The sequence below is a fragment of the Phytobacter sp. RSE-02 genome, from assembly GCF_040578655.1.
Classification (GTDB): Bacteria; Pseudomonadota; Gammaproteobacteria; order Enterobacterales; family Enterobacteriaceae; genus Phytobacter; species Phytobacter diazotrophicus.
In genome coordinates this window covers 1-57671 of sequence record NZ_JBEULY010000014.1, presented here as the reverse complement: position 1 = coordinate 57671, position 57671 = coordinate 1, and the positions used below count along the sequence as shown (strand labels likewise).

The 57671-nt window shown below is 54.2% G+C and carries 49 protein-coding genes, 3 tRNA genes and 2 pseudogenes (1 of these 54 running past the window's edge); 34 read left to right on the top strand and 20 right to left on the bottom strand.

Features of this window, described 5'->3' with window-relative positions:
- A protein-coding gene (gene lysA / locus ABU190_RS22390) for a diaminopimelate decarboxylase (RefSeq protein WP_354692438.1) crosses the window boundary here: on the top strand, nucleotides 1-207 show its 3' end. It extends 1056 nt beyond the left edge of the window; only the last 207 of its 1263 coding nucleotides appear in the window; the start codon falls outside the window, past its left edge; it ends in the stop codon at nucleotides 205-207.
- Nucleotides 208-745: 538 nt separating this feature from the next.
- Here the strand turns inward: lysA and ABU190_RS22385 are convergent.
- Nucleotides 746-1798: a LacI family DNA-binding transcriptional regulator gene (locus ABU190_RS22385; protein WP_354692437.1), complete on the bottom strand. Its 1053-nt coding sequence runs from the start codon at nucleotides 1796-1798 to the stop codon at nucleotides 746-748.
- 295 nt (nucleotides 1799-2093) lie between these two features.
- Between ABU190_RS22385 and ABU190_RS22380 the strand changes: the two genes are divergently transcribed.
- The 5 genes from ABU190_RS22380 to ABU190_RS22360 all read left to right on the top strand — a co-directional run bounded on the left by ABU190_RS22380 (nucleotide 2094) and on the right by ABU190_RS22360 (nucleotide 6485).
- Entirely contained in the window at nucleotides 2094-3431 is a 1338-nt protein-coding gene (locus tag ABU190_RS22380) for a PTS transporter subunit EIIC (protein WP_039077121.1), read from the top strand.
- 11 nt (nucleotides 3432-3442) lie between these two features.
- Entirely contained in the window at nucleotides 3443-4870 is a 1428-nt protein-coding gene (locus tag ABU190_RS22375) for a glycoside hydrolase family 1 protein (protein WP_110296291.1), read from the top strand.
- A 9-nt stretch (nucleotides 4871-4879) separates the two neighbouring features.
- Complete coding sequence (locus ABU190_RS22370) at nucleotides 4880-5197, top strand: PTS sugar transporter subunit IIB (protein WP_071193774.1); 318 nt, start codon at nucleotides 4880-4882, stop codon at nucleotides 5195-5197.
- Between the two features lie 68 nt (nucleotides 5198-5265).
- Nucleotides 5266-6039 carry a GntR family transcriptional regulator gene (locus tag ABU190_RS22365; protein WP_039077118.1) on the top strand — a complete coding sequence of 258 codons (774 nt, stop codon included), beginning with the start codon at nucleotides 5266-5268 and terminating at the stop codon, nucleotides 6037-6039.
- The gene (locus ABU190_RS22360) at nucleotides 6036-6485 is read left to right on the top strand and encodes a GNAT family N-acetyltransferase (protein WP_039077117.1); all 450 of its coding nucleotides are present in this window, start codon (nucleotides 6036-6038) and stop codon (nucleotides 6483-6485) included. The genes ABU190_RS22365 and ABU190_RS22360 overlap by 4 nt, the downstream gene beginning before the upstream one ends.
- Here ABU190_RS22360 and galR read toward each other — a convergent pair.
- Nucleotides 6482-7489, bottom strand: coding sequence for an HTH-type transcriptional regulator GalR (gene galR, locus ABU190_RS22355; RefSeq protein WP_354692436.1), 1008 nt, complete (start codon nucleotides 7487-7489; stop codon nucleotides 6482-6484). The two genes, ABU190_RS22360 and galR, sit on opposite strands and share 4 nt — an antisense overlap.
- Before the next feature lie 616 nt (nucleotides 7490-8105).
- On the opposite strand from galR, the gene aas reads away from it, so the two are divergent.
- Complete coding sequence (gene aas, locus ABU190_RS22350; RefSeq protein ID WP_193794296.1) at nucleotides 8106-10265, top strand: bifunctional acyl-ACP--phospholipid O-acyltransferase/long-chain-fatty-acid--ACP ligase; 2160 nt, start codon at nucleotides 8106-8108, stop codon at nucleotides 10263-10265.
- Entirely contained in the window at nucleotides 10258-11451 is a 1194-nt protein-coding gene (lplT, locus tag ABU190_RS22345) for a lysophospholipid transporter LplT (protein WP_354692435.1), read from the top strand. Before aas ends, lplT begins: the two co-directional genes overlap by 8 nt.
- Nucleotides 11452-11483: 32 nt before the next feature.
- Here lplT and ABU190_RS22340 read toward each other — a convergent pair whose 3' ends face one another.
- The 5 genes and pseudogenes from ABU190_RS22340 to ABU190_RS22320 all read right to left on the bottom strand — a co-directional run.
- Nucleotides 11484-12524, bottom strand: a complete 1041-nt coding sequence (locus ABU190_RS22340; RefSeq protein WP_354692434.1) for an NADP(H)-dependent aldo-keto reductase — start codon at nucleotides 12522-12524, stop codon at nucleotides 11484-11486.
- 133 nt (nucleotides 12525-12657) lie between these two features.
- Entirely contained in the window at nucleotides 12658-12876 is a 219-nt protein-coding gene (ygdR, locus tag ABU190_RS22335; protein ID WP_039077112.1) for a lipoprotein YgdR, read from the bottom strand.
- Between the two features lie 142 nt (nucleotides 12877-13018).
- Nucleotides 13019-13732 carry a TerC family protein gene (locus ABU190_RS22330; protein ID WP_354692433.1) on the bottom strand — a complete coding sequence of 238 codons (714 nt, stop codon included), beginning with the start codon at nucleotides 13730-13732 and terminating at the stop codon, nucleotides 13019-13021.
- A 61-nt stretch (nucleotides 13733-13793) separates the two neighbouring features.
- Nucleotides 13794-14489, bottom strand: a complete 696-nt coding sequence (gene mutH, locus ABU190_RS22325) for a DNA mismatch repair endonuclease MutH (RefSeq protein WP_354692432.1) — start codon at nucleotides 14487-14489, stop codon at nucleotides 13794-13796.
- Between the two features lie 151 nt (nucleotides 14490-14640).
- Nucleotides 14641-14715 (bottom strand): annotated as a pseudogene (locus ABU190_RS22320) (hypothetical protein); the annotation flags it as partial.
- A 452-nt stretch (nucleotides 14716-15167) separates the two neighbouring features.
- On the opposite strand from ABU190_RS22320, the gene rppH reads away from it, so the two are divergent.
- The 12 genes from rppH (at nucleotide 15168) to recD (ending at nucleotide 33943) form a co-directional block, all read left to right on the top strand.
- Complete coding sequence (gene rppH, locus ABU190_RS22315) at nucleotides 15168-15698, top strand: RNA pyrophosphohydrolase (RefSeq protein ID WP_039077110.1); 531 nt, start codon at nucleotides 15168-15170, stop codon at nucleotides 15696-15698.
- Nucleotides 15699-15710: 12 nt separating this feature from the next.
- The gene (gene ptsP, locus ABU190_RS22310) at nucleotides 15711-17957 is read left to right on the top strand and encodes a phosphoenolpyruvate--protein phosphotransferase (RefSeq protein WP_039077109.1); all 2247 of its coding nucleotides are present in this window, start codon (nucleotides 15711-15713) and stop codon (nucleotides 17955-17957) included.
- A gap of 597 nt (nucleotides 17958-18554) precedes the next feature.
- The gene (gene lgt / locus ABU190_RS22305) at nucleotides 18555-19430 is read left to right on the top strand and encodes a prolipoprotein diacylglyceryl transferase (protein WP_039077108.1); all 876 of its coding nucleotides are present in this window, start codon (nucleotides 18555-18557) and stop codon (nucleotides 19428-19430) included.
- A 6-nt stretch (nucleotides 19431-19436) separates the two neighbouring features.
- Nucleotides 19437-20231 (top strand): thymidylate synthase, encoded by a 795-nt coding sequence (gene thyA / locus ABU190_RS22300; RefSeq protein WP_354692431.1) that lies wholly within the window; start codon nucleotides 19437-19439, stop codon nucleotides 20229-20231.
- Between the two features lie 184 nt (nucleotides 20232-20415).
- The gene (locus ABU190_RS22295) at nucleotides 20416-20880 is read left to right on the top strand and encodes a prepilin peptidase-dependent protein (RefSeq protein ID WP_354692430.1); all 465 of its coding nucleotides are present in this window, start codon (nucleotides 20416-20418) and stop codon (nucleotides 20878-20880) included.
- Nucleotides 20874-21437: a prepilin peptidase-dependent protein gene (locus ABU190_RS22290; protein ID WP_354692429.1), complete on the top strand. Its 564-nt coding sequence runs from the start codon at nucleotides 20874-20876 to the stop codon at nucleotides 21435-21437. The genes ABU190_RS22295 and ABU190_RS22290 overlap by 7 nt, the downstream gene beginning before the upstream one ends.
- Complete coding sequence (locus ABU190_RS22285; RefSeq protein WP_039077105.1) at nucleotides 21434-21841, top strand: DUF2509 family protein; 408 nt, start codon at nucleotides 21434-21436, stop codon at nucleotides 21839-21841. The genes ABU190_RS22290 and ABU190_RS22285 overlap by 4 nt, the downstream gene beginning before the upstream one ends.
- Nucleotides 21826-22146: a prepilin-type N-terminal cleavage/methylation domain-containing protein gene (locus tag ABU190_RS22280; protein ID WP_354692428.1), complete on the top strand. Its 321-nt coding sequence runs from the start codon at nucleotides 21826-21828 to the stop codon at nucleotides 22144-22146. The genes ABU190_RS22285 and ABU190_RS22280 overlap by 16 nt, the downstream gene beginning before the upstream one ends.
- Before the next feature lie 12 nt (nucleotides 22147-22158).
- The gene (recC, locus tag ABU190_RS22275) at nucleotides 22159-25530 is read left to right on the top strand and encodes an exodeoxyribonuclease V subunit gamma (protein WP_354692427.1); all 3372 of its coding nucleotides are present in this window, start codon (nucleotides 22159-22161) and stop codon (nucleotides 25528-25530) included.
- Between the two features lie 157 nt (nucleotides 25531-25687).
- Nucleotides 25688-28576 carry a pitrilysin gene (ptrA, locus tag ABU190_RS22270; protein ID WP_354692426.1) on the top strand — a complete coding sequence of 963 codons (2889 nt, stop codon included), beginning with the start codon at nucleotides 25688-25690 and terminating at the stop codon, nucleotides 28574-28576.
- A complete protein-coding gene (gene recB / locus ABU190_RS22265; protein WP_354692425.1) occupies nucleotides 28569-32114 on the top strand; it encodes an exodeoxyribonuclease V subunit beta in 3546 nt (1181 codons plus the stop codon). Before ptrA ends, recB begins: the two co-directional genes overlap by 8 nt.
- Entirely contained in the window at nucleotides 32111-33943 is a 1833-nt protein-coding gene (recD, locus tag ABU190_RS22260) for an exodeoxyribonuclease V subunit alpha (protein ID WP_354692424.1), read from the top strand. Before recB ends, recD begins: the two co-directional genes overlap by 4 nt.
- Nucleotides 33944-33981: 38 nt before the next feature.
- Here the strand turns inward: recD and argA are convergent, their stop codons facing one another.
- Nucleotides 33982-35313 (bottom strand): amino-acid N-acetyltransferase, encoded by a 1332-nt coding sequence (argA, locus tag ABU190_RS22255; protein WP_039077099.1) that lies wholly within the window; start codon nucleotides 35311-35313, stop codon nucleotides 33982-33984.
- A gap of 226 nt (nucleotides 35314-35539) precedes the next feature.
- Here argA and amiC point away from each other — a divergent pair, with 226 nt between their 5' ends.
- Nucleotides 35540-36793 (top strand): N-acetylmuramoyl-L-alanine amidase AmiC, encoded by a 1254-nt coding sequence (gene amiC, locus ABU190_RS22250; RefSeq protein WP_072039691.1) that lies wholly within the window; start codon nucleotides 35540-35542, stop codon nucleotides 36791-36793.
- A gap of 415 nt (nucleotides 36794-37208) precedes the next feature.
- Here the strand turns inward: amiC and ABU190_RS22245 are convergent.
- The 3 genes from ABU190_RS22245 to ABU190_RS22235 form a co-directional block, all read right to left on the bottom strand.
- Nucleotides 37209-37285, bottom strand: a tRNA-Met gene (locus ABU190_RS22245).
- A 44-nt stretch (nucleotides 37286-37329) separates the two neighbouring features.
- A tRNA-Met gene (locus ABU190_RS22240) sits at nucleotides 37330-37406 on the bottom strand.
- 45 nt (nucleotides 37407-37451) lie between these two features.
- Nucleotides 37452-37528 (bottom strand) — tRNA-Met (locus tag ABU190_RS22235).
- A gap of 204 nt (nucleotides 37529-37732) precedes the next feature.
- Here ABU190_RS22235 and mltA point away from each other — a divergent pair.
- On the top strand, nucleotides 37733-38830 hold the full coding sequence (mltA, locus tag ABU190_RS22230) for a murein transglycosylase A (RefSeq protein WP_296414707.1): 1098 nt from the start codon (nucleotides 37733-37735) through the stop codon (nucleotides 38828-38830).
- 10 nt (nucleotides 38831-38840) lie between these two features.
- Here mltA and ABU190_RS22225 read toward each other — a convergent pair whose 3' ends face one another.
- A complete protein-coding gene (locus ABU190_RS22225; protein ID WP_354692423.1) occupies nucleotides 38841-38972 on the bottom strand; it encodes a hypothetical protein in 132 nt (43 codons plus the stop codon).
- Between the two features lie 67 nt (nucleotides 38973-39039).
- Here ABU190_RS22225 and tcdA point away from each other — a divergent pair, with 67 nt between their 5' ends.
- The gene (gene tcdA / locus ABU190_RS22220; RefSeq protein WP_071194398.1) at nucleotides 39040-39852 is read left to right on the top strand and encodes a tRNA cyclic N6-threonylcarbamoyladenosine(37) synthase TcdA; all 813 of its coding nucleotides are present in this window, start codon (nucleotides 39040-39042) and stop codon (nucleotides 39850-39852) included.
- Here the strand turns inward: tcdA and csdE are convergent.
- Nucleotides 39837-40286: a cysteine desulfurase sulfur acceptor subunit CsdE gene (gene csdE / locus ABU190_RS22215; RefSeq protein ID WP_354692422.1), complete on the bottom strand. Its 450-nt coding sequence runs from the start codon at nucleotides 40284-40286 to the stop codon at nucleotides 39837-39839. The genes tcdA and csdE overlap by 16 nt on opposite strands.
- Entirely contained in the window at nucleotides 40286-41491 is a 1206-nt protein-coding gene (gene csdA, locus ABU190_RS22210) for a cysteine desulfurase CsdA (protein WP_354692421.1), read from the bottom strand. The genes csdE and csdA overlap by 1 nt, the downstream gene beginning before the upstream one ends.
- Nucleotides 41492-41684: 193 nt before the next feature.
- Here csdA and ABU190_RS22205 point away from each other — a divergent pair, with 193 nt between their 5' ends.
- From ABU190_RS22205 to rlmM, 4 genes are all read left to right on the top strand, one after another.
- On the top strand, nucleotides 41685-41915 hold the full coding sequence (locus tag ABU190_RS22205) for a YgdI/YgdR family lipoprotein (protein ID WP_039077092.1): 231 nt from the start codon (nucleotides 41685-41687) through the stop codon (nucleotides 41913-41915).
- Nucleotides 41916-42265: 350 nt separating this feature from the next.
- Nucleotides 42266-43180, top strand: a complete 915-nt coding sequence (gene gcvA, locus ABU190_RS22200; protein WP_039077091.1) for a glycine cleavage system transcriptional regulator GcvA — start codon at nucleotides 42266-42268, stop codon at nucleotides 43178-43180.
- A 38-nt stretch (nucleotides 43181-43218) separates the two neighbouring features.
- Nucleotides 43219-43614, top strand: coding sequence for a DUF423 domain-containing protein (locus ABU190_RS22195; protein WP_039077090.1), 396 nt, complete (start codon nucleotides 43219-43221; stop codon nucleotides 43612-43614).
- Nucleotides 43607-44707 carry a 23S rRNA (cytidine(2498)-2'-O)-methyltransferase RlmM gene (gene rlmM / locus ABU190_RS22190; protein ID WP_354692420.1) on the top strand — a complete coding sequence of 367 codons (1101 nt, stop codon included), beginning with the start codon at nucleotides 43607-43609 and terminating at the stop codon, nucleotides 44705-44707. Before ABU190_RS22195 ends, rlmM begins: the two co-directional genes overlap by 8 nt.
- Before the next feature lie 76 nt (nucleotides 44708-44783).
- Here the strand turns inward: rlmM and xni are convergent, their stop codons facing one another.
- The 6 genes from xni to queF form a co-directional block, all read right to left on the bottom strand.
- Nucleotides 44784-45539, bottom strand: coding sequence for a flap endonuclease Xni (xni, locus tag ABU190_RS22185; RefSeq protein ID WP_071194394.1), 756 nt, complete (start codon nucleotides 45537-45539; stop codon nucleotides 44784-44786).
- 110 nt (nucleotides 45540-45649) lie between these two features.
- A complete protein-coding gene (locus ABU190_RS22180; protein ID WP_354692419.1) occupies nucleotides 45650-47017 on the bottom strand; it encodes an L-serine ammonia-lyase in 1368 nt (455 codons plus the stop codon).
- A 63-nt stretch (nucleotides 47018-47080) separates the two neighbouring features.
- Nucleotides 47081-48370 (bottom strand): HAAAP family serine/threonine permease, encoded by a 1290-nt coding sequence (locus ABU190_RS22175; protein ID WP_354692418.1) that lies wholly within the window; start codon nucleotides 48368-48370, stop codon nucleotides 47081-47083.
- A gap of 190 nt (nucleotides 48371-48560) precedes the next feature.
- Nucleotides 48561-48800 carry a hypothetical protein gene (locus ABU190_RS22170; RefSeq protein WP_354692417.1) on the bottom strand — a complete coding sequence of 80 codons (240 nt, stop codon included), beginning with the start codon at nucleotides 48798-48800 and terminating at the stop codon, nucleotides 48561-48563.
- Nucleotides 48801-48816: 16 nt separating this feature from the next.
- Nucleotides 48817-50181 carry a nucleotide 5'-monophosphate nucleosidase PpnN gene (gene ppnN / locus ABU190_RS22165; RefSeq protein ID WP_039077085.1) on the bottom strand — a complete coding sequence of 455 codons (1365 nt, stop codon included), beginning with the start codon at nucleotides 50179-50181 and terminating at the stop codon, nucleotides 48817-48819.
- A gap of 118 nt (nucleotides 50182-50299) precedes the next feature.
- A complete protein-coding gene (gene queF / locus ABU190_RS22160; protein WP_354692416.1) occupies nucleotides 50300-51145 on the bottom strand; it encodes an NADPH-dependent 7-cyano-7-deazaguanine reductase QueF in 846 nt (281 codons plus the stop codon).
- Nucleotides 51146-51215: 70 nt separating this feature from the next.
- Here queF and syd point away from each other — a divergent pair, with 70 nt between their 5' ends.
- The 7 genes and pseudogenes from syd to gudD form a co-directional block, all read left to right on the top strand.
- Nucleotides 51216-51761: a SecY-interacting protein gene (gene syd, locus ABU190_RS22155; RefSeq protein ID WP_193794280.1), complete on the top strand. Its 546-nt coding sequence runs from the start codon at nucleotides 51216-51218 to the stop codon at nucleotides 51759-51761.
- A gap of 641 nt (nucleotides 51762-52402) precedes the next feature.
- On the top strand, nucleotides 52403-52732 hold the full coding sequence (locus ABU190_RS22150; protein WP_354692415.1) for a YqcC family protein: 330 nt from the start codon (nucleotides 52403-52405) through the stop codon (nucleotides 52730-52732).
- A complete protein-coding gene (truC, locus tag ABU190_RS22145) occupies nucleotides 52732-53514 on the top strand; it encodes a tRNA pseudouridine(65) synthase TruC (RefSeq protein ID WP_079498494.1) in 783 nt (260 codons plus the stop codon). The genes ABU190_RS22150 and truC overlap by 1 nt, the downstream gene beginning before the upstream one ends.
- 17 nt (nucleotides 53515-53531) lie before the next feature.
- A complete protein-coding gene (locus ABU190_RS22140; protein ID WP_039077081.1) occupies nucleotides 53532-53981 on the top strand; it encodes a flavodoxin in 450 nt (149 codons plus the stop codon).
- A gap of 491 nt (nucleotides 53982-54472) precedes the next feature.
- Nucleotides 54473-55825 carry an MFS transporter gene (locus ABU190_RS22135; protein ID WP_039077080.1) on the top strand — a complete coding sequence of 451 codons (1353 nt, stop codon included), beginning with the start codon at nucleotides 54473-54475 and terminating at the stop codon, nucleotides 55823-55825.
- Between the two features lie 2 nt (nucleotides 55826-55827).
- Nucleotides 55828-57168, top strand: a complete 1341-nt coding sequence (locus tag ABU190_RS22130) for an enolase C-terminal domain-like protein (RefSeq protein WP_354692414.1) — start codon at nucleotides 55828-55830, stop codon at nucleotides 57166-57168.
- 19 nt (nucleotides 57169-57187) lie between these two features.
- Nucleotides 57188-57671 (top strand): annotated as a pseudogene (gudD, locus tag ABU190_RS22125) (glucarate dehydratase); the annotation flags it as partial.

Genomic DNA, 57671 nt, shown 5'->3' with positions numbered 1-57671 from the left:
GGCGGTAAAGTGGAAACCCGCGCACTGCCTGCCGTGGCGCCAGGGGATTACCTTGTGCTGCATGATACCGGGGCTTATGGTGCTTCAATGTCGTCGAACTACAATAGTCGTCCGCTGCTGCCGGAGGTGCTGTTTGATAAGGGCGTTGCACGGCTGATTCGTCGCCGTCAGACCATTGAAGAACTGCTGGCGCTTGAGCAGGTATAAGTCCTGCCTCGCCCCGAGGGGCTGAGGAATCCCCAGTAATCTTACGTTTTACAGCGACAACGCCGCTTAATAAGAATAAAACAGTGACAGCGATGACAGGGTCCGGCTGAAAATCGATGAGGCGTTGGCGGCTGACCGGGGCCGCCCGCAGGGAAGCGGGCGGAGGGGATAGCCTGCAAGGACGCAGGCTGGTCCCCGACCCGAAAGTCAGACGACATAAGCATCATGGACCGCGCCAGCGGCGATTTTCCTGGCCGGGAGCCCGGGTCGCCAGGGTGGTGGCGGTGAGCCACCCTGGCACGTTCACGAGTTCTGTCGCGACAGAAAAGCAAGGAACATAAGGTGAACGGAATGACCATCAGAGCCGCATCTTCCCCCTCACCCTAACCCTCTCCCCAAAGAGGAGAGGGGACCGATCGTGCTCGCATTTTTGTGGGGATTCCTCAGCCCGAGGGGCGAGGGTATCAACGGTTTTCAAAACGTAACCCGAATAAGCCGCATCCGGGAATTACCCCGGTGGCGCTGACGCTTACCGGGGCTACGGTTGGTGCGATCGGTCGCCCGGATCAGGCGCCGCCGCATCCGGGAAAAATGGCCCGGGGGCGACTGAATCGCGCAGCACCAGGGTGCCGGTAAACGGCGGGATCGCTTCGATCGATTCTTTATTCGCCAGCCGCATAGCCTGATCGATGGCGGTGGTGATCATGGTGTCAATCGGCAGATAGACCGTCGACAGACCCGGCTCCAGCCAACGGGCACTGGGGGCATCATCGAAGCCAAACAGTGAAATATCCTGCGGAATACGTAACCCCGCCTGATGCAGCGCCTTAGACGCACCCAGCGCCATATCGTCATTACAGGCAAACAGCGCGCTGACTTTAATGCCCTCTTGTAAGATCTCCTGGCACAGTTCATAGCCGCGCGACATGGTTGAATCGCCGTATTTCACTTTGTCCGGATCCCAGCGAATACCGTGTTTTTCCAGCGCCTTGCGATATCCCATCAGGCGGGCTTTGCCGGTTGGCGTATGGATAGGGGCGGTGATACAGGCAATATCGTGATGACCCTGGTTTACCAGATAATCCACCGCCTGAAACGCCGCATCCTGCTGTTCAAAAAAAACGCATTTATCGTGGGCCTGAAACACTTCGCGGTTAATCACGATAAGCGGCATCGGGGTGGTATCGATCAGGCGGATGATCGCTTTCTCGCTCATAAAGCGGGTGTAAAGAATAATGGCGTCGCAGCGTCTGTCGGCCAGCATCTGCACCGCTAACTCTTCGCGTTCCGGGGCATCGTGCCCGTCGGTCACAATGAGCTGTTTGCCATAGGCTTCCGCCTGGCGCGATGCCTGCTGTAACAGGCGGCCAAAATAGAAACCGTTAAAACTGGAAACCACCAGGCCAATGTTATTACTGGTGCGGGTTGCCAGCGACTGGGCAAGAAAATTAGGCCGATAGCCCAGCTCTTCCATCGCCTGAAAAACCCGTTTACGGGTGCTCTCTTTTACCTGACCTGTGTCGTTCAACACGCGCGATACCGTAGCCTTGGAGACTCCCGCGCGCAGTGAGACATCCAGCATTGTCGCCATGACCTGATCCTGTATCACATGAAGGCCGCTATTTTATCACATTCATCAAAGCGCAGCGGGGCAAGGGAGAGACAATAACCGGGCCGATCACGCTTTTGATGCAACGGGAAGAAAACCCTGGTTTATTTAGGGTGGTATGCCAAATCTGCTAAATATGGCAAATCTGGAATACCAGATGCCGCGTTGCGACCTTAATCACAGAACTATTTTCCAGCGATAGCTATTTTTGGTATGCCAAAAGGTATTGAGCTGTATACCTGACACGATAAAAAGCCCTTTTACTGAGGTACCTCTAATGGCTCTACAGGAAAAGTTAATCGATTCTCTGGGTAGCTTCGCGACCAAATTCAACAGCTATCGCTACATTATGGCGATCAAGGCTTCGTTTATTACCCTGATGCCGGTCATCATCGTCGGCGCCTTCTCCGTGCTTATCTCCAATATGGTGCTGGATCCGAAAAACGGCCTCGCCAGCTTTGACGCGCTATCGTTCCTGGCCGCGCTCAAGCCAATTACCAGCGCTATCAACTACGCCACGCTCAACTTTTTGAATATCGGCGCGGTATTCCTGATTGGTATTGAGCTTGGGCGTATTAACGGCATCAAAACCCTGTTCCCCGGTTTGCTGGCGGTCATCTGCTTTATTTGCGTGACGCCAACCACGGTGGAAATGCTGGTCGATGGCCAAATGCACGTGGTGAAAGATGTGCTGCTGCGCCAGTTCTCGGATACCCGTAGCCTGTTCCTCGGCATGTTTATCGCGATTCTCTCCGTTGAGATTTACTGCTGGCTGGAAAACCGTGAAGGGCTGAAAATCAAAATGCCGGATACAGTGCCGCCTAACGTCTCGGCCTCGTTCTCTGCATTGATCCCCGCCATTATCACCACCACGGTTATCGCGACTTTTGGTTTTGTCTTCCATCAGATCACCGGCATGTACCTCTATGATGCCGTTTATCAGGTGGTGCAACAGCCGTTAGAACGCGTGGTGCAAAGCCTGCCGGGTATCCTGCTGTTGATGTTTGTCGCTCAGTTGTTTTGGGTTATCGGCATTCATGGCAACCAGATGATCAAGCCGATCCGCGAACCCCTGCTGCTCGGTGCGATCACGGTCAACATGAGCGCATTTGAGCAGGGTAAAGAGGTGCCGAATATCATCACCATGCCGTTCTGGGATGTGTATATGAGTATCGGCGGTTCCGGTCTGACCATTGGTCTGTTGATCGCGGTGATGATTGCCACCAAACGCAAAGAGATGAAAGAGATCGCCAAGCTCTCCATCGGCCCTGGCATCTTCAATATCAATGAACCGGTGATATTCGGCATGCCGATCATGCTCAATCCGATCCTCGCGATCCCCTTTATCATCACCCCGCTGGTGACCGGCTCAATCGGTTACTTTGCTACGGTTACCGGCTTTGCGGGCAAGGCTGTGGTGATGGTGCCCTGGACCACGCCGCCGCTGATTAACGCCTGGCTTTCCACCGCCGGTTCGATGGGGGCGGTAGTGACACAACTGGTGTGTATCCTCGCCTCGATCCTTATTTACCTGCCTTTTGTGAAGATTGCATCCCGCCGTGCGGAGCAGGCGCAACTGCAGGCTGAATCCACTGACATGGCGAAAAATGCCTAAAGGAGCCTGACGTGAGCACGAAAACACTCACCATCCCGCCGACGTTTATGCTTGGTGCGGCGGCGTCAGCCTGGCAGACCGAGGGCTGGAGCGGCAAAAAAGAGGGGCAGGATTCATGGCCCGATCTTTGGTACAAAAACGACAGGCAGGTCTGGCATGAGGGCTATGGCCCGGCGGTGGCGACTGACTTTTATCACCGTTTTCGCGAAGACGTACAGTTGATGAAGCAGGCTGGCCTGACCCACTACCGCACCTCCATTAACTGGTCGCGCTTTCTGACCGACTATGAAAATGGCGTCGTGGATGAAGAGTATGCGGCCTATTACGACCAGCTCTTTGACGAGATGGCGCGTAACCGCATTGTGCCGATGATCTGCCTTGAACATTACGAATTGCCCGGTTACCTGCTGGAAACCTACGGCGGCTGGGCATCGAAAAAAGTGGTCGAACTCTATCTGCTTTACGTCGAAAAAGTCTTTGAACGGTTTCACCAAAAAGTGACGCGCTGGTTCACTTTTAACGAGCCCATTGTGGTGCAAACCAGAGTCTATCTGGATGCGCTGCGCTGGCCGTATGAGCAGAACACCAGCACCTGGATGCAATGGAATCACCATAAAAATCTAGCCACGGCGAAAGTGGTGAAACTGTTTCGCGAGAAAGGGTACGCGGGAACGGTGGGGTGCATTCTGAACCCGGAAGTGACCTATCCGCGCTCCCGTGCGCCGCACGATGTCCATGCGGCAGCCATGTATGATCTCTTTTATAACCGCGTCTTCCTCGACCCAATGGTAAAAGGGGCGTACCCGCCGGAGCTGTTTACCCTGCTTGAGAAGCATCAGGTGAGCTGGGACTACACCGACGACGAACTGGCGATCATTCGTGAAAATACCGTGGATGAATTGGGCATTAACCTCTATTACCCGCATCGGGTAAAAGCCCCTTCCCGCGCCTGGCACCCCGACACGCCGTTCCACCCGGCTTATTACTACGAACCCTTTGAGCTACCGGGCCGGCGCATGAATAAGTCGCGCGGCTGGGAAATCGGGCCGTTTATCATTTATGACATGGCGATGCGGATTAAAAACGAGTACGGCAACATCCCGTGGTTTGTGGCGGAAAGCGGGATGGGGGTTGAGAACGAAGGGCAGTTCCGCAATGCCGATGGGGTGATTGAAGACGATTACCGCATTGCGTTTATTGGTGAGCATCTGTACCAGACGTTGCGCGCGCGGGAGGATGGCGCCAACTGTCACGGTTATATGCTATGGGCGTTTACGGACAACGTATCGCCAATGAATGCCTTTAAAAATCGCTACGGACTGGTGGAGATCGATTTGGACCACAACCGTGACCGGCGGGCGAAAAAGTCGCTCTCCTGGTATCGCCGCTTAAGCGACGAACGCCAGCTTACGATCTCTTTTGATGATGAATGGAAATAAGGAGCTGTGATGAAACGTATTGTCCTGTGTTGTTCTGCCGGGATGTCTACATCACTGGTGGTCACTAAGATGGAAAAAAACGCCGCCGAGCGCGGTCTTGAACTGAAAATCTATGCCATCGCTGAGCAGGCGCTACGCGATGAATTAGACAACCACAGCGGCGAGATTATCGCTGTACTGTTGGGGCCGCAGGTGCGCTTTAAGCTCGCGGAAAATAAGAAACTTACCGACCAATACGCTATCCCTATTGATGTGATCGATCCGGTGGCATATGGCACCTTAAATGGCGCGAAAGTTCTCGATCAGGCACTAAATTTGGTAAGATAGCGCGCCCAAAGGCCGGGGTTCTCCGGCCTGAGCTTCAACTACAGGTCTGTACAGGTGATGGTGATATTGTGGAAAAAGCTGTAATCCCGCCGGAAAAAAAACAGTACCAGGAGATTGGCGAAGATTTACGCGCGCAAATAATCCAGGGGCATTACCCCGTGGGATCCCGCCTTCCGCCTGAGCGCAATATTGCCGAAAAGTATGGCGTCAGTCGTACTATTGTTCGTGAAGCTCTCTTAATGCTTGAACTCCAGGGCACCGTCGACATTCGCCAGGGCTCCGGCGTCTATGTGATGCGTATTCCTCAGGAGCATGAAAACGAAGAAGAGCGCTTTCTCAGCAGTGATGTCGGCCCGTTTGAAATATTGCAGGCTCGTCAGTTGCTGGAGAGCAACATCGCCGCCTTTGCCGCCAAAATGGCGACGCGGGCGGATATCGATAACCTGCGCCGCATCCTCGAACAGGAACAGCGCGCGATTGCCCTGAACGACACCAGCCAGGACAACAGCAAAATGTTTCATCTGGTGCTGGCGGGCGCTTCGCAAAACCAGATGCTACTGGCAACAGTAGAAAGCGTCTGGCACCACATGGACAGCAGCCCGCTGTGGCAGCAGTTCAACGTGCACATTACCAGCCGTCCTTATCGCCTGAAATGGCTTGGCGACAGGCAGACACTGCTCGCTGCCCTGCGTCGTCGCGATGTGATGGGCGCCTGGCAGGCCATGTGGCAGCATCTTGAAAACGTAAAAAAGAGTTTGCTGGAGCTCTCGGACGAGGATGCCCCGGATTTTGACGGCTATCTGTTTGAATCCGTACCGATTTTTCAGGGGAAATTAATGTGAAAGTGGTTCCGTTATACGACGCGCCACAGCATGCTGAACAGGTGACCGAGTGGCTCTGGCGCGAGTTTGGTGACTCGCTGCCGCGCGCGTTCTTCGAAAGCATTATTGACCACAGCCAGACGCCGGGCAATCTGCCGCTAACCTTTGTGCTGGTGGATGACGATACGCTGCTTGGCACCGTAGGGTTGTGGCGTTGCGATTTGATAAGCCGCCAGGATCTGTTCCCCTGGCTGGCGGCGCTCTATGTTGATGAGTCCGCACGCGGGCAGGGGCTGGCGCGTACTTTACAGCAGCATGTGATTGAGTCTGCACGGGAAATGGGGTTTAGCGAGCTTCATCTTTACTCCGCCTGCCGTGATTTTTATGAGCGCTTTGGCTGGCAGTATATCGGCGACGGCCTCGATTACCCGGACACGACCGTCCACCTCTATCGCTTTACCCTCTAGTTGTCCTGCGGCGTCACGACCGAGTGGCGTCTTACCAGCGTCGGGTTAAACACATGCGTGACATCCGGGAGTGGACGGTTTTCTGCCAACGCCAGTGCCAGTTCCGCTGCCTGTGTCGCCATCGTCACGATGGGATAGCGCACCGTGGTCAGCCGCGGGCGGACATAGCGTGATATCAGCACATCGTCAAAGCCAATCAGCGAGATCTCATCTGGCACAGCAATGCCATTATCGTTAAGCACTCCCATTGCGCCCGCTGCCATCGAGTCGTTATAGGAGGCGATCGCCGTAAAATTCTTGCCACGCCCGAGCAGTTCGGTCATTGCCTGTTCACCGCCGCTCTCGTCCGGTTCGCCGAAGGTGACCAGACGCTCATTACACGGCAGCCCGTTTTCTTTGAGGGCGTCGTAATAACCCTGCAGGCGGTCTTCGGCATCGGAAATCGCGTGGTTGGAACACAAATAGCCTATCCGGGTATGGCCCTGTTGTATAAGGTGGCGCGTTGCCAGCCAGGCACCGTAGCGGTCATCCAGCGACACGCAGCGCTGTTCGAAACCGGGCAGAATGCGGTTAATCAGTACCATGCCGGGGATCTGTTTCATCAACGCAATGAGTTCAGCATCCGGCACCATTTTGGCGTGGACAACCAGTGCCGCACAGCGGTGGCGAATCAGTTGCTCAATCGCATTACGTTCTTTTTGCTCATTGTGATAACCGTTGCCAATGAGCAGGAAGTTGCCAGTGCTGGAGGCGACCTGTTCAACCGCTTTTACCATGGCGCCAAAAAAAGGGTCAGAGACATCTCCGACCACCAGACCGACCGTTTCCGTCGACTGCTGCGCCAGCGCTCGGGCATTGGCGTTGGGGTGATAGCTCAGACTCTCCATGGCGGTCTGGACCGCCAGCCGTGAGGCTTCGCTGGCTTTTGGGGAGTCGTTAATTACGCGAGAGACTGTAGCGACAGAGACACCTGCAAGCCGGGCTACATCTTTTATTGTCGCCATTGAGCACCTTCATTTAGGGGTAAGCGTTTACACACCCACTTATGTTACGGGAATGCGCTGGCTAATCAAGGTTGTCGCCAGGGCACTTTCCGCAAACGTGAACTGACGCGATGAAATGACGTGAAAACGTTACATGGAAAATATATCCGGAAATATACAGTTCGAACCTTTAGTTACACTTTGCGAAATGCTGTTTCTATTGTCTGCTGGAGAAGCATTTGGTCGGATTGCTACAGTAGCAATCCCAGAGGTATTGATAGGTGAAGTCAACCTGAGGGTTGAACACTTGAATTACACCAACCTGCGCAGATGTGCAGGTTTTTTTTTGCCATTAAGTCAATGTGTAACAAGCTGGATGATTAGAAACACCTCGTTGCACTTAGGCTCATTCGCTTGCTTTTTACTGCTGGCGAGCTAACGCGCCGCCAGCCACAATCAAGATCCCAGAGGTATTGATTGGTGATTATTTCGGTACGCATTTCGTACTTAATTTCTTGCACCAACCTGCGCGGATGCGCAGGTTTTTTTTCGCCCGCATTTCGCCGCCCCCCACTTCTCGTGTAATCTGCCACAATTTATTCATAACCTGTCGAATTGACTAACAAAAGGAGTTGAAATGTTATTTGGCTTTTTTCGTGGCCTCTTTCGCGTCCTGTTCCGTGTGCGACTCACGGGCAATACACAGGCGTTGCACGGCGAGCGCGTGCTGATTGTCCCCAATCATGTCTCCTTTATCGATGGGATTTTGCTGGCGCTCTTTCTTCCTGTTCGCCCGGTTTTTGCGGTTTATACCTCCATCAGCCAGCAGTGGTACATGCGCTGGCTTAAACCGATCATCGATTTTGTGCCGCTGGATCCGACAAAGCCGATGTCCGTCAAACACCTTGTCCGCCTGATTGGCGAAGGGCGTCCGGTAGTGATTTTCCCGGAAGGACGCATTTCGGTGTCCGGCTCGCTGATGAAAATCTACGATGGTGCGGGGTTTGTGGCGGCGAAGTCGGCGGCAACCGTCGTACCGCTGCGTATAGAAGGGGCGGAGCTGACCTTTTTCAGCCGCCTGAAAGGGCTGGTTAAACAGCGTTTATTCCCACAGATTCATCTGCATGTTCTGCCGCCAACGCAACTGCCAATGCCGGAAGCGCCGCGCGCCCGTGACCGCCGTAAGATTGCCGGTGAGATGTTGCATCAGATTATGATGGAAGCCCGCATGGCGGTGCGTCCGCGCGAAACCTTATTCGACGCCTTCCTTGCCGCACAATATCGTTACGGCGCAGGCAAGCACTGCGTAGAAGACATTAATTTCACCCCGGACACTTACCGTAAGCTGCTGACCAAGACACTGTTTGTCGCTCGTATTCTCGACAAATACACGGCACAGGGTGAGAAAATCGGCCTGATGTTGCCGAACGCCGGTATCAGCGCCGCGGTGATTTTTGGCGCCATCGCCCGTGGACGCATTCCGGCAATGATGAACTACACCGCCGGTGTTAAAGGGCTGACCAGCGCCATTACTGCGGCGGAAATCAAAACGGTATTTACCTCGCGTACCTTTATGGACAAAGGGAAGCTCTGGCATCTGCCGGAACAGTTAACCCAGGTGCGCTGGGTCTATCTGGAAGATTTAAAAGGCAGTGTCACGCTGGAAGATAAGCTGTGGATCTTTAGCCGCGTACTGATGCCACGTCTGGCGCAGGTGCCGCAGAAACCCGAAGATGCGGCGATCATACTCTTTACCTCCGGTTCCGAGGGCAATCCGAAAGGGGTTGTCCACAGTCATAAAAGTATTCTGGCGAACGTCGAGCAAATCCGCACCATTGCCGATTTCACCGCCAATGATCGCTTTATGTCGGCGCTGCCGCTGTTCCACTCTTTTGGTCTGACGGTGGGGCTGTTTACGCCGCTGTTGACCGGGGCAGAAGTGTTCCTTTATCCAAGCCCGCTGCACTATCGCATTGTGCCGGAGCTGGTGTACGACCGGAACTGTACCGTGTTGTTTGGCACATCGACATTCCTGGGGAATTACGCCCGCTTCGCTAATCCGTATGACTTTTTCCGCCTGCGTTATGTGGTAGCAGGGGCTGAAAAGCTCCAGGACAGCACCCGTCAGCTTTGGCAGGACAAATTTGGTTTGCGCATTCTGGAGGGCTACGGAGTAACAGAGTGCGCGCCAGTGGTGTCAATCAACGTGCCGATGGCGGCGAAGCCCGGTACCGTTGGGCGTATTCTGCCCGGTATGGACGCGCGCCTGCTTGAAGTGCCGGGTATTGATGACGGTGGCCGACTGCAACTGAAAGGACCGAACATCATGAACGGTTATCTGCGCGTGGAGAAACCCGGCGTGCTGGAAGCGCCTGCGGCAGAAAATGCCCAGGGTGAGCTGGAAAGCGGCTGGTATGACACGGGCGATATTGTGCGCTTTGATGAGCAAGGCTTCGTGCAGATTCAGGGCCGTGCCAAACGCTTTGCCAAAATTGCCGGTGAGATGATTTCGCTGGAGATGGTGGAACAACTGGCGCTGGCGGTATCGCCTGAGAAGATGCATGCCACGGCGATCAAATCCGACGCCAGCAAAGGCGAGGCGCTGGTCCTGTTCACCACCGATGAACAACTGACGCGCGAGAAACTCCAGCAGCAGGCGCGTGCGCAAGGCGTGCCGGAACTGGCGGTTCCGCGCGATATACGCTTCCTCAAACAGTTGCCGTTACTGGGCAGCGGGAAGCCTGACTTTGTGACGTTAAAAGGCATGGTTGAAGAGGCGGAAACCCAAAATGCATGAGTCAGTACCCACTAACACTTCACTGTGGTCGAAGGGGATGAAAGCGGTCATTGTCGCCCAGTTCCTGTCGGCCTTTGGTGATAATGCGCTGCTGTTTGCCACCCTGGCGCTGTTAAAAGCGGAGTTCTACCCCGACTGGAGTCAACCGATCCTGCAGATGGTGTTTGTGGGCGCTTACATCCTTTTTGCCCCCTTTGTCGGGCAGATCGCCGACAGCTTCCCCAAAGGGCGCGTGATGATGGTCGCCAACGGCCTCAAGCTGTTGGGGGCGGCCAGCATTTGCATCGGTATCAACCCTTTCATCGGCTATACCCTGGTGGGCGTGGGAGCGGCGGCCTATTCCCCGGCGAAATACGGTATCCTGGGTGAACTGACAACCGGTGACAAACTGGTCAAAGCTAACGGGCTGATGGAGTCCTCAACGATTGCCGCGATCCTGTTGGGTTCCATGGCGGGCGGTATTCTGGCTGACTGGCACGTGCTGGCTTCGCTGGGCGTCTGTGCACTGGTCTATGCAGGTGCAGTGGTGGCAAACCTGATGATTCCACGCCTGGCGGCTGCGCGTCCGGGGCAGTCATGGCGTTTCACCCCGATGACGCGCAGTTTTTTCTCTGCCTGTTCAGTGTTGTGGCGCAATGGCGAGACGCGTTTTTCACTGGTTGGTACCAGCCTGTTCTGGGGCGCGGGGGTAACGCTGCGTTTTCTGCTGGTACTGTGGGTGCCCGTTGCACTGGGCATTACGGATAACGCCACGCCGACCTATCTCAATGCCATGGTGGCGGTGGGCATTGTAGTGGGGGCCGGGCTTGCCGCTAAACTGGTTACGCTTGAGACGGTAGCGCGTTGTATGCCTGCCGGGATTTTGATTGGCGTGGCAGTGACCTTCTTTTCGTTACAACATGCAGTGCTTCCGGCTTATGGAATCTTAATGCTTATCGGCATGCTGGGTGGTTTTTTCGTGGTGCCACTTAATGCGCTGTTGCAGGAGCGGGGTAAGCGTTCTGTTGGCGCAGGAAATGCTATTGCGGTACAGAATCTCGGCGAGAACACCGCCATGCTGTTGATGCTGGGACTTTACTCCCTGGCGGTCAAAGTGGGTGTGCCAGTGGTTGGTGTCGGTGTCGGGTTCGGCGTACTGTTTGCGCTGGCAATCGCGGCACTGTGGGTTTGGCAACGCCGTCGCTAAGAGACAGGCCGGGTTACCCGGCCTGATTCCTGTTAGGGTGCCGGGTAGGTATAGACCTGATGCACCGCTTCAATTTCGGCGAGCACCTCTTCGCTGAGCGTAAGATGCAGACTTTCCACATTCGTTTTTAACTGTTCCATTGTCGTTGCGCCCAGAAGGGTGCTGGCAACGAACGGCTGACGACGCACAAATGCCAGCGCCATCTGCGCCGAATCCAGATTGTGGCGTTTGGCGATATCCACGTAGGCAGCAACCGCTTTTTGCGCCTGCTCGCCACTGTAACGGGTAAAGCGGCTGAACAGGGTGTTGCGGGCACCTGCGGGTTTCGCACCGTTCAGGTATTTCCCGGTGAGGGTGCCGAACGCCAGGCAGGAGTAAGCCAGCAGCTCAACCCCTTCATATTGCGTCACCTCAGCCAGACCCACTTCATAGCTACGGTTAAGCAGGCTGTAGGGGTTCTGAATGGTGACGATGCGCGGTAATTCGTGTTTTTCCGCCAGTTGCAGATAGCGCATCACGCCAAAGGCCGTTTCATTCGACACGCCGATATAGCGAATTTTGCCCGCGCGCTGGAACTCGGTCAGCGCCTCCAGCGTTTCCAGTAGCGTGACGACAGGGGCAGATTCCGTCCACTTATAGCCCAGCGTACCAAAACAGTTGGTAGGGCGCTGCGGCCAGTGCACCTGGTAGAGATCGAGATGATCGGTTTGCAGGCGTTTCAGGCTCGCTTCAAGCGCGAGGCGGATATTTTTACGATCCAGCGCCTGGTTTGGTCGAATGCTATTGTCATTATTGCGCGAGGGGCCGCTAACCTTCGAGGCGAGGACCACCTTCTCACGATTGCCGCGCTTCGCCAGCCAGTTACCGACATAGGTCTCCGTCAGCCCTTGTGTTTCCGGGCGCGGTGGGACGGGATACATCTCTGCGACATCAATCAGGTTGATCCCCTGGCTGATGGCGTAATCAAGCTGTGCATGGGCGTCGGCTTCGCTGTTCTGTTCACCAAACGTCATTGTGCCCAGCCCCAGGGTACTTATCTCAAGTGAACTGTGGGGGATACGGTGATAGTGCATAGCCGGCTTCCTTTAACTTACTTTACTGCGTCAGTTGTCCTGACAAAGGAATATAAACATGGCAGAGGGCAGAACAAAGGGAAAGAGGGGAGACCAAAAAAGGTCAGCAGGTGACTGACCTTTTTAAAGATTTTTAGCGCTCGAGGATCTGAGAAACATCATCACGGTTGATCTGCATCTTATTGCCTTGCTGGTCATGGTAACTAACCAGGCCGGTTTCATCGTCAATTTCTGGCTTACCGTCAGTCAGGATCATCCTGCCATCTTTCGTTGCCATAACGTAATCACTACTACAACCTGAAACTGCAAATGCCAATCCAACTGCAGAGATAATCACTGCCCATTTTTTCATCGTTCTGTCCTCATTTGGCTCGTGTCTCACATCATTCTAGTAATAACCTGATGTATCAGTGCAAAAAAGGGGGAAAATCTTAAAGTGTGGGCAGGGACAAAAAGACGGGGAAAATAGCTTCCCCTTGCGGGGAAGCCTTGTATTACGACGGGTTTTTCTTGCCGCGCATCAAGTTGAGCGTCTCAACTGTGATAGAGAAGAACATCGCGAAGTAGATATACCCTTTCGGTACATGAATCGAGACGCTTTCCAGAATCAGGGTAAAGCCCACCAGAATCAGGAAGGATAACGCCAGCATTTTCACCGAAGGATGGCGATTCACAAACTCACCGATAGGGCGTGCGGCAAACATCATCACGCCAACTGAAATTACCACTGCCGCCATCATAATAAACAGATGGTCGGACAGGCCAACCGCGGTAATGACGGAATCGAGACTGAAAATAATGTCCAGCAGCATAATCTGTACGATTGCACCGAGGAACGAGTGGACATTGGTTTTCAGATCCTCTTCATCACCTTCGATCGTTTCGTGGATCTCTTTACTGGCTTTCCAGATAAGGAACACGCCGCCACAAAACAGGATCAGATCGCGCGCTGATACCGCATGATCCAATACGCTAAACAGCGGGGTGGTCAGTTTTGTCAGCCAGGCAATTGAGGCCAGCAGCAGCAATCGCATGATCATCGCGGCAGCCAGACCGAGCCTTCGGGCGTGGTTACGCTGCGCGGTGGGCAGCTTCGCCACAACCAGTGAGAGGAAAATAATATTGTCGATCCCAAGCACAATCTCCAACAGCGTTAGCGTGCCAAGGGCAAGCCAGGCATTGGGATCGGTAATCCATGCAAATAACATCTATAAAGTCCTGCCAAAAAAGAAAGGCTGATTATAAGCGCCAGCCGCGCGGAGGTAAAAGTTAATCCCCTGGCACCAGGAAATGGCGGGCGAGCAGCGCGCCGGTGAAATTCTTTTTCAGATAGAAACCACGCGGCAGCGTCAGGATAGGTTCTCCATGTGCGCCGACGGCTTCGGTCAGCGCTTTGCTGTTTGCCGCTTTCGGGCGCAACTGCAACACCTCCCCGTGACGCGCTGTAATACGCTCAACCTGGCCAAGCACAATCAAGTCCATCAACTCTTCCCAGTCCATGCGCAACTGGGTTTCTTCCTCTTCACTGGGACTCCAGAGCAGCGGTGAGCCTACGCGGCGCTCGGCAAGGGGAATATCGCGCGAACCTTCGATGGGGATCCATAACACGCGGCGCAATTTATGACGTACATGGCTGGTTTCCCACACCACCCCTGTATTGCCTGTTAGCGGGGCGACGCAGACAAACGTCGTCTCCAGCGGCCGACCCGCGCTATCGATGGGGATCGTTTTCAGCTCTACGCCCAGCGCTGCGAAATCCTGCTCCGGTTTACTGCCTGCACTGGCGCCGAGCCACTGCTCCAGCAGGATACCCGTCCAGCCTTTATCGCGTTTCAGATCGCGAGGAATAGGCAATCCGGCAAGCCGGGCAAGTTCGCCCAGGGTGTAGCCTGCGAGATGTTGCGCCTGGATAAGCAACTGAATTTCAGACTCGGGAGACGATAGTAAAGGTCGTATGGCGGACATGCTAAAACCTTGATTAAAAAATGAACTGCAATTATGCACACCGTTGATGGCTGCGATCTTTTTCCACCCGTCCTGATAAAGGGACTGATTCATAAGATAATTTTCCGTGAAAAAGGTGGTGTTGCGCAACTCGCTACGCGGTTGTTCAAATCTGGTCACTGACAATGAACAGGATCTTACACCATGTTATCCACAGAAAAATGGGATAACTGGGTAAAAGTGTCACTACTGTTTCGATTTACAGCCTTGACGTGCGACGAAAATCGAATTTCTGCACAAAATGTGCCTAAGTTATTGGCATAATCTGTGGATAAAAACGACGTTGTTCGATCTTTCATCAGTACAAGGATCGCTATAGTGACGATCATCACATTATGTGATGCAAATACAGAAATAAAGCTATTAACTCAATGAATTTAAGGTAATTATTCACTGGGTTGATTGTTGGCATATTCAGACTACTCCGGGTTTTCCAATGTTAAATCTCCGGTTCTTCACAAGTCTATCCACAGAAAAGGTGAATAAAACCGGGCAGGCGAGGGGGCGTCTGTTTATAACTTTGCCGATAATTGTGAGTTATTCAAATGTTATCCGTTTGTTCCGTCGTAATTGAGTGGTTTACCGTTTTCCACGAGTGTGAAACAATCGATTAATTCAGGTTTATTTTGAGGTAGTCCGGTGATTGATGACGATGGCTACCGCCCAAATGTGGGTATCGTAATCTGTAATCGACAGGGCCAGGTCATGTGGGCCAGACGCTTCGGGCAGCACTCCTGGCAGTTTCCCCAGGGGGGAATCAACCCAGGCGAGTCTCCGGAGCAGGCGATGTTCAGGGAGTTGTTCGAGGAAGTAGGCTTAAATCGTAAAGATGTTCGAATCCTTGCTTCTACCCGTAACTGGTTGCGTTACAAGTTACCGAAACGTTTGGTGCGTTGGGATACAAAGCCGGTCTGTATCGGCCAGAAACAAAAATGGTTTCTTCTGCAATTGGTCAGCAGTGATGCTGATGTCAATATGCAAACCAGTAGTACCCCTGAGTTTGATGGCTGGCGCTGGGTGAGCTACTGGTATCCTGTTCGTCAGGTAGTGTCGTTCAAACGCGATGTCTACCGACGGGTGATGAAAGAGTTTGCAGGGGCCGTGATGGCGCTTCAGGAGATTCCGCCTAAGCCACAAAGTGCACCTGCCTGGCGACGTAAAAGAGGTTAAGCCACGCACATTATGCTCACCCGCTTGCGAGAAATCGTTGAAAAAGTTGCCAGCGCGCCGCGACTGAACGAAGCGCTGGAAATACTGGTCACAGATATTTGCGAGGCGATGGAGACGGAAGTTTGCTCCGTCTACCTCGCAGACCATGACCGGCGTTGTTATTACTTAATGGCGACTCGCGGTTTAAAAAAGCCGCGCGGGCGTACGGTCACTCTCGCATTTGATCAAGGTATCGTCGGCCTGGTAGGCAGGCTGGCGGAACCTATTAACCTTGCTGATGCGCAAAAACACCCCAGTTTTAAATACATCCCTGCCGTAAAAGAAGAGCGTTTTCGCGCTTTTCTCGGCGTGCCGATTATTCAGCGTCGTCAGCTTCTCGGTGTTCTGGTTGTTCAGCAACGTGAACTGCGCCAGTACGATGAAAGCGAAGAGTCCTTCCTGGTGACGCTGGCTACCCAAATGGCAGCCATTCTCTCTCAGTCGCAGCTAACCGCGCTGTTTGGTCAGTATCGCCAGACACGTATTCGCGCGCTTCCTGCGTCATCCGGCGTGGCCATTGCCGAAGGCTGGATGGATGAAACGCTGCCGTTGATGGAACAGGTTTATGAAGCCTCGACCCTCAACACAACGCTTGAACGGGAAAGGCTGACCAGCGCGCTGGAAGAGGCGGCGGGTGAGTTTCGTCGTTATAGCAAGCGCTTTTCTGCGGGTGCGCAAAAAGAGACGGCGGCGATTTTCGATCTTTACTCGCATCTGCTTTCCGATGCGCGTCTGCGCCGTGAGCTGTTTGCCGAGGTAGATAAAGGTCTGGTCGCTGAATGGGCGGTCAAAACGGTCATTGAACGATTCGCCGAGCAGTTTGCGGCATTGAGTGACGGTTATCTGAAAGAACGCTCTGGCGATTTACGCACGCTCGGCCAGCGCTTACTGTTCCATCTCGATGATAATATCCAGGGCCCCAATACCTGGCCGGAACGCTTTATTCTTGTTGCTGATGAGTTATCTGCGACAACGCTGGCGGAGCTTCCGCATGACAGGCTCGCGGGTGTTGTCGTACGCGATGGCGCATCCAACTCCCATGCGGCAATCATGGTTCGTGCGCTCGGGATCCCGACGGTTATGGGGGCGGATATTCAGCCTTCTGTGCTGCATCGTCGCACGCTGGTGGTGGACGGCTATCGCGGTGAGCTGCTGGTGGATCCAGAGCCCGTTCTGTTGCAGGAATACCAGCGACTTATCACCGAAGAGAATGAATTAACCCGGCTTGCCGAAGATGATGTGAACCTCGCCGCACAGCTTAAAAGCGGTGAGCGCATCAGGGTGATGCTCAACGCGGGGCTCAGTCCGGAGCATGAAGAGAAGCTCGGTAGTCGTATTGACGGCATCGGGCTTTATCGCACCGAAATTCCCTTTATGTTGCAAAGTGGTTTCCCGTCGGAGGAAGAGCAGGTTGCGCAGTATCAGGGCATGCTGCAGATGTTTAACGATAAGCCGGTGACCCTGCGTACGCTGGATATCGGCGCGGATAAACAGTTGCCGTATATGCCGATAAGCGAAGAGAACCCGTGCCTGGGCTGGCGTGGCATCCGGATTACGCTCGATCAGCCGGAAATCTTCCTTGTGCAGGTGCGCGCAATGCTGCGTGCGAACGCGGCCACCGGAAATCTCAGTATCCTGCTGCCGATGATCACTAGTATTGATGAGGTGGATGAAGCAAAACGGTTGATCGAACGTGCCGGGCGTGAAGTCGAAGAGATGATTGGTTACGCCATTCCGAAACCGCGTATTGGCGTGATGATTGAAGTGCCATCAATGGTGTTTATGCTCTCGCACCTGGCGAATCGGGTCGACTTTATCTCTATCGGCACTAATGACCTTACTCAGTATATTCTGGCGGTTGATCGTAACAATACGCGTGTGGCTAGTATGTATGACAGCCTGCATCCTGCCGTGTTGCGCGCGCTGGCGATGATTGCCAGAGAAGCCGAACAGGCGGGCGTCGATCTGCGTCTATGCGGTGAAATGGCGGGAGATCCCATGTGTGTGGCGGTGCTGATTGGCCTTGGCTTTAGCCATCTGTCGATGAACGGTAAGTCGGTGGCGCGTATTAAATATCTGCTACGGCGTATTGATTTCGCTGAGGCGCAAACGCTGGCCAACCGTACGCTTGAGGCGCAACTGGCGACCGAAGTACGACATCAGGTCGCGGCATTTATGGAGCGGCGCGGTCTGGGTGGCCTTATTCGCGGTGGGTTGTAGACGTAAGTTCCCTGGATCATAGACAACTCTGTGATCCGGGCGCGCTGGGGAAGCCAGCGTGTCTGCGGCGTAAAGGATGGCGGGTAATACCCTAAATCATTTGCGTTGCAGGAAGGCGGCAAGCCAGCAAGTTTCCGGGAGCATAGATAACTATATGACCGGGGCACGGTGGGGAAGCCAGCGTGTCTGTGGCGTGAAGGATGGCGGGTAATACCCTAAATCATTTGCGTTGCAGGAAGGCGGCAAGCCAGCAAGTTCCCTGGATCATAGACAACTCTGTGACCGGGGCGCGCTGGGGAAGCCAACACACCTGCGGCGTAAAGGATGGCGGGTAATACCCTAAATCATTTGCGTTGCAGGAAGGCGGCAAGCCAGCAAGTTCCCGGGAGCATAGATAACTATGTGACCGGGGCGCGCTGGGGAAGCCAACGCACCTGCGGCGTAAAGGATGACGGGTATACATATCTTTTACAACTTCGCCGCATCCAGCCTGACCTCCTTATGCTATCATTCGCGCCTTTGGAGCGCCCGCCAGAACGGGCGCGCATCTATACCGCTGTCCACTTTCGGCGGAATAACAACATGTTGTGGTGACAGATGAATAGTGGCTATCTGCGTTTTCCTGAATTTGATCCAGTAATTTTTTCCATTGGGCCGGTTTCTCTTCACTGGTACGGGTTGATGTACCTCGTTGGCTTTGTCTTTGCCATGTGGCTCGCAACCCGTCGTGCTGGCCGTCCTGGCAGTGGCTGGACGAAAAATGAAGTTGAAAATCTGCTCTACGCAGGCTTTCTTGGGGTGTTCCTGGGCGGGCGTATTGGCTACGTTCTCTTCTACAACTTCCCGATCTTCCTCAACGATCCGCTGTATTTGTTCCGCGTCTGGGACGGCGGCATGTCTTTCCACGGCGGCTTGATCGGCGTTATCGTCGTGATGATCGTCTTTGCCAAACGCACCAAACGTAACTTTTTCCAGGTTGCAGATTTTATTGCCCCGCTGATTCCTTTTGGTCTGGGTGCCGGACGTCTGGGTAACTTTATCAACGGCGAACTGTGGGGCCGTGTCGATCCGAGCTTCCCGCTGGCAATGCTCTTCCCGGGGTCGCGCGCAGAAGATGCCGCATTACTGCCGTCTCATCCGCAGTGGCAATCCATTTTTGACACTTACGGCGTTCTGCCTCGTCATCCTTCCCAGTTGTATGAGCTGGTGCTGGAAGGCATCGTGTTATTCATTATCCTGAATCTCTATATCCGCAAACCTCGCCCGATGGGGGCTGTGTCTGGCCTGTTCCTGATTGGCTATGGCGCGTTCCGTATCATCGTTGAGTTCTTCCGCCAGCCGGATGCACAATTTACGGGGACGTGGGTGCAATACATCAGCATGGGGCAGATCCTCTCCATCCCGATGATTGTTGCGGGTATTATCATGATGGTTTGGGCGTATCGTCGTCGTGCGCCGCAACACGTTTCCTGAGGAACCATGAAACAGTATTTAGAACTGATGCAAAAGGTGCTCAATGAGGGCACCCCGAAAAACGACCGTACAGGGACGGGCACGCTCTCTATTTTTGGTCATCAGATGCGCTTTAATCTGCAGGACGGTTTTCCGCTGGTGACCACCAAGCGTTGCCATTTGCGCTCCATTATTCATGAGCTGCTGTGGTTCCTGCAGGGCGATACCAACATCGCTTACCTGAAAGAGAATAAGGTCTCTATCTGGGATGAATGGGCTGATGAGCAGGGCAACCTCGGGCCGGTTTATGGCAAACAGTGGCGTGCCTGGCCAACGCCGGATGGCCGTCATATTGATCAGATCTCGACCGTACTGAACCAGTTGAAAAACGATCCGGATTCACGCCGTATCATCGTGTCTGCCTGGAACGTGGGCGAACTGGATAAAATGGCTCTTGCGCCGTGCCACGCGTTTTTCCAGTTCTATGTCGCGGACGGCAAGCTCTCCTGCCAGCTCTACCAGCGCTCTTGCGATATCTTCCTTGGTCTGCCTTTTAATATCGCCAGCTACGCATTACTGGTGCATATGATGGCGCAACAGTGTGACCTGGAACCTGGGGATTTTGTCTGGACCGGTGGCGATACTCACCTGTACAGCAACCACCTGGAGCAAACGCGCCTGCAACTGAGCCGCGAACCGCGTGCGCTGCCCACGCTCAAAATCAAGCGTAAACCCGCATCGCTGTTTGATTACCGCTTCGATGATTTTGAAATCGAAGGCTACGATCCGCACCCGGCGATTAAAGCCTCGGTCGCCATCTGACCGAACGCAGCATCGCATAACCGGCGCCACAGAGCGCCGGTTTTTTTATCCTCATTACGTATTCTTCGGCATATCTTCCAGACCGTTTGTAACCCACTGCAAACCCGCCAGTTTGTTTCGTGACGTCTCGTAAAACGGGCGCCGGCCGCTCGCCATTATGACGATGCTGCGCCAGACTGCCGCCATGAAAAACGAACACGGATTTACTCTGATTGAGACGATGGTTGCGGTGGCGCTGATCGTTATTCTGAGCGGCATCGGCATTACCGGCTGGCGTACCTGGCAGGCCCAGCAGCGCTTATGGCAAACCGCGTTACAGGTGCGGCATTTCCTGGTGATGCTGCGCGATGATGCCAACTGGCATAACCAGGAGCGGCTTATTCTGGCATCCCGTTCTGAGGATGCCTGGTGCCTGCATACCCAGGAGCTGCAAACAAGCTGCTCGATCGACTCCCCGTATCTTATGCGCCCAGTATCGCCTGAGGTTAACCTTGTGGAAATTACACCTTCATTAGGTTTCTATGGCCTGCGTAATACGGCATGGGGAGGGCATATTCGGGTCGCAAGTGATGCGGGTGAGTGGCGGATCGTGGTGTCGGGTTGGGGGAGGATACGGATGTGTCAAGGTGCGGCGGACGAATCATGTTAGACCGGCAACAGGGGTTTTCCTTGCTGGAGACCTTGCTGGCGATGGCGATAGGGAGCGTTATTCTGCTGGCGGCGGCGCGCTTTCTTCCCGCGTTACAGTTTGCTGTGCTGCAACAGACTCGTCATCAGATGCTTGAAGATGAACTCTGGCAGCGCCTGTATACCGTTGCCAGGCACATTCAGCGTGCCGGATATTGCAATGGTGAATGTGTGGGGCAAGCGTTGACTATCGGGCGTAATGGGAGTTGCGTGGTGGTGCAATGGGATGCTAACAGCAACGGACGATGGGAAACATCGCCAGCCAGCGATGCCGACCAGACGGGGTTTCGCCTGCAAAACGGCGTGCTGGAAACCTTGCGCGGCGCGACATCCTGCGAGGGAAAGGGCTGGGATAAAATGACGGATCCCAATACGGTAGATATTACCCTGTTTACGGTTACCCGGCAGAAAACGATTGGGTTTGCGCCTGTCTTTACCATCAGTCTTGCAGGCCAAATCAAAGAGCAGAACACGCAACATATTTCGGCTGCCTTTAGCGTGAGTGGTTTTAACTTGTGAACCGTGAGCGCGGGATGTCTTCACTGGCACTGGTGCTGCTTATGCTCATACTCGGTAGCCTGATGCTTAATGGGTTAAACCAGCAATTGAAGACCCATATACGCCGGGTGAGCACGGAGAGCGAGCACCTTCGCCAGTATGCGCAGGTGCAGTCGGCGATGATGTGGGCGCAAAGGCACCCCTGGCTCAGGGAGCCCGCGTTGCAATGTCTGCAACACCCCACTGAACCCTGGCAGGCATGCCTACGTGTACTCACTGACCAGGCCGTGTTATTAACCGTGGGAAGTGGCAAACAGCGTTTATGGCGAGGCGGGCATATTGAGCGTAACAATGTGGTGTTTTCCGCACACGGCTGGAGTGATTTTTGCCCAAGTAAGGAAACGGCGCTATGTCAGATTCCATAAGACAGCGCGGATTTAGCCTGCCCGAAGTGCTGCTGGCTATCGTTTTGCTGGTGATGGTGGTTACCGCGCTGGGAGGCTATCATCGGGCGCTCGCCTCCGGTTTTCACGCATGGAGCCAGTACCGGCTTTTGTGGCGCCACGCCTGGCAGCAGGCGCAAATGTATCCGCCGCCGCTACCCGCAGGGTGGCAGGTACAGAAGGAGCAGACAAGCGACCAGGGATGTGTCAGCATCAGGGTTATTATCATTTCGCCAGTGGGCAGAAAAGGGCAAATGACGCGAACATTTTGCCCAAACAGCCAGTAGTCAGGAGCACGTATGCTAAGGGTTTATCACTCCAATCATTTGGATGTGCTGGAAGCATTGATGGAGTTTATCGTTGAACGCGATCACCTCAGCGATCCTTTTGAACCCGAAGTGGTGCTGGTTCAGAGCACGGGTATGGCGCAATGGCTGCAAATGACGCTGGCGCAGAAGTTTGGCATTGCCGCCAATATCGACTTTCCGCTCCCCGCCAGTTTTATCTGGGATATGTTTGTGCGTGTCCTGCCGGACATCCCAAAAGAGAGCGCATTTAATAAACAGAGTATGAGCTGGAAACTGATGTCGCTGCTACCGGAGATGCTGGAGCACGACGAATTTGTCATGTTGCGCCACTACCTGAGCGATGACGACGACAAGCGCAAGCTGTTTCAGCTTTCCTCCCGTATTGCAGATCTTTTCGACCAATACCTTGTCTATCGCCCGGAGTGGCTCACCTTGTGGGAAGCCGGGAAAAAAGTGGATGGTCTTGATGAGGCGCAAATCTGGCAGGCGCCGCTATGGCGCCGCCTGGTGGAGCATACAGCCGAGCTTGGACAGCCGCACTGGCACCGCGCCAATCTTTATCAGCGCTTTATCAATGTGCTTGAATCGGCTGAACAGTGCCCGCCTGGGTTACCGTCGCGCGTATTTATATGTGGCATTTCAGCGCTGCCGCCAGTCTACCTACAGGCGTTACAGGCGCTGGGTAAGCATATCGATGTACACCTGCTCTTTACCAACCCTTGCCGCTACTACTGGGGTGATATTAAAGACCCGGCATTTTTAGCCAAATTGCTGACCCGCCAGCGCCGACATCATCGCGACGAGCGAACGCTGCCTCTTTTTCGTGATGCGAGCGCTGTACAAGGCTTGTTTAACAGCGATGGTGAGCAAAATTTACCGAACCCACTGCTTGCCTCATGGGGCAAACTGGGGCGCGATTATGTGCACCTGCTTGCCGGGCTGGAGAATTACCAGGACCTGGATGCGTTTGTCGATGTTACGCCTGGGCACATTCTACAGAACCTGCAATACGACATGTTGGAACTGCAAAATAGTGCCGTCGCAGGAGTGAATGCCGAAGAGTATGAGCGCAGCGATAAAAAGCGCCTGCTTGAGCCTGACGACCGTAGTGTGACGGTTCATATCTGCCATAGCCCACAGCGGGAAGTGGAAGTATTACATGACAATCTGCTGGCGATGCTGGAGGCCGATCCGTCGCTAACGCCAAGAGACATTGTGGTGATGGTGGCTGATATCGACAGCTACAGTCCGTATATCCAGTCTGTTTTTGGTAGCGCTGTGGGTGAGCGTTACATTCCTTACGCCATTTCTGATCGCCGTGCACGTCAGGCGCATCCGGCGCTACAGGCATTTATTAGTTTGCTGTCGTTACCCGATAGCCGCTTTGTTTCGGAAGACGTACTGGCGCTGCTGGATGTCCCCGTACTGGCGGCGCGTTTCAATATTGATGAAGAGGGATTGCGTTACCTGCGCCAGTGGGTCAATGAGTCGGGCATTCGCTGGGGTATGGATGATGATAATGTCCGCGAACTGGAACTCCCGGCGACCGGACAACATACCTGGCAATTTGGTTTAACCCGCATGCTGCTGGGATACGCGATGGAAAGTCGTCAGGGGGAATGGCAATCCATTCTGCCTTATGATGAATCCAGCGGGCTGATTGCTGAGCTGGTCGGTCATCTCGCTTCCTTGCTCATGCAGCTTAATACCTGGCGGCAGGGACTGGCGCAGGCGCGTCCGCTTGAAGAGTGGCTGCCGGTCTGTCGGGAGATGCTCAATGACTTTTTCCTGCCCGATCAGGACACAGAAGCCGCGCTGGCGCTTATCGAACAGCAGTGGCAGGCGATAATTGCACAGGGTATTGATGCGGCGTACGGCGAAGATATCCCACTTTCCGTCTTGCGCGACGAACTGGCGCAGCGTCTCGATCAGGAGCGCATCAGCCAGCGCTTTCTGGCCGGGCCGGTGAATATCTGTACTCTGATGCCAATGCGTTCTATCCCTTTTAAAGTGGTATGCCTGTTGGGTATGAATGACGGCGTCTACCCGCGAACCCTTGCACCGCTGGGGTTCGACCTGATGAGCCATCAATCCCAGCGCGGCGACCGTAGCCGTCGTGATGATGACCGCTACCTGTTCCTTGAGGCGTTGATTTCCGCGCAGGAAAAACTCTACATCAGCTATATCGGTCGCTCGATTCAGGATAACAGCGAACGTTTTCCGTCTGTGCTGGTGCAGGAGTTACTTGATTATATTGGGCAAAGCCACTGCCTGCCGGGTGATGAAGCGCTAAATTGCGATGAGAGTGAAAAGCGCGTTAAAGAACATATTTGCTATCTACACCCTCGTATGCCGTTTGATGCTGCCAATTTCCGCCCTGGCGAATGGCAAAGTTTTGCCAGCGACTGGTTGCCCGCGGCAAGCCAACAGGGCACGGCGCACCCTGAATTTATTCAGCAACTTTCCCCGCTTGCGCTGGAATCGCTCACGCTTGAGCAACTGTTGCGTTTCTGGGCACACCCGGTACGCGCCTTCTTCCAGATGCGACTGCGCGTCAATTTCCGTGCGGAAGAGAGCGATATCCCCGATGCCGAACCTTTTATTCTGGAAGGGCTAAGTCGCTACCAGCTCAACCAGGAACTGCTCAATGCGCTGGTGGACCAACAGGACGTTGAAAAGCTTTTTCGTCACTATCGTGCGGCAGGAGCATTGCCCTATGGCGCGTTTGGCGAGATTATCTGGGAAGCCCAGCAGCTTGAAATGCAGGAGCTGGCAGACCGGGTGATCGCGCAGCGCCAGCCCGGTCAAAGCATGGAGGTCGATCTGGAATGCGCAGGCGTGCATCTGAGTGGATGGCTGGCGCATGTACAGCCCGATGGCCTGCTACGCTGGCGACCATCGAAACTCAGCGTTACCCAGGGCTTGCAACTTTGGCTTGAGCATCTTGTCTACTGTGCTAGCGGCGGGGTTGGGGAGAGTCGTTTATTTGTCCGCAGTGGTGGCGAATGGCGTTTCCCTGCGATGAAGCCGGACGACGCATTGCAACATTTGGCGCTCATGATTGAAGGCTATCGCGAAGGAATGGCAAAACCATTGCTGCTGCTACCAGAAAGCGGTGGCGCATGGATAAAAGCCTGTTACGACGCAGCAATTGATGCCATGTTATCGGATGAGACAACGCTGCAAAAAGCGCAAAGTAAATTCTTGCAAGCGTATGAAGGCGGTTTGTTTTCAACCGGCGAAGGTGAAGATATCTGGTATCAGAGGCTGTGGAGAACCCTCACCCCTGAGCATTACCTGCAGATAACGACACTTTCGCAGCGTTACCTGTTACCGCTGTATCGATTTAATCAGTCCAAATGATTGTATAAAAATTGCGCAAATAAGAGCCATCCTTTATTATGCGCGACGGGTCACGGACTGATATACCAAGAGTTCGGCATGCTGCCGACGCACGTTTTGCCCCGAACGTTTCAGCAAGGCTGGAAAGCGAGGGGATTGTTAATGATGAGGTTCGTGAATGCCCCGCAGCACCTGGTTAAAAGCTTTCGTTGTGTTCTTTGCCCTCTGGGCGTCGTACAGTCAGGCAGATAATGGTTGGCAGCCGATACAAGAAACTATCCGTAAGAGCGATAAAGATACCCGCCAGTATCAGGCGATTCGTCTCGACAACGGCATGGTAGTACTGCTGGTTTCCGATTCCCAGGCGGTAAAATCCCTTTCTGCACTTGTCGTCCCGGTAGGTTCCCTTGAAGACCCTGCCGCGCATCCCGGCCTTGCCCATTATCTTGAGCATATGTCTCTGATGGGCTCGAAAAAATACCCGCAGCCGGATAGCCTCTCCGAATTTCTGAAAATGCACGGTGGTAGCCATAACGCCAGCACCGCGCCCTATCGCACCGCGTTTTATCTGGAAGTGGAAAACAACGCGCTGGAAGGGGCCGTTGACCGACTGGCTGATGCGATTGCCGCACCGTTGCTTGAGAAAAAATATGCCGATCGCGAGCGTAACGCTGTCAATGCAGAGTTGACCATGGCGCGTACCCGTGACGGGATGCGTATGGCGCAGGTGAGCGCGGAGACCATCAACCCGGCGCACCCTGGCGCACGCTTCTCTGGTGGTAACCTCGAAACGCTGAGTGATAAGCCCGGTAGTCCGGTGCACGAAGCGCTGCTCGCGTTTCACGAAAAATACTATTCTGCCAATCTGATGAAAGCGGTGATTTACAGTAATCGTCCTTTGCCGGAGCTGGCGAAAATTGCGGTTGATACCTTTGGCCGGGTGCCGAATAAAAACATTGAACGTCCAACTATCGATGTACCGGTAATTACCGATGCGCAAAAGGGCATCATTATTCACTACGTTCCGGCGGTGCCGCGCAAGGTGCTGCGCGTTGAATTTCGCATTGATAACAACACCGCGCAATTTCGTAGCAAAACGGATGAGCTGATCACCTATCTTATCGGCAACCGTAGCCCGGGAACGCTTTCTGACTGGCTGCAAAAACAGGGGCTGGCAGAAGGTATCCGGGCAGATTCCGATCCGGTCGTGAACGGAAATAGCGGTGTGCTGGCTATCTCTGCCACCCTGACGGATAAAGGCCAGGCCAACCGTGATAAGGTAGTGGCGGCTATTTTTAGCTATCTCACCATGCTGCGCGATAAGGGTGTGGATAAGCGCTATTTTGACGAACTGGCGCACATTCTGGATCTCGATTTTCGCTATCCGTCGATTACGCGTGATATGGGATACGTGGAATGGCTGGCGGACACCATGATCCGCGTGCCGGTGGCGCATACGCTGGATTCGGTAAATATTGCCGACCAGTACGACGCCAAAGCCGTGCAGGCTCGTCTGGATGAAATGACGCCGCAAAATGCCCGTATCTGGTATATCAGCCCTACTGAGCCACATGACAAAACAGCATATTTTGTCGACGCGCCGTATCAGGTGAATAAAATCACCCCGCAACTGTTTGCACAGTGGCAGCAGCAGTCGGCCGAAATTACGCTGAAAACTCCCGAACTTAATCCGTATATTCCGGATGACTTTACGCTGATCAAACCGGCGAAAGGGTACACCAATCCGGAGCTGATCGTTGACGAGCCAAACCTGCGGGTGGTCTACATGCCGAGCCGCTATTTCGCGAACGAACCGAAAGCGGATGTGAGCGTGGTGCTGCGTAATCCAAAAGCGATGGATAGCGCGAAAAACCAGGTAATGTTCGCCCTGAACGACTATCTGGCGGGGATCGCGCTGGACCAGTTAAGTAATCAGGCGGCGGCAGGCGGCATCAGTTTCTCGACCAATGCCAATAATGGCCTGATGCTCAACGCCAACGGGTATACCCAGCGTTTGCCACAGTTGTTCCAGGCGTTGCTGGCGGGATATTTCAGCTATACGCCGACTGCAGAGCAACTTGAACAGGCGAAATCCTGGTATGCGCAAATGATGGACTCCGCGGATAAAGGCAAAGCATTTGATCAGGCTATCATGCCCGTCCAGATGCTCTCTCAGGTGCCTTACTTCCAGCGAGAAGACCGTCGTGCGCTGCTGCCGTCAATTACACTGGATGACATTCTTGCTTATCGTGATGCACTGAAAACCAATGCGCGTCCTGAATTTCTGGTGGTGGGGAACCTTACCGACCAGCAGGCTAAAGACCTGGCGCACGGCGTTCAGGAGCAATTGAGCGCGAAAGGCAGCGAATGGTGCCGCAACAAAGAGGTACTGATCGACAAACCGCAATCGGTGATATTCGAAAAAGCAGGCAACAGCACCGATTCCGCGTTGGCCGCCGTGTTTGTTCCGTCAGGGTTCGATGAGTACACCAGCTCGGCTTATAGCGCAATGCTCGGGCAGATCATCCAGCCGTGGTTTTATAACCAATTGCGTACCGAAGAGCAGCTTGGTTATGCGGTGTTCGCCTTCCCAATGAGCATTGGCCGTCAGTGGGGGATGGGGTTCTTATTACAGAGCAACAGCAAGCAGCCTGCCTGGTTGTGGGAGCGTTATAAGGCCTTCTTCCCAACTGCGGAAGCGAAGCTGCGTGCCATGAAGCCGGAAGAATTTGCGCAAATCCAACAAGGGGTTATCGCGCAAATCCAGCAGGCGCCGCAGACTCTGGGTGAAGAAGCCTCAAAACTCAGTAAAGATTTTGATCGGGGCAATATGCGCTTCGATTCACGTGATAAAGTAGTGGCTCAGATAAAACTGCTGACGCCGCAGAAACTTGCCGATTTCTTCCATCAGGCGGTGGTTGAGCCGCAGGGCATGGCGGTATTGTCACAGATTTCCGGAAGCCAAAGTGGGAAAGCGGAGTACGCGCAGCCCGAAGGGTGGAAAGTCTGGGACAGCGTCAGCGCGTTGCAGCAATCTTTACCCCTGATGAGCGAGAAAAATGAGTGAAACCGCTGAGACCCTTGATCCACTCCGCTTGCCGCTGACCGGCGAGCGCCTGATTGAAGCCTCTGCGGGCACCGGTAAGACCTTCACCATCGCCGCACTTTACCTGCGGCTGCTGCTTGGTTTAGGCGGCAATGCCGCCTTTCCACGCCCTTTAAACGTCGAAGAGCTGTTGGTGGTGACCTTTACCGAGGCCGCCACCGAAGAACTTCGCGGTCGCATTCGCAGCAATATCCATGAACTTCGCATCGCCTGTTTGCGCGAAACAACCGACAACCCGTTATATGCCAGCCTGTTGCGCGAGATCACCGATAAGCAACAGGCCGCGCAGTGGCTAATGCTCGCTGAACGGCAGATGGATGAAGCGTCCGTCTTTACTATCCACGGCTTTTGCCAGCGCATGCTTAGCCTCAACGCCTTTGAATCCGGCATGCTGTTTGAACAGCAACTGATCGAAGACGAGTCACTGCTGCGCTACCAGGCCTGCGCAGACTTCTGGCGTCGCCACTGTTACCCCTTGCCGCGTGATCTGGCGCAGGTGGTTCACGAGTCGTGGAAAGGCCCTCATGATTTGCTCAAAGCCATCGACCGCTATTTGCAGGGTGAAGCGCCGCAAATCAAAGCCGCACCGCCAGCGGATGAAACGCTGGAGAGTCGCCATCAGAAAATCATTGAGCAGATCGATAGCGTTAAGCAGCAGTGGGTTGCGTCCGTGGACGAACTGGGGCCGCTAATTGAAGGCTCCGGGATCATGCGGCAAAAATTCAATCGTACCAACCAGGCCCGCTGGATCGAGAAGATCAGCGCCTGGGCCAATGAGACGACCTGTAGTTACCAGTTACCGGAAGCGCTGGAAAAGTTTGCGCAATCGTTCCTGCGTGAGCGGACCAAAGAGGGCGGTGTGGTACCGGAACATGCGGTTTTCGAGGCGATTGAAACCTTACTGAATGCACCGCTGACGCTCAATGATTTGATGTTAACCAGCGCGATGCGCGAGATCCGTGAAGCGGTGGCCAGAGAAAAGCGTCGCCGTGGCGAACTCGGTTTTGACGACATGTTGAGTCGGCTGGACAGCGCTTTGCAAAGCGCGAGTGGCGAGGCGCTGGCAACGGCGATCCGCACCCGTTTCCCGGTCGCCATGATTGATGAATTTCAGGATACCGACCCCCAGCAGTATCGTATTTTCCGTCGAATCTGGCACCACCAGCCGGAAAGCGGGCTACTTCTGATAGGCGATCCGAAACAGGCTATTTACGCGTTTCGCGGGGCCGATATTTTTACCTACATGAAAGCGCGCGATGAAGTAAACGCCCGCTATACGCTCGATACCAACTGGCGTTCCGCGCCGGGAATGGTGGAGAGTGTTAATCAGCTTTTCAGCCAGACCGACAACGCCTTTATGTTTCGGCAAATTCCTTTCCAGCCAGTGAAATCAGCGGCGAAGAACCAGTCGCTGCGGTTTACGATAAAAGGAGAAAAACAGCCAGCAATGGCGATGTGGCTGATGAAAAGCGAGGGTGTCGGCGTCGGGGATTATCAAACCTTTATGGCTGAACTCTGCGCGACGCAAATCCGCGACTGGCTGATAGCCGGGCAGAAGGGGGAGGCGTTGCTGCATGAGGGAAAAACGACTCGCCCTGTGAAAGCTTCTGATATTACCGTGCTGATTCGTAGCCGCCATGAAGCGTCACTGATTCGCGATGCGTTGGGTCTTCTTAATATCCCCTCGGTTTATCTTTCTAACCGTGACAGCGTGTTTGATACCCCGGAGGCCCAGGAGCTGCTCTGGCTATTACAGGCGGTGCTGGCGCCGGAACGTGAAAACACGTTACGTAGCGCACTGGCGACCTCCATGCTCGGTTTGAGTGCGCTGGATATCGAAACGCTTAACCAGGACGAAGCCGCCTGGGATGCGATAGTAGAAGAGTTTGCTGGCTGGCGGGACATGTGGCTTAAGCGCGGCGTTATGCCAATGCTGCGTGCATTGATGAGTGCGCGCCACGTGGCGGAAAACCTGCTGGCGACGCCGGGTGGCGAACGCCGTCTGACGGACATTTTGCACCTGAGTGAATTACTGCAGGAAGCAGGCACACAGGTAGAGAGCGAACATGCGCTGGTGCGTTGGCTGGCACAGCATATCGCCGAACCGGATGCGAATTCGTCGAGTGAACAGTTGCGTCTGGAAAGCGACAAACATCTGGTGAAAATCGTCACCATCCATAAATCGAAAGGGCTGGAATACCCGCTGGTCTGGCTGCCTTTTATCGCCAATTTCCGCGTTCAGGATCAGGCGTTTTACCATGACCGCACGTCGTTTGCGCCAGTGCTGGACCTCAGCAAAGCCGAGGAGAGCATTGAACTGGCGGAGACGGAACGCCTGGCGGAAGATCTGCGTCTGCTGTATGTGGCGCTGACGCGCTCGGTCTGGCATTGCAGTCTGGGGATTGCCCCTATTTCTCGTCGTCGCGGCGAGAAAACGGGTGACAGCGATTTCCATCTCAACGCATTGGGGCGGCTTATTCAGCAGGGACAACCTCGCGATGCGCAGGGGCTTCGTGCCTGCGTCGAGGCGCTGTGTAACGATAATATCGCCCTTTGTGTGCCCGATGTGCCGGACAACGTTCGCTGGCAGGCACCGCAAGACGTGGTGCAGGCGTTAACGGCCCGCCAGATGACGCGGACCGTGCGTGATGACTGGCGCGTGACCAGTTATTCCGGGCTGCAACAGCATGCGCATGGCATTGCGCAGGATTTATTGCCGCGTCTGGACCTTGATGCCGCCGGGGAGCGAGATCTGCTGGCTGAGCCAATGCTGACGCCGCATCAGTTCCCACGTGGTGCCTCGCCGGGGACGTTTTTACACAGCCTGTTTGAAGATCTGGATTTCACCCAGCCGATTGCCCCAGCCTGGGTGGCAGAGAAACTCCAGCGCGGCGGTTTTGAAGAGCACTGGCAGCCGGTCATCAGCGAATGGATTGACACGATCCTTCACGTTCCCCTGGCCGATACGGGGGCGTCGTTGCATCAGTTAACGGCAAAGGAAAAGCAGGTAGAGATGGAGTTTTATATCCCGATTGCACAAAACCTGCGCGCCGGGGCGCTCGATGCGCTGATACGCCAGTACGATCCGTTGTCGGCCGGCTGTCCGCCGCTGGATTTTCGCGAGGTGCGCGGTATGCTAAAAGGGTTTATTGACCTGGTATTCCGCCACGAAGGGCGTTACTACCTGTTGGATTATAAATCGAACTGGCTGGGAGAATCCGCCGAAGCCTATACCCGCGAGGCAATGGCTGCCGCCATGCAATCTCACCGTTACGATTTGCAATATCAGCTTTATACACTTGCCCTTCATCGTTACCTGCGCCACCGCATCGCCGGGTACGATTATGAGCGCCACTTTGGTGGTGTTATTTACCTGTTCCTGCGTGGCGTCGAGGCCGATAATTCGCAGCAGGGGATCTTTACCACCCGGCCTGACGCGGCACTGATAAGCCAGATGGATGCCCTGTTTGCCGGGGAAACGCTGGAGGTGGCGCAATGAGACTGCGTACGTTACTGCAACACGCCGTAGAGCTAAAAATCTTGCGTCCGCTGGACGTGCAATTCGCCCTGACCGTGGCCAGCGATGATGAACCGGCGGTAATGCTGGCAGCGGCAATGCTGAGCTTTGATGCCGGAGAAGGGCATGTCTGCTTGCCCCTTTCCCGTTTAGCGCCGGAAAACCTGCCCGCCAGAGCGCATCCGCTACTGGCCTCTCTTTATGAAGAAGCCGGTTATCCGGCGGACTGGCGAAAAACGTTACTGGCCTCGTCTGCGGTGAGTGAGGGAGAGGTGGCAACGCCGATGATCCTCGTGGGTGAGCGACTGTATCTGAACCGTATGTGGTGTAACGAATGCAGTATTGCCGCCTTTTTTGCCAAAGTTAATCAACCGTTGGAGGTAGATGAAAACCGTCTGCGGCAGGCGCTGGATGACCTGTTTCAGCCTTCGGATGACATTAACTGGCAGAAGGTGGCAGCGGCGGTTGCGCTTACCCGCCGCGTATCGGTGATCTCGGGCGGCCCTGGCACCGGGAAAACCACGACGGTGGCGAAGCTGCTTGCCGCGCTGGTGCAAATGGCTGATGGCGCACGCTGTCGCATTTGTCTTGCCGCACCAACCGGAAAAGCAGCCGCTCGCCTGACGGAATCTTTGGGAGCGGCGCTTCGCCAGTTGCCGTTGACTGACAAACAAAAGGCGACGCTGCCTGATGAAGCCAGTACCCTGCATCGTCTTCTGGGGGCGCTGCCCGGTAGCCAAAGGCTGCGTTATCACGCTGGCAATCCACTGCATCTGGATGTACTGGTGGTGGATGAAGCTTCAATGATTGACCTGCCGATGATGTCGCGGCTGATTGATGCGCTGCCGCAACATGCCCGGGTGATATTCCTCGGAGACCGAGACCAGTTGGCGTCCGTGGAGGCCGGGGCGGTGCTCGGAGACATTTGCGCCTGGGTCAATAAAGGGTTTACGCCAGAGCGTGCCGCGCAACTCTCGCGGATAACAGGAACAACCGTACCCGCAGGAGAAGGCACTTCGGCCAGTGCGCTACGTGACAGCCTGTGCCTGCTGCAAAAAAGTTACCGCTTCGGCAGTGATTCGGGTATCGGGCAACTGGCGGCGGCGGTTAACCGTGGTGATAAAACGGCGGCAAGCGCGGTGCTGAGCCAGGGCTTTAGCGATATCGAAAACAAGCACCTGCAAAGCGCAGAAGACTATCAGAGCATGATTGATGATGCGCTGGCAGGCTATGGTCATTTTCTTGGGCTGGTACGCGATGGCGCGCAGCCGCAAGAGGTCCTCGCCGCTTTTGGTGAATACCAGTTGCTGTGTGCATTGCGTGAAGGGCCATTTGGCGTGAGTGGGCTGAACGATCGTATTGAGCAGGCGCTGGTCCGGCAGCGACGGATTACCCGCCCGGCGCATGCGCGCTGGTATCACGGCAGGCCGGTCATGATCACGCGTAATGACGCCTCGCTGGGGTTGTTTAACGGCGATATTGGGATTGCGCTCGATCAGGGGCAGGGCATTCGTGTCTGGTTCCCGTTACCTGACGGTAGTCTGAAATCGGTGCAGCCCAGTCGTTTACCGGAACATGATACCGCCTGGGCGATGACGGTGCATAAATCGCAGGGTTCGGAGTTTGATCATGCGGCACTGATTTTGCCAGGCCAGATTGTGCCGGTGGTAACAAGAGAGTTGGTTTATACCGCGATTACCCGTGCGAAAAAACGGCTGTCGCTGTATGCCGATGAACGCATACTGGCGCAGGCCATTGCCACGCGTACCGAACGGCGAAGCGGACTGAATGCCATTTTTGAAACGCTGTAGAACATAGCCCTCACCCGGCGGTGAGGGCTATGGGGAACTTAGCCCAAATCTGCCATCAGCACTTTTGAACGCCGCTGATAGTTGTACATCTCTTTTTTACTTTCCGGCAGGGAATCGATATCCACCGGGGTAAAGCCACGTTCCTGGAACCAGTGGATGCTGCGGGTGGTGAGGACAAAGAGTTTGCTCAGACCCATCTGTCTCGCCTGGGCCGCAATGCGCTCAAGCAACACCTCGCCGCGCGATGAACTGCGATAGTCCGGATGTACCGCTACGCAGGCCATTTCGCCGATTTTTTCTTCCTGGAACGGATAGAGCGCCGCACAGGCGATGGTCAGGTTATCGCGCTGAATGATGGTGAATTTATCGATCTCCATCTCCAGTTGTTCGCGCGAACGACGCACCAGGATACCTTGCTGCTCCAGTGGACGAATCAGCTCAAGAATGCCGCCGATATCGTTAATGGTGGCACGACGAATCTGTTCCGCGCTCTCCATCACAATCTGCGTACCGATACCGTCGCGAGAGAATAGCTCCTGCAATAAGGCGCCATCTTCCTGATAACTGATCAGGTGGCTGCGGCGAACGCCACTGCGGCAGGCTTTCATCGCGCCACGCAGGAAACGTACTGTTCCGGAGTGGTAATCGCCTTGCTCTTCCAGCGATTCGACCCGCGACTGGGCTTCGTTCGGGAACATCTCGGAGACAATCTGCCCATCTTCGTTGTAGACGCCCTGCGATGAACAAAAGCCAATCATCTTTTCAGCTTTCAGTTTGATGGCCAGTTGTGTCGCAATCTCTTCCGAGGTGAGGTTAAAGCTTTCGCCAGTGACAGACACCGCAACGGGGCCGAGCAACACGATAGCGCCGCTGTCTAACTGACGGTGGATGGCTTCTTCATCGATACGACGGATACGTCCGCTATGGCAATAGTCAACGCCATCGTCCACGCCCAGCGGTTGGGCGATGATGAAGTTGCCGCTCACCACGTTAATGTGCGCGCCCTGCAATGGCGTATTGTTCAGACTCATGGAGAGGCGAGCGGTAATATCCAGTTGCAGCAGACCGGCGGCCTGTTTCACCAGTTCAAGCGTTTTGGCATCTGTCACACGGGTATGTTTGTGATACACCGGTTCGTGATTATGCGCAGCAAGATTGGCATCAATCTGCGGACGTGCGCCATACACCACCACCAGGCGAATACCGAGGCTGTGGAGTAAGCCTATGTCACTGACAATGCTGGAAAAGTTTTCATGTTCAATGGCTTCGCCACCCAACATAATGACAAACGTTTTTCCCCGATGGGTATTAATATAGGGAACAGAATGGCGAAATCCCTGTACCAGTTCGGTTCTGCGTTCCTTTACCACGGCCAACCCTCACTGCATGATTATTCGTAAATTGTGTATTTTTATTCTTTTATGGCGCTGGGTGCAAGCCATAAATTCGCCTTAAACAAAGAATAATTCCTGCGTGCCATTGCATGGATTGTGTATGTTTACCCTTTTATAGATGACAGTTTATGCGTCATTCGTTAAAGTTTTCGGTCAAATCTGACGTTTACTTAGTATTTCATCTTTTTTGCTCGGGAGAAGCATGTCGGGAAGTCAATCAAGGCTGAGCCGCCGCCGATTGTTACAAGGGGCGGGCGCTATGTGGTTATTGAGCGTGAGTCAGGTCGGTCTTGCCGCCGTCAGTCAGGTGGTGGCGGTGCGCGTCTGGCCTGCGTCGACCTATACTCGCGTGACCGTTGAGTCTAACCGTGTGCTGAAATATCGCCAGTTTGCGCTCAGCAATCCGGATCGGCTGGTTGTTGATATTGAAGACGTTAACCTGAACTCCGTTTTGAAAGGGATGGGGAGTCAAATTCGCGGCGATGATCCTTTTATCAAATCTGCGCGCGTTGGGCAGTTCGATCCAAAAACGGTGCGTATGGTGTTTGAGCTTAAGCAGGATATTAAACCGCAGCTCTTCGCCCTTGCGCCGGTGGCAGGGTTTAAAGAACGTCTGGTAATGGATCTTTATCCGGCGAATGCGAAAGATGTTCAGGATCCGCTGCTCGCGCTTCTGGAAGAGTACAACCAGGGCGACCTGGAAAAACAGGTGCCGCCTGCGCAAAGCGGGCCACAGCCGGGCAAAGCGGGGCGGGATCGGCCGATCGTTATTATGCTGGATCCTGGCCATGGCGGTGAGGATCCGGGTGCCATCGGGAAATACCGGACCCGCGAAAAAGATGTGGTGCTGCAAATCGCCCGTCGCCTGCGCGCGTTGATTGAGCAGGAAGGCAATATGAAAGCCTACATGACGCGCAATGAGGATGTGTTTATCCCCTTGAAAGTGCGTGTCGCCAAAGCGCAAAAGCAGCGCGCCGACCTGTTTGTTTCCATTCATGCGGACGCCTTTAGCAGCCGCCAGCCGAGCGGTTCGTCGGTCTTTGCCCTATCAACCAAAGGGGCGACCAGTACGGCGGCGAAATACCTTGCGGAAACGCAGAATGCCTCCGACTTAATCGGTGGGGTTAGCAAGAGTGGGGATCGTTATCTCGACCATACGATGTTCGATATGGTGCAGTCATTAACCATTAACGACAGCCTGAAATTTGGCAAAGCGGTGCTCAACAAGCTGGGCAATGTTAACAACCTGCATAAAAACAGTGTCGAGCAGGCCGGGTTCGCGGTACTGAAAGCACCGGATATTCCGTCGATTCTGGTCGAAACGGCGTTTATCAGTAACGTGGAAGAAGAGCGTAAACTTAAGACGGCGAAATTCCAGCAAGAGGTGGCGGAGTCGATTCTTGCAGGGATTAAGGCGTACTTTGCCGATGGTGCAACGCTGGCAAGAAGAGGCTAGTGTTTTAGCCAGGATTTTATTCGAGGCGGCAACGGAGTGAATCCCCGGGAGCGTACAAGGGTACGTGACTGGGGTGAATGAGGGCAGCCAACAATGGCACAGCGTGAAGGGTGAAATCAGGATTTTTATTCGAAACATTCAGGTTGTGCCGAGGCGGCAACGGAATGAATCCCCGGGAGCGTACAAAGGTACGTGACTGGGGTGAATGAGGGCAGCCAACAATGGCACAGCGTGAAGGGTGAAATCAGGATTTTTATTCGAAACATTCAGGTTGTGCCGAGGCGGCAACGGAATGAATCCCCGGGAGCGTACAAAGGTACGTGACTGGGGTGAATGAGGGTAGCCAACAATGGCACAGCCTGAAGGGTGAAGAATAAAAACAAAAAAACACCCTTGAGGGTGCTTAATAATATGTTGGTTGCGGGGGCCGGATTTGAACCGACGACCTTCGGGTTATGAGCCCGACGAGCTACCAGGCTGCTCCACCCCGCGTCCGTCTTTACTCTTTATCGAGTAAACTTGCATCAGATTGTAATTGGTTGCGGGGGCCGGATTTGAACCGACGACCTTCGGGTTATGAGCCCGACGAGCTACCAGGCTGCTCCACCCCGCGTCCGCGTTTACTCTTCCATCGAGTAAATTTACTTCTGATTTTAATTGGTTGCGGGGGCCGGATTTGAACCGACGACCTTCGGGTTATGAGCCCGACGAGCTACCAGGCTGCTCCACCCCGCGTCCGTGGATGCGCACTATACTCCGCTAACATTTTGATGCAACCCTTTTTTAACGGAATAGCTTATTAGCGCGACATTTGTATAAAAACAGTACGATAAGGGTGTTTTTTGTACTGCATTTGCGGCAGGTTGCGCAATCGCATTTCATTCGCAGGGGCGGTTTGTTATCTTCATCACGCTCCGGATTAACCAGAAGATGAGAGAAATGAAAGGACGTTGGGCAAAATATCTACTCGCAGGCGCAATGGCAGCACTTCTCGCCGCCTGTACTTCAAAGCCGACCGATCGCGGTCAACAATATAAGGACGGGAAATTCTCCCAGCCTTTCTCTCTGGTAAACCAGCCTGATGCGACTGGCGCGCCGATTAACGCGGGCGACTTTGCCGAGCAGGTAAATCAAATCCGCAGCGCTTCTCCGCGCCTCTATTCAGGACAGAGCAACGTTTATAACGCGGTACAGCAGTGGCTGCGTGCCGGAGGCGATACCCGCATGATGCGTCAGTACGGTATTGATGCCTGGCAGATGGAAGGGGCGGATAACTACGGTAACGTCCAGTTCACCGGTTATTACACGCCGGTTGTGCAGGCGCGCCATACCCGCCAGGGCGAGTTCCAGTATCCGATTTATCGCATGCCGCCCAAACGTGGGCGTCTGCCTTCCCGCGCCGAGATTTACGCGGGCGCATTGAGCGACAGCTACGTGCTGGCCTATAGCAATTCGCTGATGGATAACTTCATCATGGACGTTCAGGGGAGCGGCTATATTGATTTTGGCGACGGTAGCCCGCTGAACTTCTTTAGCTATGCTGGCAAAAATGGTCATCCCTATCGCAGTATCGGTAAAGTGCTGATCGACCGGGGCGAGTATAAAAAAGAAGACATGTCGATGCAGGCAATCCGCCACTGGGGTGAAACCCACAGTGAAGCGGAAGTGCGTGCCTTACTGGAAGAAAACCCGTCATTTGTCTTCTTTAAACCGCAATCCTACGCACCGGTGAAAGGGGCTAGTGCGGTACCGCTGATTGGCCGCGCATCTGTAGCATCTGATCGCAGTATTATCCCGGCGGGCACCACGCTGTTGGCAGAAGTGCCGCTGCTTGATGCGAATGGCAAATTTACCGGTCAGTATGAGTTACGGCTGATGGTGGCGCTGGATGTTGGCGGCGCCATTAAAGGGCAGCACTTCGATATCTATCAGGGGATTGGCCCGGATGCCGGTCACCGTGCCGGGTGGTACAACCATTATGGTCGCGTGTGGGTGCTGAAAACCGCGCCGGGGACGGGTAACGTCTTTAGCGGTTGAGTGTGATACGCTAAAATTGGTTTTCAAGAATAACGGATTTATGGCGTGGCGTTGCCCCGGATGGCGGCACAAGCGCCTGACCCGGGCTACGGTCTGGTAGCCCCGGTAAGCGAAGCGCCGCCGGGAGTTCCCCTAACTTCATCGCTCCAGGGTTGTCAGCAACATCATGGGTGAGGGATAAACCTCACCCTTTTTACATCTGAGGTCTTATGTCTGTGGTAATCAGCGATGCCTGGCGCCAGCGTTTTGGCGGCACGGCGCGTTTATACGGTGAAAAAGCGCTACAACTGTTTGCCGATTCGCATATCTGCGTCGTTGGCATCGGCGGAGTCGGTTCATGGGTTGCCGAAGCGCTGGCGCGAACAGGAATTGGCGCTATTACATTGATCGATATGGATGATGTCTGCGTGACCAATACCAACCGGCAGATTCACGCCCTGCGTGACAACGTTGGTCTGGCAAAAGCGGAAGTGATGGCGCAGCGTATTTCGCTGATTAACCCGGAGTGTCGCGTCACCGTGATTGACGATTTCGTGACGGCCGATAACGTCGCTCAGTACATGGCGGCCGGTTACAGCTACGTGATTGACGCCATCGACAGCGTGCGCCCGAAAGCGGCGCTGATCGCCTGGTGCCGCCGCAATAAAATCCCGTTGGTGACCACAGGCGGTGCAGGCGGACAGATCGATCCGACGCAAATCCAGGTGGCCGATCTGGCAAAAACCATTCAGGATCCGCTGGCGGCAAAACTGCGTGAGCGCCTCAAAAGCGATTTTGGCGTGGTCAAAAACAGCAAAGGCAAACTGGGCGTGGATTGTGTTTTTTCCACCGAAGCGCTGGTTTACCCGCAGGCAGATGGCTCCGTGTGCGCGATGAAAAGCACGGCAGAAGGGCCAAAACGGATGGATTGTGCGTCAGGTTTTGGCGCCGCGACCATGGTGACCGCCACCTTTGGTTTTGTGGCGGTGTCCCATGCACTGAAAAAAATGATGGCAAAAGCGGAGCGTCAGGCAAGCGCCTGACGTGCGGCATCCTGCACGGCGGTCGCCAGGGCCGCCAGCCCCTGATTACGTGAAGCACTGAGCTCCGCACGCAATCCCAGTTCGTCAAAGAGTGCCAGCGGATCGCCTGCCAGCAAGACCTGTGGCAACTTGCCTTCGATGGCCGTCAGCAGCACGGCCAGCATACCGCGAACGATTCGCCCCTCGCTGTCGCCAAAAAAGTGCAGCGTGCCGTTTTCTGCGGCTGTACACCCCAGCCAGACGCGGTTTTCACAGCCTGCGATTTCTCGCGCCTGCGCTTTCAGTTCGTCGGAAAGCGAGGGGAACTGTTTGCCCAGCAAAATTAACTGACGGTATTTATCTTCCCACTGTTTAAGAGGAAGAAAGGTCTGGCGTAGCGTCTCTTCGGTAATGGAATGGCCAAAGGGATGCCCGGCAAATGCGGCATTAATCATCAATCCACCAGTAAATCTAAGGCGCGGTCAACGGCGTCAACCAGCGCGTCCACATCATGTTGGGTATTATAGGGTGCAAAAGAGGCGCGAAGCGTCCCTTTTACCCCAAGCGCCGCCAGCAGCGGTTGTGCGCAATGTTGCCCGGCCCGCAGGGCAATGCCATAACCCGCCAACAGAGTAACCATATCGCTGTGGTGTACACCTTCAAAATCGAAGGCCAGCAGGCTGGAATCCTGGCAGCGGAAAGAGCGAAAGCCCGCCCGTTTTGCGAGCGCGTCTTCGGCAAGCGTCGCCAGGCCACGGCTGTAGCTTTCCGCCTGGGCGATATCGACACCGTTAAGCCACTCCAGCGCCGCGCCGAGGCCAATCACCCCGGCCACGTTTGGCGTACCCGCCTCAAGTTTGTACGGCACAGGCTGCGTCTGAAAACCGTCAAATGTCACCTCGGTGATCATTTTGCCGCCGCCTAACCACGGTGACATGGCCTCCAGCAGATGCGATTTACCGTACAGCACGCCGATGCCCGTTGGGCCATACAGCTTATGGCCGGAAAAGGCATAAAAGTCGATGTCCAGGCGCTGAACGTCTGCCGGGAAATGCACGACCCCCTGTGCGCCATCCACCATCACGACCATGCCTGCCTCATGCGCAATGGCGATAGCCTGCTCCAGGTTCGGACACCCGCCGGTGACGTTCGACATCTGTCCCAAAGCAAGAATGCGGCTGCGTGGAGTAATAAGCTGTGGTAATTGACTGATATCCGGCAGGTTATCCACTCCCAACGGCAGCTTAATCACGCGTGCGCCGGTCTGTTCTGCGACCATCAGCCACGGTACCAGGTTGGCATGGTGCTCGGCTTCGCTGACGATGATTTCATCCCCGGCATTCAGGCGAGGACGTGCGTAGCTTTGCGCCACCATATTGATGGCTTCGGTGGTGCCACGCGTCCAGACGATGTTCTTACCCGACGGGGCATTGAGCAGCGTCGCTACCTGATCGCGGGCAGATTCGTAACGCGCTGTCAGTTTTTGCGCTTCGGCAAATTGGCTGCGGTGAACGTTACCGGCGCTCAGGCTATAAAATTGCTGCGTTGCATCGATGACCGCCTGCGGTTTTAACGCTGTGGCGGCGCTGTCCAGATAAATACCGGCATCGGCGAGCGCGGGAAACTGGGCGCGAAACTGCGCCGGGTTGAAAGCGTTCATGGTATTCCTCGTATCAATCTGTTGATCGTCGCGCAAATTTATCCCCGGAGCAAGGAGGTTGATAACCATCGGAATTGTCTGTTTGTCCAGGCAACCTTCTGTAAGCAGGTTATGCTAATTACTGTTAGATGGATGTTTAAGCCTGTCAGTTATTGAGGTTTATTTAGCATTAATTGCTATGAGGAGAAAGAAGATGAAAAAGACTGCTGCAATTATTTCTGCCTGTTTGTTTACTTTTGCACTGAGCGCCTGTTCCGGTCCTAACTACGCCTTACATACCAATGACGGGCGTACGATTGTCTCCGACGGGAAACCGAAAACTGACGATCAAACCGGTATGATTTCGTATAAAGATGCCAACGGCAACGAACAGCAAATCAACCGTAGCGATGTGAAAGAGATGGTTGCGCTGGAGAAGAAATAACGCCGTTTTTCGGGCAAAAAAAAGCACCGCAATCTTGCGGTGCTACATTAATCACTATGGACAGACAGGGTAAATGTACAGGAAGTGAAAAAGGGTAGTCTCGCTACCGTGGCCTGAATTTCAGACCAATTGCAAACACAACAACACAACATCACAACCGTAAGCCAAAAGCCCTTCAGAACACGCATTCCAAAAAAAGCTTCTCGTTCCGGCTCAGGAAGTGCCGCCACTATAGGTATTTGCTGGTAGAAGCTCAACGGACAAATTATAATGGCTCAGATAAAAAAAACTAATAGGTTACACATTGTTTCCTGTTTGTTAAAACGCCTTAACATCTAAGCCTGATAACCATGTCCAAGCGATTACCACCCCTTAATGCATTACGTGTTTTTGATGCTGCTGCGCGCCATTTAAGTTTCACGCGCGCGGCAGATGAGTTATTTGTGACGCAGGCCGCAGTAAGCCACCAAATCAAGTCTCTCGAGGATTTTCTGGGGCTCAAATTGTTTCGTCGGCGTAATCGTTCTCTGCTATTAACCGAGGAAGGGCAGAGTTATTTTCAGGATATTAAAGAGATATTTTCCCAACTGACCGAAGCGACGCGTAAGCTCCAGGCCCGCAGTGCTAAAGGGGCGTTGACGGTCAGTTTGCTGCCCAGTTTTGCCATTCAATGGATGGTACCCCGCCTCTCTAGCTTTAACTCAGCTTATCCGGGAATCGACGTTCGAATCCAGGCTGTAGATCGCCAGGAAGACAAACTGGCGGATGACGTCGACGTGGCCATTTTTTATGGTCGCGGCAACTGGCCTGGACTGCGTGTTGAAAAATTGTACGCGGAATATCTGTTGCCGGTCTGTTCACCGTTATTATTAACCGGTGATAAGCCCTTGAAAACGCCAGCGGATTTGGCGCAGCACACGCTGTTGCACGATGCGTCCCGCCGGGACTGGCAAACTTATACGCGGCAATTGGGTCTTAATCTTAACGTTCAGCAGGGACCTATTTTTAGCCATAGCGCGATGGTGCTACAGGCGGCAATCCATGGACAGGGGATCGCACTGGCCAACAATGTGATGGCACAGTCCGAAATTGAAGCAGGCCGTCTGGTCTGCCCTTTTAATGATGTTCTGGTCAGTAAGAACGCGTTTTATCTGGTTTGTCATGACAGCCAGGCAGAACTGGGTAAAATAGCCGCCTTTCGACAGTGGATCCTGGCAAAAGCGGCAAGCGAGCAGGAAAAATTTCGTTTCCGCTACGAACAATAATTGTACGCGCGGTAAGCGCATGACTTTAGGGTACGCACATGACCAGCCGTTTCATGTTGATTTTCGCCGCAGTGAGCGGTTTTGTTTATGTTGCGCTGGGAGCATTCGGCGCACATGTTTTAAGTAAATCGATGGGTGTTGTTGAGATGGGCTGGATCCAAACCGGCCTCAACTATCAGGCATTCCATACGCTGGCGGTTCTGGGGCTGGCGGTGGCGATGCAGCGTCGAATCAGCATCTGGTTTTACTGGAGTAGTGTATTTCTGGCCCTGGGCACGGTGTTATTTAGCGGCAGTCTGTATTGCCTGGCGCTTTCGCATCTGCGCCTGTGGGCGTTTGTCACCCCTGTTGGCGGCGTCTGCTTCCTGGCAGGATGGGTGTTAATGTTTATTGGTGCAATCCGTCTGAAACGTAAGGGCGTTGTTCATGAATAAAGTTGTTTTACTGTGCCGCCCTGGTTTCGAGAAAGAGTGTGCCGCAGAAATTACCGACAAAGCCGGGCGCCGCGAGGTGTTTGGTTTTGCCCGCGTCAAAGAGAACGCGGGTTATGTCATTTTCGAATGTTATCAGCCTGATGACGCAGACAAGCTGGCGCGTGAACTGCCGTTCAGCTCGCTGATCTTCGCCCGTCAGATGTTTGTGGCCGGCGAGTTATTGCAGAATCTGCCGCCAGAAGATCGCATCACTCCGATCGTGGGGATGTTGCAAGGTGTCGTGGAGAAAGGCGGTGACTTACGCGTTGAAGTGGCTGACACCAACGAAAGCAAAGAGCTGATGAAGTTCTGCCGCAAATTCACCGTGCCGCTGCGTGCGGCGCTGCGTGAGGCGGGCATTCTGGTGAACTACGAGACGCCGAAGCGCCCGGTGGTGCATGTGTTCTTTATCGCGCCGGGCTGTTGCTATACCGGGTACTCTTACACCACCAATAACTCACCGTTTTATATGGGCATCCCGCGTCTTAAGTTCCCTTCTGATGCGCCGAGCCGCTCAACGCTGAAACTGGAAGAAGCTTTCCATGTGTTTATCCCGGCCGATGAGTGGGACGAGCGCCTGGCGAACGGTATGCACGCGGTGGATCTGGGGGCTTGCCCTGGCGGCTGGACCTATCAACTGGTCAAACGCAATATGTGGGTTGTCTCCGTGGATAATGGTCCGATGGCGCAAAGCCTGATGGATACCGGGCAGGTGACCTGGCTGCCGGAAGATGGCTTCCGCTACCGTCCAAACCGCAACAACATTTCGTGGATGGTCTGCGACATGGTGGAAAAACCAGCTAAAGTGGCCGCGCTGATGGCGCAATGGCTGGTTAACGGCTGGTGTCGTGAAACCATTTTTAATCTCAAGTTGCCGATGAAAAAGCGCTACGAAGAGGTGCAGCAAAACCTGGCGTATATTGAGGAACAGCTTCAGGCGCACGGCATCAATGCCGAGATCCAAGCGCGCCAGCTTTACCATGACCGCGAAGAGGTGACGGTTCACGTCCGTCGCTGGTGGGCTGCGGTGGGTGGGCGTCGCGACGAGCGCTAAGCGTTTCCCATATAACTGACCTGCCTGGCAGGTCAGTTTACTTTCCTGTTTTTACAGGCTAAACGCCGGTTAGTGGTTACCGGGAAAGACGCAACTGCTGTAAGTTGCCATCAATATGGATATCCGTTTGCAGGCGCGAGATATCGCGGCAGACAAAGGCCATCTCTTTATGCTCTTCGAGCTTCTTGCGCCACTTCTCCGGCACCTCATCCAGACGGGCATACAGACCCTCCAGATCCTGAAAGTCGGTCAGCAACTGGGCCGCGCTTTTCGGGCCAATCCCCGCGACCCCCGGTATTTTTGAACTGCTAATACCCGCAAGGCCCCAGTAGTCGGGGAGTTGTTGGGGTGAAACGCCGAACTCGCTGGCGATAAAGGGGGCATCCAGCCAGCGCTTTTGAAAATAGTCACGAATGCGGATGCCCGGCTCCAGAAGCTGGCAGTAGCCTTTATCCGTGGAGACAATGGTGGCCTGATGTCCTGCATTTGCTACTTTGCAGGCGAGCGTAGCGGCCAGATCGTCGGCTTCGTTACCCGGCGACACCCAACTTTGTACGCCGCGCTGTGCAAAAGCGGCACGCAGGTCCGGCATCTCATCATGCAGGGTTTCCGGCATTGGTGGCCTTCCGGCTTTGTAATCGGGCAGCATCTGGTGCCGCCAGCTTTGGTTGCGGGCCTCATCGTCAAACACGGCGACCGCGTGGGTAGGCTGGCTGTGGAGTATCAGCTGATCCAGCGCGTGCTGGCAGGTGGTGACGCAGGGCGAACCCTGAACTGCGTGAATACGTCGAATAAGGTTGAGTGCGTCAACAATAAGCAGATGGATAGCCACCGTTCCCTCCAGGCCATGATACAGGCGTTCAGGGTAACATTGACGGGGCCGGGAGACTATCCGCAGCACGGGATTCGGGAAGACGCCTCGCAAAACGAGGCGCCGGATGATTAATCGCAGGCGACGATTTTCATCGCCAGACCACCACGCGAGGTTTCGCGATATTTGGCGTTCATATCCTTGCCCGTTTCGTACATTGTCTCGATAACTTTATCCAGGCAAACACGCGGCTCGCTGGTCCGGCGTAGCGCCATCCGCGCGGCGTTGACCGCTTTTACCGAGGCGATGGCGTTACGCTCGATGCAGGGCACCTGCACTTGTCCGGCCACCGGATCGCAGGTCAGACCAAGGTTATGCTCCATGCCGATTTCTGCGGCGATACATACCTGGGCAGGGCTTCCACCGAGCAGTTCAGCCAGCCCGGCGGCGGCCATGGAGCAGGCGACGCCAACTTCGCCCTGGCAACCCACTTCCGCGCCGGAAATTGAGGCGTTCATTTTATAGAGCGAGCCAATGGCACTGGCTGTCAGCAGATAGCGCGCCAGCGAATTGGCGTTGACCTGACGGATAAACTTGTCGTAGTAGGCCAGTACCGCCGGGACAATGCCGCAGGCACCGTTGGTTGGGGCCGTCACCACGCGCCCGCCTGCCGCGTTTTCTTCATTAACAGCCAGCGCGAACATGTTAATCCAGTCGACCACCGCCATCGGGTCGCTGGTGGTTTTATCGCTGCTTACCAGCAGACGGCGCAATGCCGCCGCCCGGCGCGGAACACGCAGTTTGCCTGGCAGCACACCTTCGGTGGTGATGCCGCGTTCAATTCCACCGCGCATGACGTCCCAGACGGCGGAAAGATGCGCCTCCAGCTCTGCCTTGCTGTGCAGCGCCAGCTCGTTTTGCATCATCAGGCCGGAAAGAGAGAGTCCGCTTTCGCGGCAGTGTTGTTGGAGGTCCGCAGCCGATTTGTACGGGTAAGGTACGGCGACAGGGGCGTCATCGCTCTGACCAAAGTGAGCTTCATCAACAATAAAGCCGCCGCCGATAGAGTAATAAGTCTGGCTGTACAGCACGTTTTCACCGTTCAGGGCGGTGATGCGCATCCCGTTTTCATGCAACGATAAATTATCTGCATGGAAATTCATGCACTTATCAACCGGGAACTCCACTTCATGGGCGCCGTTTGCCAGTAGCAGCCGTCCGTGGGTATTAACGTCCTGAATAAAGTCAGGAATGGCGTCGATATCCACCGTGTCCGGCAGATTTCCCGCCAGCCCCATAATGATGGCGATATCCGTATGGTGACCTTTCCCGGTCAGTGAGAGGGAACCGTAAACGTCCACCACAACGCGGGTGACGTTTTGCAGCATGTCGCGTGCGATCAGGTCGTCCGTGAACTGCTTACCGGCTTTCATTGGCCCAACGGTGTGGGAGCTGGAAGGGCCAATACCGATTTTAAAAATATCGAATACGCTGATCATGATGCAGTATCCATGGCTAAAAAGATCAGGGAAAAGCGCCGTCGTGCTGACGGCGCTAAGGGATTAGCTGAACAGAGAGAAGAAGATGGCGGAGATAGCGATAAGACCCATTACAACAACAAAGATGTTGCTGATATGGCCGCTGTATTTACGCATGGCCGGTACTTTATGAATGGCGTACATCGGCATCAGGAACAGAATCATCGCGATAATCGGGCCGCCCAGGGTTTCGATCATGCCGAGAATGCTCGGGTTCAGCGTCGCAACGGCCCAGGTGGTTACCAGCATAAACAGCGCGGTAATTTTGTTCAGTTTGTTGATTTCGATGGATTTACCTTTACCGCGCAGGGACTTAATCACCATCCCGTTAAAGCCTTCACGCGCACCCAGATAGTGGCCGAGGAAGGATTTGGTAATGGCGATAATCGCGATAATCGGCGCCATCCAGGCGATGATCGGTGCGTTAAAGTGGTTTGCCAGGTACGACAGAATGGAGATGTTCTGTGCTTTTGCCGCCGCCAGGTCTGCCGGGGAGAGGCTCAGTACACAACTGAACACGAAGAACATCACGGTCAGTACCATCATGATGTGCGCGTAAGAGAGAATGCGCGAACATTTACGTTCGGCTTCCACGCCATACTCTTCGCGTTTTGCGACTGCGAAAGAGGAGATAATCGGCGAATGGTTAAAGGAGAAGACCATCACCGGAATCGCCAACCACAGCGTCATCCACAGACCGTTGCCTGACACACTTGTGCTGCTCAAAGAGAGAGTATCCAGTGCGCTGGTGCTCCACTGTGGAATCAGGTACAGCGCCAGCATCATCAGTGCCACCACGAACGGGAACACCAGAATACTCATCGCTTTGACGATCATTTGCTCACCGAAACGTACGATGGTCATCATGCCGACGATCAGAATCAGCGACAGGATAGCGCGCGGCGGCGGGGTTAAGGCCAACTGGTGGGTCATAAAGCTTTCCACCGTATTGGTAATCGCCACGCTATACACCAACAGGATTGGGTAGATAGCAAAGAAATAGAGCAGGGTAATCAGCTTACCGGCGCCTTTGCCGAAATGTTCTTCTACAACTTCGGTGATGTCTTCCCCCGGGTTTTTACCTGAGAGGACGAAACGGGTCAGGCCGCGGTGGGCGAAGAAGGTCATCGGGAAGGCGAGAATCGCCATAATAATCAGCGGGATCATCCCACCTACGCCCGCGTTAATCGGCAGGAACAGAACTCCTGCGCCAATGGCGGTGCCATACAGTCCGAGCATCCACATGGTATCCGTTTTACGCCATGCGCTTCGGGTCTCGATTGAAGCAACGGTGCCGGTTTGAGTCGTTTCCATCTAATATCTCCAGGGAAAGTAAATGCCGCTTTTTGGTCAAATCCAATGCCAAAGAACACGGCGGTAATACGAAATTCTGCGCTTTTACGGTTTTTTTATAATTTCATCTCGTAACTATTGGCGGGCGGCACGATACATTTATGTTATGGATGGATCAGTGATCCCGATCGCAAATGCAATAATCCACTTTTTATACGGTTATTGTTGGGGTAAAGCTCTGCGAACAGATCGCTGCATGAAATTTATGGGCGCGAAGGCTATCATTGGCGGGATTCACAAGCAAAGTATGTGGGTTAAAACGAGATAAAAGATCTGCCTGATTTGCGTGTTTTAGCGTTTTATCAGCATTAATATAGGTTTTATGAATATTTATCTGTGGCGCCAGAGCAACGCAAACGATTGGCTTGCCAGGAAAAAGAGAGGGCGACATCGGCCGCCCTTATGGTTCAGGTGCAGATTTCGTAGCAAGGAATGTAGGCCGAGCCCGGCAACTTCATACGGTGCTGAGCGACGAAGCCTTGCAGTAAATCATCCATACGACGCATCATGTCGCGGTCGCCATGAATTTTGTACGGTCCATATTTTTCAATGGCCTGGATACCCATTTCCTTCACGTTACCGGTGACGATGCCCGAGAAGGCTCTGCGTAGATCGGCTGCCAGAACTTCCACGGGTTGGTCAGGATACAGTTTCAGGTTCGCCATGTTTTCGTGCGTCGGTTCGAACGGTACCTGCAGGTCCGGCGCTATGCGAATTGACCAGTTGAAGCTGTAAGCATCGCCGGTTTCGCGACGATTCTCTTTCACCTGCGGCATGGCTTTTTTCATCAGGCGGGCCACTTCGGCAGCGTCGTTAATGACGATACGATAGTGGCGACGTGCGCTTTCCCCCAGCGTATTGACGATAAACTCATCCAGCACGCGGAAATAGTCGGCGCTCTCTTTCGGCCCGGTAAGGATCAGCGGCAACACCTGATCTTTGTTGGCCGGGTTCATCAAAATACCCAGCAGATAAAGCAGCTCTTCTGCTGTACCCACCCCACCCGGGAAGATGATGATGCCGTGGGCGATGCGGACGAAGGCTTCCAGACGTTTTTCAATGTCCGGCATGATGATCAGTTCGTTGACCAGCGGGTTAGGCGGCTCAGCGGCAATGATCGAGGGTTCGGTCATCCCAATAAAACGCCCGTCTTTATAGCGCTGCTGCGCGTGTCCCACCGCTGCGCCTTTCATCGGCGCTTCCATCGCACCTGGACCACAACCGGTGCAGATGTTCAGTTCGCGCAAGCCCAACTGGGTGCCGACGCGACGCGCATACAGGTATTCCGTTTCGTTGATGGAGTGACCGCCCCAGCACACGACCATGTTCGGCGCTTCGCCAACGTGCAGCGCGCGGGCATTGCGCAAAATGGAGAAGACCAGATTGGTGATATGAATTGAATCTTCAAGATTCAGATGCTGGAGTCGCCCGGCGCTGTGAATTTGTCCATTCACAAACAAAATATCGCGCAGGACGGCGAAGAGGTTTGCCTGCAACGCGCGAATAATACGCCCGTCGACAAACGCATCTTCTGGCGGGTTAATAAGCTCCAGTTTTACGCCGCGTTCACGGCGTAAAACGTTGATATCAAAACTTTCATAACGAGAGAGCAGCTCTTTGCTGTTATCAGTCAGACTTCCGGAGTTAAGTACTGCGAGTGAACAGTTACGAAACAGTTGATACAGGTCGCTACTGGCCGTGCGTTTCAGCATATCGACTTCCAGTTGCGACAACATATCCATCGAGCCAAGCGGGCTAATATGTGTAATCAAGTGAACTCCTTACGGGATGAAAATTGTATCTTCCCTGATGATTACAATAGCCTCGGGTTATGACGTTTAACAACCTGCCGCGATGAATCTCCCTCGCAGATAGCAAAAAATTGTGTGTTTACTGACGAACCAGACGCCCGGTTGCGGGAATAAACCGGGTATTAGTGCGCCACGGGTTGATATCCAGCCCGCCACGTCGGGTATAACGGGCATAAACGCTTAAGCTTTCTGGCTGACAAAAACGCTGAATGTCGGTAAAGATGCGCTCGACACACTGCTCATGGAATTCATTATGATGACGGAAGGAGACCAGATAACGCAGCAGCTTTTCCCGGTCGATTTTCGGACCACGATACTGGATTTGCACGGAGCCCCAGTCGGGTTGGTGGGTGATCAGACAGTTCGATTTGAGCAGATGGCTAACCAGCGTCTCTTCCACCACTTTGCCGCTCGCCGCGTCAGTCAGCAGTGCCGCGTCGAAGTCGTAGTTATCAATAACGATATCCTGGTCATCAATGCAGGTGCCGTGGAAGTGGGCAATAGGCTGGCCTTCAATTTCATCGAGTCGGTATAGCGCGACGGAAACCTCGCCTTGCGCGCAGGCGCTAAGATCGCGCTCAAGCGTCTCACGTACCTCATCCCAGCTCGCGAAGCGGGTCTGATTAAAACTGTTAAGGTAAAGCTTAAAGCTTTTTGACTCCACCAGATTGATGCTGGCGTAGTTTAACTCCACATGGCCGACCGCCACCTGCGGCAGACCGTTAGCGTTAAGCCAGGAGAGTTCATAGAGCGTCCAGATATCTGCGCCCTGGAAGGGGAGATTCTCTGCTGTTAATCCCAGCGGATCGCGGTTCAGGCTGCGGGGAACACCTTGCAGCAGGCTGGCGTCGTAGCGATCGCGGTAGTCGGTGGTTTTGCCAAGCGTCAGGCCAGACAGCGCCTGGTGGTTATCATAGGAAGACATGTTTCATCGCCATATTTACGGGTACACTAATAGGCAAAGTGTATCCTGGCTTAGATAAAGAGAGAAAGCGGTGGAAAAAGAGATAGCCCTTGCCCTGAAAGCGTTTACTACGCGCTATTGCGATGCATGGCAGCAGTCGTACGGTACCTGGCCGCAAAGTGAAGAGCTGTATGGCGTGCCTTCACCGTGCATTATCTCCTCGACCGATACCCTCGTCACGTGGCAGCCGCAGCCGTTTTTACCGGAGCAAAATGTAAACGCGATTGAACGCGCGATGGATATTATGGTACAACCTGCGCTTCGCGTGTTTTACACCACACAATTTGCCGGGGATATGCAAGCGACCTTCCGTGGGGAAACGCTTACACTACTGCAAACCTGGAGCGCTGACGATTTCCAGCGAGTTCAGGAGAACCTGATTGGCCACCTGGTCACCCAGAAAAGACTTAAGCTTTCGCCTACACTTTTTATTGCTACTCTGGACAGCGACATTGATGTGATTTCGCTGTGTAACTTGAGCGGTGAAGTCATTAAAGAAACATTGGGCACCCGCCAGCGTACGGTTCTTTCCTCAGATCTTGCGGACTTCCTCAATCAACTTGAGCCTGTTCTGTAATCTTTATTGCTATTCCACTTGTGAGAGATCTCTTACAAAGCTTGTGAGAGATCGCCTGCTTGCTTTGCTATGGCTTACGTATCTTTATTGGTTTTTAATAATAAGATCAATGAGTTGGAAATAATAACCTTAGTTAAATTATAGTTAGCAGGGGAAATATTTGCCTTAGGCGCACTTGTAAGACGAAGAGGAATGGGTAATTCTATCTGCGTCGACAAGGAGTCGCACACTGAAACGAACATCAGGATGATGTTGTTTCGAGACGGGATACACCAGGATGGTGCTTCACGGACAGGCTTCCGGATGAAGTAAAAGGGAAAATGCAGGAACGCATTAAAGGACACCTCCAGGAGGGAGAACGAGAGCCGGTCAGGATGTTCGGTGGATCAGGAAGATCAAGGACACGCTTTACGGATGAGGCTAATCCACATCGGGGTGGTGTGGGCAGGATGCGCTAGTTTAAGGATGAACAAGGGTCAGGAGACCCGCAGGAAAAGTTGTCAAGGATGAGCAGGGAGCACGAAAAGTAGCTGGATTGCTGCGAAACGAACCGGGAGCACTGTTTTTACAGTGCTCCCTTTTTTTTATTTCTCGCTACAGATGCTATCCTGCGCGCCAGTTCGTTTGTTATTGAGGTTTTCATGACGCTTTCTTCCCGCGTGCGCCAGCAATTACAGCTTATCGAGGCGCTGTTACGTGAGCATAACCAATGGCAGTCCGTTGCGCCGGATGCCAGCGTGTTCAACAGTACTCAACCTTTCTGTATGGATACCCTCGAACCGTACGAGTGGCTGCAATGGGTGTTGATTCCCCGCATGCACGCCTTGCTGGACGGTGAACATCCGCTGCCTGAATCCTTCGCTATTGCGCCTTACTATGAAATTGCGCTCGAGGCGACGCATCCCGCGCGTGATGTCATTCTTGTGCAATTGCAAGAGCTCGACGCGCTCTTCTCAAATGATGATGCCTGATGCTTGAGATTATCTATCAGGACGAATGGCTGGTTGCGGTGAATAAACCCTCAGGCTGGCTGGTACATCGAAGCTGGCTTGATCGGGATGAAAAAGTGGTGGTGATGCAAACCGTCCGCGACCAGATAGGCCAGCATGTCTTTACTGCGCATCGTCTCGACAGACCGACCTCCGGTGTATTGCTGATGGGGCTTTCGAGCGAGGCGGGGCGTCTTCTGGCGCAGCAATTTGAGCAGCACCAAATTCAGAAGCGCTACCATGCGATCGTGCGCGGCTGGCTGATGGACGAGGCGGTGCTGGATTATCCGCTGGTTGAAGAGCTGGATAAAATCGCGGACAAATTTGCCCGGGAGGATAAAGGCCCACAGCCAGCGGTGACGCATTATCGCGGCATGGCGACGACCGAAATGCCGGTGGCGACCAGTAAATTTCCGACCACACGTTACGGCCTGGTGGAACTGCTCCCACAAACCGGGCGTAAGCATCAGCTCCGTCGCCATCTCGCCCATTTACGCCATCCGATTATCGGCGACAGCAAACACGGTGATTTGCGTCAGAACCGCAGTGCGGCAGAACATTTTGGCTGTAACCGACTGATGCTCCATGCCAGTCAGTTAACGCTCACTCACCCCTTTACCGGCGAACCGCTGACGCTGCATGCCGGGCTGGATGATGTCTGGATGCGGGCGTTGTCGCAGTTTGGCTGGCAGGGGCTTCTCCCTGACAATGAAAGGGTTGAGTTTGTTTCGCCGTGCGGTCAGGATGGCGGGATTCACATTTAACGCAAGGAGTGAGCACCATGGCGGAAGTCGGAATTTTCGTTGGCACCATGTACGGCAATGCATTGCTGGTGGCCGAAGAGGCACAAACGATTCTGGGCGAACAGGGGCACAGCGCTACTGTATTTGAAGATCCAGAACCTGCGGACTGGGATGCTTATAAAGATAAGTATGCGCTGGTGGTGACATCAACGACCGGGCAGGGCGATTTGCCGGACAGCATTGTGCCGTTGTTTCAGTACATTCGTGACAAAATCGGCTATCAGCCAGCGCTGCGTTATTGTGTGATTGCCCTGGGCGACAGCACCTATACAAATTTCTGCGGCGGCGGAAAACAGTTTGACGCGTTATTGCAGGAACAAAGTGCGCAGCGCGTGGGAGACGTTTTGCTGATCGATGCCAGCGAGGATCCCGAGCCTGAGTCGGTTTCTAACCCGTGGGTGGAACACTGGGCGACATTGTTAAAATGAGGTGTTGCCCTCCCCCTACAGGAGGGCAACCCACTTATCTGGCGGTAAGCGGTAAAATAGCGACGCGGCACATTATGCGGCAACTGAATCGAGTAAGCATTGGGCGTTTGCCAGTAAAAACCCTCTTCTCCTGAGGGGGTAAAAGTGCATTTACACTGCGTCAAGCGATGCGTTTCACATTATTCAAAACAGGCTGACTTTTAACCAAATGTTAGCGCCTCAACTTTTCATTTCCGTGAGTTAGTCCCCATCCCCCTGGGCTTTTGCAAGAAACCTTCATGCCGTGACCACACAATGTTGTGTTGTTGCACGGTGAGTGTTCAGGTACCCCTTTTTATACTTTTCCCGCAAGTTAAAAAAACGCAGTACGCAGGGAATAGCGACCCGGCAGTAAAACTGCAAAAAACACAAATACATCATTCGGTTCACCCCTACAGGTTGTCCTGTTCCGGATGAATGTACATGAACATTTATGCTTCGGGAGTACAACAATGAGTACATTAAGCCAAGCAGCGAGCAGCGCTGAAAAGCGTACCAATGCTCGCTACTGGATAGTGGTGATGTTGTTTATCGTCACATCCTTCAACTACGGTGACCGCGCCACGCTGTCAATCGCCGGGTCAGAAATGGCCAAAGATATCGGCCTTGATCCAATCGGTATGGGTTATGTTTTCTCCGCGTTTTCCTGGGCCTATGTTATAGGGCAGATTCCGGGTGGCTGGCTGCTTGACCGCTTCGGTTCCAAACGTGTTTATTTCTGGTCCATTTTCATTTGGTCCCTGTTTACCCTGCTGCAAGGGTTTGTCGATGTATTCAGTGGCTTCGGTATCATCGTTGCGCTGTTCACCCTGCGCTTCCTGGTAGGGTTGGCCGAATCGCCATCCTTCCCTGGTAACAGTCGCATCGTCGCGGCCTGGTTCCCGGCACAGGAAAGGGGGACGGCAGTCGCGATTTTCAACTCCGCACAGTACTTCGCAACGGTAATTTTCGCCCCGATTATGGGTTGGTTAACCCATGAGGTGGGTTGGTCGCACGTATTCTTCTTTATGGGTGGTCTGGGTATCGTTATCAGCTTCATTTGGCTGAAAGTGATTTACGAACCGAACCAGCATCCGAAGGTGAACAAGAAAGAGCTCGAATACATCGCAGAAGGCGGCGCACTGATCAACATGGATCAGAAAAGCGGGAAAGCGAAAGTCCCGTTCAGCGAAAAATGGGGTCAGATCAAGCAACTGCTTGGCTCCCGTATGATGATTGGTGTTTACCTGGGTCAGTATTGCATCAACGCCCTGACATACTTCTTTATCACCTGGTTCCCGGTTTACCTGGTTCAGGCTCGCGGTATGTCTATTTTGAAAGCGGGTTTTATCGCGTCCATCCCGGCAATTTGTGGATTTGCGGGTGGTGTGCTCGGCGGGATTATCTCTGACTGGTTAATGCGTCGTACGGGCTCTCTGAATATTGCACGTAAAACACCCATCGTACTTGGCATGTTGCTCTCTATGGTGATGGTGTTCTGTAACTACACCGACGTTGAATGGATGATTATCGGTTTCATGTCCATGGCGTTCTTCGGTAAAGGCATTGGTGCGTTGGGTTGGGCTGTTATGGCCGACACGGCGCCGAAGGAAATCAGCGGTCTGAGCGGTGGTCTGTTCAATATGTTCGGTAACATCTCCGGTATCGTTACCCCGATTGCTATCGGTTACATCGTTGGGACTACGGGCTCGTTTAACGGCGCGCTGATCTACGTTGGTATCCATGCCCTGGTGGCGGTACTGAGCTACCTGGTATTGGTGGGAGATATCAAACGTATCGAATTGAAACCTGTCACAGGACGATAATTATGAGTACGCAAGCAAGCCCCGTCATTACAGATATGAAAGTCATTCCGGTTGCTGGTCATGACAGCATGTTAATGAACATTGGCGGTGCGCATAACGCTTATTTCACACGTAACATCGTAGTACTGACAGACAACGCCGGTAACACCGGCGTTGGCGAAGCACCGGGTGGGGAAGTGATTTACCAGACGCTGGTCGATGCTATTCCGATGGTGCTGGGGCAGGAGGTGGCGCGGCTGAACAAAGTGGTTCAGCGCGTTCATAAGGGTAATCAGGCGAGCGATTTCGATAATTTTGGCAAAGGCGCATGGACATTTGAACTGCGCGTTAATGCCGTAGCCGCACTTGAAGCCGCACTGCTCGACCTGTTAGGTAAAGCGCTGAACGTGCCGGTCTGCGAACTGCTGGGGCCGGGTAAACAGCGTGATGCCGTAACCGTCCTGGGGTATCTGTTCTATATCGGCGACCGCACCAAAACCGACCTGCCATACCTTGATAAAACCGACGGCAATCACGACTGGTACCGTCTGCGTCATCAGGAAGCGATGAACAGCGACGCGGTTGTGCGTCTGGCCGAGGCGTCTCAGGACCGTTACGGTTTTAAAGACTTCAAACTGAAAGGCGGCGTACTGCCGGGCGAGCAGGAAATTGACGCGGCCCGCGCCCTGAAAAAACGCTTCCCGGATGCGCGTATCACCGTGGACCCGAACGGCGCCTGGCTGCTTGATGAAGCCATTGCACTGTGCAAAGGCCTCCAGGATGTATTGACCTACGCGGAAGATCCGTGTGGCGCAGAGCAGGGTTTCTCCGGGCGTGAAGTGATGGCGGAATTCCGTCGCGCCACCGGTCTGCCTGTTGCCACCAACATGATCGCCACTAACTGGCGTGAAATGGGCCACTCTGTAATGCTGAATGCGGTAGACATCCCTCTTGCGGACCCGCACTTCTGGACGCTCTCCGGGGCGGTACGCGTGGCGCAACTGTGTGATGACTGGGGGCTGACCTGGGGTTGCCATTCCAATAACCACTTCGATATTTCACTGGCGATGTTCACCCACGTTGGCGCGGCGGCGCCGGGTAATCCGACGGCCATCGACACCCACTGGATCTGGCAGGAAGGCGAAGCGCGCCTGACGAAACAGCCGCTGGAAATCAAAGGTGGGCAGATTGCGGTACCGGATGCGCCAGGACTGGGCGTGGAGATTGACTGGGCGCAGATTGAAAAAGCCCATGCCATCTATAAAAGCCTGCCAGGCGGTGCGCGTAACGACGCAGGTCCGATGCAGTACCTGATCCCCGGCTGGAAATTTGACAGAAAACGCCCGGTATTTGGACGTCAGTGACAGAGTAAAAGGATAAAATATGAGCGCTCAAAGTTCGACTCCTGTTGTTACGTCAGTGAAGGTCATCCCGGTCGCCGGGCATGACAGCATGCTGATGAACCTGAGCGGTGCGCATGCGCCGTTCTTCACCCGTAACATCGTTATCATCACCGACAACGCCGGCAACACCGGCGTCGGCGAAGTCCCCGGCGGCGAAAAAATCCGCCAGACTCTGGAAGACGCGACGCCGCTGATTGTCGGCAAAACCCTCGGCGCCTACAAAAATGTCCTCAACGAGGTGCGCGGCGCCTTTGCTGACCGCGACGCCGCGGGCCGCGGCCTGCAGACTTTTGACCTGCGCACCACCATCCACGTGGTCACCGCCATTGAATCCGCGATGCTCGACCTGCTGGGCAAACACCTGGGCGTCAACGTCGCCTCCCTGCTCGGTGACGGCCAGCAGCGCAGCGAAGTGGAAATGCTCGGCTACCTGTTCTTCGTCGGCAACCGTAAGGCGACGCCGC

Bases quoted from the DNA above. Each gene is read 5' to 3' on its own strand.
- lgt (WP_039077108.1), top strand. From the start codon at position 18,555: ATGAATAGTGGCTATCTGCGTTTTCCTGAATTTGATCCAGTAATTTTT.
- galR (WP_354692436.1), bottom strand. From the start codon at position 7,489: ATGGCGACAATAAAAGATGTAGCCCGGCTTGCAGGTGTCTCTGTCGCT.
- recC (WP_354692427.1), top strand. From the start codon at position 22,159: ATGCTAAGGGTTTATCACTCCAATCATTTGGATGTGCTGGAAGCATTG.
- ABU190_RS22295 (WP_354692430.1), top strand. From the start codon at position 20,416: ATGAAAAACGAACACGGATTTACTCTGATTGAGACGATGGTTGCGGTG.
- csdA (WP_354692421.1), bottom strand. From the start codon at position 41,491: ATGAACGCTTTCAACCCGGCGCAGTTTCGCGCCCAGTTTCCCGCGCTC.
- ABU190_RS22290 (WP_354692429.1), top strand. From the start codon at position 20,874: ATGTTAGACCGGCAACAGGGGTTTTCCTTGCTGGAGACCTTGCTGGCG.
- gcvA (WP_039077091.1), top strand. From the start codon at position 42,266: ATGTCCAAGCGATTACCACCCCTTAATGCATTACGTGTTTTTGATGCT.
- mutH (WP_354692432.1), bottom strand. From the start codon at position 14,489: ATGTCCGCCATACGACCTTTACTATCGTCTCCCGAGTCTGAAATTCAG.
- ABU190_RS22225 (WP_354692423.1), bottom strand. From the start codon at position 38,972: ATGAAGTTAGGGGAACTCCCGGCGGCGCTTCGCTTACCGGGGCTACCA.
- recD (WP_354692424.1), top strand. From the start codon at position 32,111: ATGAGACTGCGTACGTTACTGCAACACGCCGTAGAGCTAAAAATCTTG.
- ABU190_RS22170 (WP_354692417.1), bottom strand. From the start codon at position 48,800: ATGTCGCCCTCTCTTTTTCCTGGCAAGCCAATCGTTTGCGTTGCTCTG.
- aas (WP_193794296.1), top strand. From the start codon at position 8,106: ATGTTATTTGGCTTTTTTCGTGGCCTCTTTCGCGTCCTGTTCCGTGTG.
- recB (WP_354692425.1), top strand. From the start codon at position 28,569: ATGAGTGAAACCGCTGAGACCCTTGATCCACTCCGCTTGCCGCTGACC.
- ABU190_RS22195 (WP_039077090.1), top strand. From the start codon at position 43,219: ATGACCAGCCGTTTCATGTTGATTTTCGCCGCAGTGAGCGGTTTTGTT.
- ABU190_RS22175 (WP_354692418.1), bottom strand. From the start codon at position 48,370: ATGGAAACGACTCAAACCGGCACCGTTGCTTCAATCGAGACCCGAAGC.
- ABU190_RS22180 (WP_354692419.1), bottom strand. From the start codon at position 47,017: ATGATCAGCGTATTCGATATTTTTAAAATCGGTATTGGCCCTTCCAGC.
- csdE (WP_354692422.1), bottom strand. From the start codon at position 40,286: ATGATTAATGCCGCATTTGCCGGGCATCCCTTTGGCCATTCCATTACC.
- ABU190_RS22380 (WP_039077121.1), top strand. From the start codon at position 2,094: ATGGCTCTACAGGAAAAGTTAATCGATTCTCTGGGTAGCTTCGCGACC.
- mltA (WP_296414707.1), top strand. From the start codon at position 37,733: ATGAAAGGACGTTGGGCAAAATATCTACTCGCAGGCGCAATGGCAGCA.
- ABU190_RS22370 (WP_071193774.1), top strand. From the start codon at position 4,880: ATGAAACGTATTGTCCTGTGTTGTTCTGCCGGGATGTCTACATCACTG.
- ABU190_RS22140 (WP_039077081.1), top strand. From the start codon at position 53,532: ATGGCGGAAGTCGGAATTTTCGTTGGCACCATGTACGGCAATGCATTG.
- ABU190_RS22135 (WP_039077080.1), top strand. From the start codon at position 54,473: ATGAGTACATTAAGCCAAGCAGCGAGCAGCGCTGAAAAGCGTACCAAT.
- ptrA (WP_354692426.1), top strand. From the start codon at position 25,688: ATGCCCCGCAGCACCTGGTTAAAAGCTTTCGTTGTGTTCTTTGCCCTC.
- rlmM (WP_354692420.1), top strand. From the start codon at position 43,607: ATGAATAAAGTTGTTTTACTGTGCCGCCCTGGTTTCGAGAAAGAGTGT.
- ABU190_RS22130 (WP_354692414.1), top strand. From the start codon at position 55,828: ATGAGTACGCAAGCAAGCCCCGTCATTACAGATATGAAAGTCATTCCG.
- ptsP (WP_039077109.1), top strand. From the start codon at position 15,711: ATGCTCACCCGCTTGCGAGAAATCGTTGAAAAAGTTGCCAGCGCGCCG.
- ygdR (WP_039077112.1), bottom strand. From the start codon at position 12,876: ATGAAAAAATGGGCAGTGATTATCTCTGCAGTTGGATTGGCATTTGCA.
- ABU190_RS22385 (WP_354692437.1), bottom strand. From the start codon at position 1,798: ATGGCGACAATGCTGGATGTCTCACTGCGCGCGGGAGTCTCCAAGGCT.
- thyA (WP_354692431.1), top strand. From the start codon at position 19,437: ATGAAACAGTATTTAGAACTGATGCAAAAGGTGCTCAATGAGGGCACC.
- ABU190_RS22205 (WP_039077092.1), top strand. From the start codon at position 41,685: ATGAAAAAGACTGCTGCAATTATTTCTGCCTGTTTGTTTACTTTTGCA.
- ABU190_RS22280 (WP_354692428.1), top strand. From the start codon at position 21,826: ATGTCAGATTCCATAAGACAGCGCGGATTTAGCCTGCCCGAAGTGCTG.
- amiC (WP_072039691.1), top strand. From the start codon at position 35,540: ATGTCGGGAAGTCAATCAAGGCTGAGCCGCCGCCGATTGTTACAAGGG.
- ABU190_RS22150 (WP_354692415.1), top strand. From the start codon at position 52,403: ATGACGCTTTCTTCCCGCGTGCGCCAGCAATTACAGCTTATCGAGGCG.
- tcdA (WP_071194398.1), top strand. From the start codon at position 39,040: ATGTCTGTGGTAATCAGCGATGCCTGGCGCCAGCGTTTTGGCGGCACG.
- queF (WP_354692416.1), bottom strand. From the start codon at position 51,145: ATGTCTTCCTATGATAACCACCAGGCGCTGTCTGGCCTGACGCTTGGC.
- lplT (WP_354692435.1), top strand. From the start codon at position 10,258: ATGCATGAGTCAGTACCCACTAACACTTCACTGTGGTCGAAGGGGATG.
- ABU190_RS22330 (WP_354692433.1), bottom strand. From the start codon at position 13,732: ATGTTATTTGCATGGATTACCGATCCCAATGCCTGGCTTGCCCTTGGC.
- ABU190_RS22340 (WP_354692434.1), bottom strand. From the start codon at position 12,524: ATGCACTATCACCGTATCCCCCACAGTTCACTTGAGATAAGTACCCTG.
- truC (WP_079498494.1), top strand. From the start codon at position 52,732: ATGCTTGAGATTATCTATCAGGACGAATGGCTGGTTGCGGTGAATAAA.